Source organism: Aeromonas sp. R4-2 (assembly GCF_040908295.1).
In the GTDB taxonomy this organism is placed as follows: domain Bacteria; phylum Pseudomonadota; class Gammaproteobacteria; order Enterobacterales; family Aeromonadaceae; genus Aeromonas; species Aeromonas veronii.
The window spans coordinates 230,686-287,097 of sequence record NZ_JBFODL010000007.1; the positions used below are offsets into that span (position 1 = coordinate 230,686).

The window sequence follows — 56,412 nt, forward strand, 5'->3', positions numbered from 1 at the left end:
TATGCGGAAACCCGTGCCTATGTGGAGCGCGTCCAGCTCCTCCACCTGCGCTACAAAGAGATGCTGCAGGCCAAAGGGCTCTGAGGTTAGCCTCGGTTAATGCTCTTTTCTCGCCCCCTCCAGAAACAAAAAACACGCCCGCAGGCGTGTCGATACCACACTTTGTTTCGCAAATGATTACTTCTGCTCAGTCGCCACCAGGCGATAAGCCAGCGCACCCAGAATGGCACCGACAATCGGGGCAACCCAGAACAGCCACAGCTGGCTGATAGCCCAGTCACCGACAAACAGCGCAACACCGGTACTGCGGGCCGGGTTGACCGAGGTATTGGTCACCGGAATGCTGACGAGGTGGATCAGGGTCAGGCACAGACCGATGGCGATCGGCGCGAAACCGGCAGGCGCACGGCTATCGGTGGCGCCCATGATGACGAACAGGAAGAAACCGGTCATCACCACTTCACACACCAGTGCGGCAGTCAGACTGTAACCACCCGGAGAGTGCTCACCGTAGCCGTTGGAAGCAAAACCGGCAGAGAGATCAAACCCGGCCTGACCGCTGGCAATTACGTAAAGCACGGCAGCAGCGGCAATGCCACCCAACACTTGCGCCACGATATAAGGCAGTACACCGGATGCCGGAAAACGACCTCCCGCCCACAGACCGACGGTCACGGCCGGATTGAGGTGGCAACCGGAGATATGACCGATGGCAAACGCCATGGTCAGCACGGTCAGACCGAAAGCCAGCGAGACCCCCAGCAGACCAATCCCGACGTGAGGGAAGGCTGCAGCCAGCACGGCACTGCCGCACCCGCCCAATACCAGCCAGAAAGTGCCCATAAACTCAGCAGCAACAGGTTTCACATTATTTCTCCCATTTGAGATAACACCGAACAAGACCCGAGAAGGGCCCATGCTTGAACAAGCGCAGCATTATGGGAGTGTGAGTCCAGATTGCGAACCCTGCAGGCGGGGCTCACTCAATGTGACATTCGTCACAATTAGTTGATTAGATAAGGGATTTATCATTAAGACAGCTGGCTGCACATCTCATACCCAAGGGCGTCATGCGACAACTTGTGACACCGTTTAGCTCGAGTGCTCATCCCTTGAACGATATAAACGGAGGCGTGGTCAGTCTCCTGCAGGGGCAAAACGGCTGACAACCTGCCCCTGATGCTCAATCCACTCCATAAACATGGCGACGGGTCGGGCATAGACCTGACCATCCTGCTCGGATTGATAAATTACCAGCTGCTCCTGGGTTTCGGTATGCAGAGCCAGGGCAAGCACTTGATAGTAACCCCCCTTGAAGTGGCGATAGCGACCTGGAACGGGTGCTTGCATGGGAAAACCTCGCAGAAGTGAACACCGATGAGCGAACCACATAAAGATGACACCATGAGTGCCATTCAACTCATCGAAAAGGGGGACGAAGACGATTTTTTACACAAGCCAATCGTGCCACAGGATCCGGATATTGCAACACAGTCAGGCAGCTTTGTTAATTCGTTCCCCATGTTTCACTAGTTAACCTTGGTTAGCACCAAAGATCGTGCTGAATTTAACGTTCTAGCAACCCTGTTTTAGGGCTAAAAATCAGGGAATTCTTCTAAAAAGAGGATTGTTCTAGCATTCAATTCTGTGAAGAATAGGGGAAAAGAAATTTGATACTAAAAATCGCCTTTTTCGCCAACGCGTCCCTGTGGGGAAGGAATCACACTCACCATGTTCACAATCGACAAGTCGCACAAGCTCGACGATGTCTGCTATGACATCCGCGGCCCGGTGCATAAAGAGGCTCGCCGTCTCGAAGACGAAGGCCACCGCATTCTCAAGCTCAACATCGGCAACCCGGCCCCGTTCGGCTTTGATGCGCCGGAAGAGATCATCAAGGATGTCATCCTCAACATGCCGCTGAGCCAGGGCTACTGCGACTCCAAGGGGCTCTTCTCTGCCCGCAAGGCAGTGATGCAGTACTACCAGCAAAAAGGGATGCGCAAGGTCGATATCGATGACATCTATATCGGCAATGGCGCCAGCGAGCTGATCGTGATGGCGATGCAGGCGTTGCTCAACAATGGCGACGAGATGCTGGTACCCTCCCCCGACTACCCGCTCTGGACCGCCGCCGTCACTCTCTCCGGTGGCCATGCGGTGCACTATCGCTGCGACGAAGAGGCTGACTGGTATCCGGATCTCGACGACATCCGCGCCCGCATCACCCCGCGCACCCGCGGCCTGGTGCTGATCAACCCCAACAATCCGACCGGTGCCGTTTACGGCAGCGAGTTCCTGCTGGAGGTGATCGAGATCGCCCGCCAGCACAACCTCATCATTTTCGCCGACGAGATCTACGACAAGATCCTCTACGACGATATCTCCCACACCAGCGTCTGCACCCTGTGCGACGATGTGATGGTGGTGACCTTCAACGGCCTCTCCAAGGCCTACCGCGCCTGCGGCTTCCGTCAGGGCTGGATGGTCATCACCGGCCCCAAAGGCCGTGCTCGCGGTTACATTGAAGGGCTGGAGATGCTGGCCTCCATGCGACTGTGCGCCAACGTGCCGATGCAGCACGCCATCCAGACTGCACTTGGCGGCTACCAGAGCATCAACGAGCTGATCCTGCCGGGCGGCCGCCTGCGCAAGCAGCGGGACAAGGCGTGGGAGCTTTTGAACGAGATCCCCGGGGTCTCCTGCGTCAAACCCAAGGGGGCGCTCTACATGTTCCCGCGCCTCGACCCCAAGGTGTATGACATACGCGACGATCAGAAGATGGTGTTCGACCTGCTGCAACAGGAAAAGCTGCTGCTGGTACAGGGCACCGGCTTCAACTGGCCGGCGCCGGATCACTTCCGGCTGGTGTTCCTGCCCCGCGAAGAGGAGCTGGAAGATGCCATCGGCCGCCTCGCCCGCTTCCTCAAGGGCTACAAGCAGTAAGCAAAGCTCATGAAAAAGGCTCCCGCGGGAGCCTTTTTGTTATCTGTGGTTTTATCCGTGCCATCAGCCGTGCAGCAGGGCACCGGCCACCAGCACCGCCATGGTGATGAGAGCCACCCCGATGATAAAGGGCAGCACCCAGCGCACGAAGCGATCGTAGGGGATCTTGGCCAGCGCCAGACCGGCCACCAGATGGGCGGCGGTGGGGGCAAACAGGTTGATCCAACCGGAGGCGGACTGATAGGCAGTGATCACCAGATCCCGCGAAATACCGGAGAAGTCCGCCAACGGCCCCATCAGCGGCATGGATACAGTCGCCAGCCCCGAGGTGGAGGGGATGAAGAAGCTCAGGATGATGTGCACCAGATAGGCCATCAGGATGAAGACCGACGAGGAGAGTCCGGTCACCAGCCCTTCGGCCCAGTGCAAAATGGTGTCGATGATGACGCCCTGCTCCATCACCACATAGATGCCGCGCGCCACCGCCACCACCAGCGCCACCCCGATAAGATCCCGAGCGCCGCTCAGGAAGGTGGCCACATAGTTAGATTCCGGCATCCGGTTGATCAGCGCAATCAGGATGGAGGCACTGAAGAACAGGGTAGAGAGCTCGTCAAACCACCAACCAAAGGTGGGCAGCACGTCGATCCCCAAGTCCGACCAGGGCACCACCGCATAGATCATCAGCAGGAAGGTGCCGAAGAAGACCAGCATGGTGAGCTTCTGCTTGCCGGTGAAGGCGAGGTTGCCGTTCTTCATCTGGGAGAACTCGTCGTCATAGGTGATGTCGGCCAGCACTGAGCGGGATTTGTCCTGTTGCACCTGCTTGGCGTAGCGCATCACGAACCAGGAGGCGAAGATCACCAGCAGCAGCCACTGGATGACCCTAAGGCCAATCCCCTCACCGATGGGGATACCGGCAAAACCGGAGGCAATGCCGGTGGCAAACGGGTTGACGGTGGAGGCGAGCACCCCAACCCCGGAGCCAAGCAGGATAATCCCCGCCGCAACCATGCGATCGAAGCCCGCCGCCATCATGACCGGCACGATCAGCGCCCAGAAGGCCACCGTCTCCTCTGCCATGCCGAAGGTGGAGCCGCCGAGGGCAAACAGGGCGATCAACACAGGAATTAGCAGCCGCTCACGCCCGGCAAAGCCACGCACAATGGCCCCTACCCCGGCATCAAGCGCACCGCTCTGCATGGTCACCGCCAGAAAACCGCCGATGATGAGCACGAACAGCGCCACGTCGGCCGCCTTGTGAAAACCCTGGATGGGCGCCTTGAGAACCTCGAATACCCCTTGCGGGTGGGCGGGGAGTGCGGTGTAACTGCCGGGCACCGGCAACAGCCGCTCGTCGCCGCTGTAATCGGCCACGGCCGCTGCCGCCACCGGCTGCTGGGTCTTGGCGGTGACATAGTCATATTTGCCCGCTGGCAGCACCCAGGTGAGGGCGGCCATCAGGGCGATGATGATAAAAAGCAGGGTATAAACAGTGGGGAGTTGGCGCTTCTTGGGCGCCTCGTTTGGAGTGGTCATAGCTTCCGTACCTCGGCAATGCCGTTTGTGATCCGATCAGCGCAAGACTAGCGGGTTTGATATGGGAAAAAGGTGATCGCTGATAATAAAATTCCGCAAACTAGCGGAATGTTTGCCAAAAAAACAGGGCCCCGCGGGGCCCCGTTTTCACTTGAGTCAGACTCAGAGCTCGACCACGTCAAATTTCACGTCCGGATTTACATCCGCATCGTAATCGACCTCGTCCAGACCAAAACCGAACAGGCGCAGGAACTCCTGCTTGTAGCCGGTGTAGTCAGTCAGGTCGGAGAGGTTTTCGCTGGTGATGGATGGCCACAGGTCGCGGCAGGTCTGCTGCACATCTTCGCGCAGTTCCCAGTCATCCATGCGGATGCGAGCCTGCTCGTCCAGCGCCATGTCGGACGCGTAGAGACGGGTGCGCATCATGCGATCCACCTGCTCCATGCAGCCCTCGTGAATGCCCTTCTCCTTCATGATCTTGAAGGCCATGGAGATATAGAGCGGCATCACCGGAATGGCGGAAGAGGCCTGGGTCACCACGGATTTGAGCACGGCCACGTGAGCGGTGCCGCCTTTGGCAGCCAGATCGCCACGGATGGCGGCAGCGGCGCGGTCCAGATCTTCCTTGGCGCGGCCCAGAGTACCGTGCCAGTAGATTGGCCAAGTCAGATCGGTACCGATGTAGGAGTAAGCCACGGACTTGGCGCCGTCAGCCAGCACGCCTGCATCACGCAGGGCTGCCATCCACAGCTCCCAATCCTGACCGCCCATCACTGTGATGGTGTTCTGGATCTCTTCCTCGTTCGCCGGCTCGACGGTGGCGGTGATGATCTGGTCCTTGTTGGTATCGATGGCGGTGGTGGTATAGACCTCACCGATCGGTTTGAGGGCAGAGCGCACCACTTCGCCGGTTTCCGGCATCTTGCGTACCGGAGAGGCCAGGGAGTAGACCACCAGATCAATCTGACCCAGATCCTGCTTGATAAGCTCAATCACCTTGGCGCGGCACTCGTTGGAGAAGGCATCGCCGTTGACGCTCTTGGCGTAGAGGCCCGCCTCTTTGGCTGCCTTGTCGAAGGCGGCAGAGTTGTACCAGCCAGCGGTACCGGTCTTGGACTCGGTGCCCGCTTTTTCAAAGAAGACGCCGAGGGTGGCGGCGCCGCTACCGAAGGCAGCCGCAATCCGGGAGGCCAAGCCATAACCGGTGGAAGCGCCGATCACCAGCACCTTCTTGGGACCATTCTCGATGGTGCCCTTGGCCTTGGTATAAGCGATCTGGCGACGAACATTGGCTTCACAACCGACCGGATGAGTGGTGGTGCAGATAAAGCCGCGAACCTTGGGTTTGATGATCATATGGGGTCTCGGATCCGTTTAATGGATGAAATCGGGGCATAAGATACCTCATCTTGCCGCGATAAGGTGCTCTGATGTGTTGAACTGCGGCAAAAATGGCCATTCAGGGTGACGGCTGCCGTCAAAAATGCACAATTTTTCGGAAAGCGTCACTTCATCAGTCCTGCAATGAATCTCCTCATATACATGGGAGTCGATAACATGTTTCAACGCAGGTGCAGTACGACCAACATGATACTAAAAGGCCCCGAACTCTCGGGGCCTGGGGGTAATGTCATCGAATTATATCAAGCGGCATGTGAGCGCCATTTAAAATGATTAATCTGTGTTCTCATTGACTTGGCCATCTCATCAAGACGCTGACACTTGGCCGATACATGGGCTGCCGAGTCCGAGGTATGTACTGCGATATCGGCAATATTGACCATGCTGCGCGTCATCTCTTCGGTGACTTTGCTTTGCTCTTCGGCTGCAGCAGCGACTTGCACATTGAGATTATTCAGATCATCCACCGCACTCACAATTTCTTCCAAAGAGACGCCGCAGGTCAGCATCAGGGTGTTCGTCTTCTCCACTTCAGATAATCCGATATTCATACTATCAACAGCCATAGTTGCATTCTGTTGCAGGCGGTTGACGGTATTCTGGATTTCTCCGGTAGAGTTTTGGGTGCGCTGAGCAAGTACCCGGACTTCATCAGCCACCACCGCGAAACCGCGCCCCTGCTCACCAGCTCTGGCGGCTTCAATTGCTGCATTCAGTGCCAGTAAATTGGTTTGTTCGGCAATCGAGCGAATAACCCCCATCACCTGAGTAATGTTATTGCTTTCGATAGCCAGGTTTTGCAGCACAGTGGATGTATTTTGCAATTGACCAGAGAGCAGAGCCATATTCCCAATGGTCTCTTTGACAACCGCTTGCCCCTCTTCTGCCTTGTTTTCGGCCTGACGGGCGGCAATTGCAGCACTATTTGTATTCTGGGCGATTTCGTTAACCGTTGCGCTCATCTCATTCATCGCCGCAGCGCTCTGATCTGTCTCCAAACGCTGCTGGGCCATTTGCTCTGCACTGGTTAGCCCCAGCTCGTTCAGTGCATCGGCGCCTGTCGATAACTGTTCGGCCACGTCATCCATCTCGCCAATCAATCTGCGGAAATGGTTAACCATATCATTCAGCGCACGTGCGACTTGCCCCAATTCATCTTCCCGAATAACAGGGACGGTGACGGTCAAATCCTGCTCATGCTGCAATTTATAAAGTGCTCTGCGCAAAGCGGTGAGCGGTTGGCTGATCCCGCGAAAAATCCAGATCCCCAGCACGGATAAAGCGAACAGGGCAATCCCGGTGATGGAGAGGAAGGCAAATGAAAAATCAACGGCCAGACTTTCCAGGGTACCAACATGCTCATCTGCAAATCTCAGCTGGAGTTCAACCAGCTTGCCCAGCTCCTCATTAAAAGGATCAACCGTGCTGTATAACTGATGAATTGCCTTTTCAAGAGGAGCTTTTAATGAAAGATCACTCTTAATACCATCCAGCGTAATATCGGCTTTGTTCATCAATACTTGGGCAGACTCCGCTATCGCCCGCTCTTCCGCAGACATCTTCTGGGCCCTGTAATGCTTCCATTCCGTTGCTGCTTTTAACTGCGCTTCAGTAACGGAACGTTTTGCCTCTTCACGGGTGATTAAGCCAACATGCGCTTTATTGAGCGCATCAACGACACTGACCGCATACAAGTCTGAAATCAGCTTCAGTTCGGATAACTGCTGCACCTCCTCTTCATTCACCTGATGGGCAGCCTGATTCATCAGGCGCATCCCCCAAAGGGAGAGAGTGCACAGCAAAATCATACAAAACAGCGGTACCACAACCAGCATCAATAATTTGCTACGAACCGAGATCCCTTTCATGGTGTCGTCCTCATACTCAGGCCACTGGTCGTTTAATATGCAATTGATACACCAAGCATCACGCGACCACTCATTTCAATACAATCACCCGCTAACCTCATTAAAAAGCGCGGTCTGTGCACCATAGTGCAATGCAAGTTGCAACCTGTTCGCAAAACCAGACCTTAAACACATCACCACAGGAGAAGGGCCAATGCCCTTATTGATAATGCGCTTTTTGAGTCTATTCATCATTTCGTTGATGTCTAATCTTCGCAAAGCAAAATCCGTAGCGCGTTGCAGCCTGCATCGTCCATGCACTGATGGCGGCAACGTCCACGAAACTAGCAGGCAATGCGGGTGATGTGGCCATCCTGCAGCTTATAGAAGGCATCTTGGGGCAACTCCTGTGACCAGGTCGCCTCATAGTCGAGATCGGCATAGACGCCGCGCAACATGGCACCGAGCAGACCGTGGGAGATAACGATGGCCCGCTCGGCGATGGCAGGATCCTGCAACCACTGGTGTGCCCGGCGCTGAATGCTCTCGAAGCTCTCGGCCCCCGGTGCCTGCAGATACCAGTCCCCCTTGCCGGTATCGAGCTCGGGATGAGCGAGCCGCAGCACCGGGATCTGGCAGCTCTCCCACTCCCCCATCCCCAGCTCCATCAACCGATCGTCCCAGATGATGCGATCAGCTGACAGCCCCAACTGCTCACACACCAGCAGTGCAGTCTGACGGGCACGGCCAAGCGGGCTGGCATAGACGGTCCAGCGGGCGGGATCCGCCAGTTCGGCGGCAAGGCGCCGCCCCATGGCGATGGCTTGCGCCTCACCCTTGTCGGTCAGATCGGAGTTGCAACGCCCCTGCAGACGCTGCTAGGCATTGAAGCGGGTCTGGCCATGGCGCAGCAGATAGATGAGTCGAGACATGATTTCTCCAGTACGTTCAGAGAGATAGAAAAATAAAGGGGGAAGATGATAGCAGATGAGCCCGAAGGATGGCCCAAACAGAGAGGCTAAAGCGGGCGTAAAAAACGGGTCAAGGCTGACCCGTTTGCTGCCAATTTGGCCAGAGTGTATCGGCTCAGCCCTTCTTGATCTCCCGCAGATAGCGGTAGATGGAGTGGACCGATATCCCGAGCTGGCGCGCCGCAATCTGGGCACTGTCTTTTAACTCGAAGATCCCCATGTCGTGCAGCTGGTTGACGATAACCCGAGTCTTCTGGGACGGAGGCACCGCCTCGTTGCCACGCACCTCGGCACTGACGGTGTCGATGGTGCTGTTGAGCGCTTCGTCGATGTTGCGGGCGAACACCTCCGGGGTGGCATGGCTCTCGTGGGGATGCATGCACTCCGGCATCATGGTGCGTAGCACGGATTGCAGCGGGGCATCCATGTCGCTGTTGATACAGAGCAACCCGATGGCCCTGTGCTCCCCGTTGCGGATCACGGTCGTGATGGAGCGCAGCGTCTTGCCGGTGGCACACTTGGTCATGTAGGGGCTGGAGATATCCTGCCCGCTCTTGAGCTTCATCATCGCCAGGTTGGTGATGGGGGCGCCGACACTGCGGCCGGTGATATGGCCGTTGGCAATCTTGACGATCGAGGGATTGCGCGCATCCAGACTGTGGAGCAGCACTTCGGTGTGCTGACCATACATGGCGGCGATGCCGTCCACTATGTTCTCCATCGACTTGAGGATCTCAAAATCGCTCGGACTCAACTCTTGCAGCTTCACAATGGGACCTTCTTGCAAGGGTTGCTGCCGGACAATGGGTGCCGGGCAGCAACCGACAGGGACATCAGGCGGACATGATATCAATAATGGTGCTGTCTGTGGCAGACATGCCCTCCTTCACCATCTGACCGACGTTGCGGATGGTCTGATCCACGTCACCTGCGACGATCCCCTGCCCCGACACCGAGTGGCTGTTGAGGGCCATCAGGAAGCCGCGCACCGCCGCGCCGGAGGAGGTACTCACCTTCATAGCGCAGGAGGCTTTCGCCCCGTCACATACCATACCGGCACTGTCGCTCAGTACGTTCTGGATGGCGAAGCAGGATTGCTCGAAGCTGCCGCCCGCCAGATAGACCATGGCCATGGAGGCGGCCGCGCTGGTCACGGTATTGCCACAGAAGGCCGACAGCGGCGGATAGTGGGACTTGATATAGATGGCGCCCAGATGGCTCATGATGAGGGCGCGAGCCAGCTGCTCTTCGCTGGCCGCAAAACGCTCGGCAATCACCATCACCGGAATGGTGGCGGCAATGCCCTGGTTGCCGCTGCCAAAGTTGCTCATGGCTGGCAGGGTCGCGCCCCCCATGCGGGCATCGGAGGCGGCCGCCGTCATCATCACGATGCGGTTCATCACATCCTCGCCGATAAGACCGGCATTGATGTTCTGCTGCATGGTGCGCCCGATCTCGAGACCATAGGGGTTGTTCATCCCCTCGGCGGAGAGCTTGCCGTTGAGCTCGGAGGCTTTGAGGATGAACCTGATCTGCTCGAACTCCACCTGGGTGGCGAACTCGTAGATGGCGGCGATGCTGATATCGACGCCATCGCAGATGGAACCGGTGGCGCCGCCCTGGCTCTGATCGGCGGTGAAGGTCACCTCGCCATCGCGGCGCTGCTCGACGATGCGGGTATGACCGCCGCAGAGGGTCACTTCGGCGCTGTGCTCTTCACCCTTGTCATCAGTGCCATAAACGGTCACGCGGCAGAAGATAAACTCGGGGGCGACGGTGCGGCTCACCTGCACCTTGCCGGCATCGATCAGCTGCTGGGCACGCTCCACCTGTGCTGGCGGGATCGCGGCCAGCACCTCCAGCCCGGCATCGGCGTTGCCACCGATGGCACCGGCCGCGGCCGCAATGGCCAGACCGATCTTGCCGGTGCCCGGCACATAAACACCCATCGAGTTTTTATAGAGATTGTCCGACACCGCAACCTCGAGGCGACCGGGCTCACAACCCAGTTGCCGGACGGCGACAGCCGCGGCATAGGCGGCGGCGATTGGCTCGGTACAACCCAGCGCTGGTTTGACAACCTGTTGAATAATCTGCAGATACTGCTGCCACGCTTGTTTCATCACTTGAACCTTTTTATCAGCATTAACGAGCGATATGGGCGATCGCTTCCACTTCAACCTTGACGCCCATCGGCAGATCCTTCACTGCGAAGCAGCTGCGCGCCGGACAATCTTTCTGGAAATAGGCTTTATAGACCTCGTTGAACGCGGCAAAATCGCTGATCTCGGCGAGGTAGCAGGTGGTTTTGAGCACGGTATCCAGCGAGCCGCCAGCGGCTTCCAGCACGGATTTCAGGTTTTCCAGTGACTGGCGGGTCTGGGCGGCAATCCCCCCTTCCACCACACCACCCTGCTGCTTGCAGACCGGCAACTGACCGGAGGTAAAGATGAGGTCGCCATAGGCAGTGCCGTGGCTGTAGGGACCGATAGCGTCAGGTGCCGCTGCTGCTGTGATGATGCGTTTCATATAGCCACTCCTGTTTGTGCAATTTTTTTTGCAATCACAAATCTCATTCCGTTCAACATTATTTGCTTTTTATTTTATCCATTCAACAAAAAGATACAAAAATGGCGTTTAAAGGCACCTTTCGGCCTCAATATAAACCGTGATCACCATCCTGATTTGAACAAAAGTACTCTTATGGGCATTGTTTATGACAGTTTCATTCAACTATATTTGCGCCGCTTTCCCACATCCCTACAAAAAAGAAGGTTTTAATGGACGCGCATAGCACTACACTCGCCAGCCCCGTGATGGGCACGCTGGAATGGAAAGAAGCGGTTCGCTTCGACAGCACCGACTGGGGCTGGATCATCATGAGCATCGGCATGGCCATCGGCGCGGGGATCGTCTTCCTGCCGGTACAGGTGGGTCTGATGGGTTTGTGGGTCTTTCTGCTCTCGGCAGTGATCGGCTACCCCGCCATGTACATGTTCCAGCGCCTCTTTATCAACACCCTGGCCACCTCGCCGGAGTGCAAGGATTACCCCAGCGTCATCACCGGCTACCTTGGCAAGAACTGGGGTGTGCTGCTCGGCGCGCTCTACTTCGTGATGCTGGTGATCTGGGTCTTCGTCTACTCCACCGCCATCACCAATGACAGCGCCTCCTTCCTGCAGAGCTTCGGCGTCACCGACGGCCTGCTCTCCGAAAACCCGCTCTACGGTCTGGTGTTGATCTGCGGTCTGGTGGCACTGGCCTCGCGCGGCGAAAACCTGCTGTTCAAGATCTCCACCTTTATGGTGCTGACCAAGATCAGCGTGGTGGCAGTGCTCGGCCTGATGATGGTGGACAAGTGGGATGCGGCCAACATCACCGCCATGCCCGCCGCCGGTGACTGGATGAAGGATGCCATCATCATGCTGCCCTTTACCCTCACCTCCATCCTCTTTATTCAAAGCCTGAGCCCCATGGTGATCTCCTACCGCTCGCGGGAAAAGTCGCTGGAGGTGGCCCGCTTCAAGGCGATGCGCGCCATGAATATCGCCTTCGGCATCCTGTTCGTGGTGGTGTTCTTCTACGCGGTCTCCTTCACTCTGGCCATGGGCCACGATCAGGCGGTTAAAGCCTCCGAAGAGAACATCTCCGCACTGGCCATGGTGGCCCAGGGGATGCCCGGCCAGACCCTCAAGCTCCTGAGCCTCACCCTCAACATCTTCGCGGTGATGACCGCCTACTTCGGCGTTTATCTGGGCTTTCGTGAAGCCTGTCAGGGTCTGGCGATGAACCTGTTGCGCCGGGTGCTGCCGGAAAACCGCATCAATAAAGGATTGGTAGGCAAAGGGATCATGGTCTTTACCGTCATGCTCTCCTGGGGTGCCATCGTGCTCAACGCACCGGTACTGAGCTTCACCTCCATCTGCAGCCCCATCTTCGGCATGGTGGGCTGTCTCATCCCGGCCTATCTGGTCTATCAGGTACCGGCGCTGCACAAGTACAAGGGCACCTCCCTCTACATCATCATCGTCACTGGCCTACTGCTCTGTGTCTCGCCCTTCCTGGCGTTCAACTGAGTAGCCAGATAACCAGACAGCCAACAGACGGGTCACCTTCGGGTGGCCCGTTTTCTATTGGTGCGGCTGACCGCGCCCCCGCCCGGAAGTAAAAAGCCAAGGGGATCACAACTTGCAACCGGCCATCACCCAAGGGAGGCCGCTCGGAGTACTATTCAGGCAACACGACTCACGCCCGCACTCAGGTATCGAGGCTTAACATGAAATGGATTTTCAACCCCGCCATCCGGCTGGGCAATCAGCTCTCCTTCAAATACAAATTCCTGCTCTGGTCCTGCCTGATGCTGCTGCCACTGGCCTACAGCATGACCAATCTGCTGGGGCGGCTGCAGGATGACAACGTCCAGGCCAACCGCGAGCTGGCGGGAGTGGCCAATCTCGCCCCCGTGCCCGCTATCGAGCAAGCCCTGCTCACCCATCGCAATCTGGTGACCCGTCACGCCTATGAGGTGGATCCGGTCGGTGATGATCAGGTCAAGGCAGCCGCGCAAGCCGTTGATCAGAGCCTGCAAGCCTTTGCCGACACCCGCCAGAACAACCCCTCCTTTGAGGTGATCCAGCAGGGCTGGGCCGCCCTGCAGAGTGAAGCGGGCAAGCTGGAAGTGGAGCAGAGCAACCTGCGCCACGACAAGCTGCTGACCGAGGTGCGCCACCTCTACAAGCACATTACTGCCAGTAGCAGCCTGATCCAGGATCCGGCGCTCGGTACCTACTACATGGTGATCCTCGCCAGCGAGCGGTTGCCGCAGCTGCGCGACCTGCTGGCCCAGGTGCGGGATCGCGCCGCCACCATCGCCGATTTCGGCCTGTTTCAGGCCGAGGGCTACAGCGGCCTGCGTTTTCGTCTAGACCTTATCAGCGCCACTCTGCAAGAGCTGGAGGCCGATCTGACCCTGCTCTACCAGATTGAACCGGCCTACCGCGCCGAGCTGGGTCAGCAGACCGATGCTCTGATACAGCTGGTGCGTCAGGGGGTCGAGACCATTGAAAACAAGATGATGAAGGATCAGCTGGTGCAGCTCTCCACCAAGGAGGTGCAAGCACTGGGGGATAAGATGGACGAGGCCATCACCGCACTGGCAGGCCAGGTACGCCAGCGGCTGGAGGCCGACCTGCATCAGCGGCTGACCGACAACCAACGCCACTTCTGGTGGGTCACCGCGCCGCTGACCGCCAGCTTGCTGCTCTACCTCTACCTGATGATCGGCGCCTATCTCTCCCTGCGCGACACCGTGGGGCGGGTGCGTGATATTGCCGCCCGGGTCAACGCCCAGGATCTCAGCCAGCATATCGAAATCGTCGGTCAGGACGAGCTGGCCGCCATCAGCCGGGATTACAACGTGACCCTGGAGACCCTGCGCACCCTGATGTTGCGAGTGCGGGAAAATGGCGTCACAGTAGTGGAGAGCGCTACCGAGATCGAAGCGCGCACCTGCCGCTCGCAGGAGGTCATTGCCGATCAGCAAGGGGAGACCCATCAGGTCGCTACCGCCATCAAGGAGCTGGCTGCGACTTCACAAGACATGGCGGGCAACGCCCTGCAAGCCGCCCGCATGACCCAGGAGGCGCAGAACGTGGTCGGTCAGGGCGAGGATGTGGTGGAACGCACCATCAAGGCAATCGACCATATCAACCGCGAGGTGCTGCGTACCGCCGACACCATAGGCCAACTGGAACAGCAGTGCAGCCAGATTGGCGGCGTCATCAGCGTGATCCGCAGCATCGCCGAGCAGACCAACCTGCTGGCCCTCAACGCTGCCATCGAAGCAGCCCGGGCCGGTGAGCAGGGTCGCGGCTTTGCTGTGGTGGCCGACGAGGTGCGGTCTCTTGCCAACCGCACCCAGGGGGCCACCGTCGAGATCCAGCAGATGATTGAACAGCTGCAATCCGGCGCCCGCGCCTCGGTCACCGCCATGTCGGCGGCCAGCCATGAAGCGCAGGAGGGGGTCGGGCTGGCGCAGGAGGCAAAACAGGCTTTCGGCGCCATCACCGAGAAGGTGGATCGAATGGTCGATACCAATGCCATCATCGCCAGCGCCATCGAGCAGCAGGGCGCCGTGGTCAACGAGATCGAACGCAACGTGGTGCGCATCTCCGATGGCAGCGACGAGGCGCTGCAAGTGGCCAACGCCGCCCGCGATGCCGCCCGCCAGATCCACCAGCTCACCGAACAGCTGCGCGCCATGGTACAGAGCTTCGTGCTGTAACATAGCGCTGACAAGCCGGGCTCAACGTGAGCCCGGCATTATCCCGGTCTCGCCCCTGCCCACAACATCTCGGTTGCTCGGATCATCCAGAAAATCTCTGCGACCCACTTGCCGGGCAAACGCCAACAAAGTAGTCTCGAACGAAAACAAAATGCGGCATTCCCGACACGCACGGTCTGCGATGTCGAGGGAAAACAAGCCGCCTGCGAGCCACAGATTAAAACCAGCGTCACGTCATCTATCACCCGCTTCAAGCGAGGATTTACCCATGGCCAGATACCAGTTTTTTACCATTCCGGCGTCCAATCGGCAGCAATACACCTTTATCGACATGGCATCACCGACTTTTCTGAGTGAAAAGGCGGCACTGCTGACCCAAGGATTCGAGGTGGAGGAGGACTTTATTGACGCAACCAGCCCACGGGAGGCCGTCGAGAAGTACCAATCCAATTTTCTCTATGTGGCGGACGAGATTGGCAAGTCTGATAGCAGCTACGCCGCGGCCGTCGCCATGCTGGAGATTGGCAAGGGGTTATTGGGCAATAAAAACCGCTGAGATAAGGTACAGCGGTGAAGAGTGGTGGCCATCGTGGCAACGCGCCCGATGGCCATATGGCAAGACATCAATTCGGTAAGTCAGAAGCGCCCCAGCTGCTGGAGCATCTCGATCAGCTCCTCTTCGCTGCTCGGCTCATAGGCCAGCTGAAGGCTCGGCGCGGCGCCTCCCATCAGCATGTAGACGTTGGTGCTGCAGTGGTCGTAGTGATACCACTTACCGTCGATACAGACGTCGGTATAGCATCTCGGGTCCCTTTTCAGTTCCATATGCACATCCTTTTGTTACATTCCATCAACATCACTCCTGACCGTAAGACAACCCGCTGCGACCTATCTTGATACAGATCAAGATGTGCAACGGCTGTACTCCTGCGGGCGCAATTCCTGCTGTTTTCTTCCCAGATGGCGTTGTGTAGCGCAAGTCCCCGCTCTTCTCTTCCCTGACTTGAGCCTGACTACACTTAGCCCTGTCGACCCACACCACCATCTGGAGTCATACCGATGAAACCGAGGCTTTCCACCCCCACGATTTTCTCGCTCTTGCTCTGTGGCACACTGCTTGTGCAGCCTGCTCTTGTGCAGTCGGCCAAGGCCGCCATCGACCCCAAACCTGCCAGCGAATTTACCATCAAGGCAAACCAGCAGGTGCTCACCACCCTGCCCTTCAATGACAAGCAGGATTTCGAGGATGCCCAGCGTGGCTTTATCGCCAAACCGGAGACCCTGACCATCAAGGATGACAAGGGCAACGTGGTGTGGGATCTGGAGCAGTACAAGAGCTACATCGGCCTCGACAAGGCCGCGCCGGACAGCGTCAACCCCAGCCTGTGGCGCAATGCCCAGCTCAACATGCAGTACGGCTTGTTCAAGGTCACCGACAAGATTTACCAAATTCGCGGCTTTGATCTCTCCAACATCACCTTTATTGAAGGCAACAAGGGATGGGTGGTGTTCGATCCGCTGATCTCCCCGCAAACCGCCAAGGCGGCGCTGGCCTTCATCAACAAGACCCAAGGGGAGCGCCCGGTCACCGCGGTGGTCTACAGCCACTCCCACGTGGATCACTACGGCGGTGCCGCCGGTCTGTTCAACTCGCTGGACGAGGTGAAAAAGAACGGCGTCGAGATCATCGCGCCGGAAGGATTTACCGAACACGCGGTGTCGGAGAACGTCATCGCCGGCAATGCCATGGCCCGCCGCGCCGTCTACATGTACGGCGCCCTGCTGCCGCGCAACCCGCAGGGGGGCGTCAACGGCGGTCTGGGGCAAACCACCTCCACCGGCGTGCCCTCACTGCTGCTGCCGACCCGCTTTATCACCAAAACCGGTGAGACGCTGACGGTCGATGGCGTCAAGATGGTCTTCCAGATGACCCCGGGCACCGAAGCCCCGGCCGAGATGAACACCTGGTTCCCGGACAGCAAAGCATTGTGGATGGCCGAAAATACCACCAACACCATGCACAACATCCTCACCCTGCGCGGCGCCCAGGTGCGTGATGCGCTGAAGTGGGCCAGCTTTCTCAACGAGACCATCGAAACCTGGGGTGATCAGGCCGAGGTCAAGTTCCAGAGTCACCACTGGCCACGCTGGGGCAATGCCAACATAGTCGACTACTTCAAGAAGCAGCGTGACCTCTACAAATACATCCACGATCAGTCGGTACGCCTTATGAACATGGGCTACACCGGCGAGGAGATCTCCGAGCAGATCACCCTCCCCCCCGAGCTCAACGACTTCTGGCCGAACCGCGGTTATTACGGCACCCTGCGCCACAACAGCCGCGCCATCTATCAGCGCTATATGGGCTGGTACTCCGGCAACCCCTCCGATCTCGACAACCTGCCCCCAGAAATGGTCGGCCCCAAATATATCGAGTTCATGGGGGGCGAGCAGGAGGTACTGAAAAAAGCCAAGGCCTCGTTCGACAAGGGGGAATATCGCTGGGTCGCAGAAGTGCTCAAACATCTTGTGTTTGCCAACCCGAACAACACAGAGGGCAAGCTGCTGCTGGCAGATGCACTGGAGCAGCTGGGCTATCAGGCTGAATCCGGCCCGTGGCGCTCCGTCTATCTGCAAGGCGCCTATGAGCTGCGCAATGGCGTTCCTAATGTTGGCGGAACAGTCACCGCCTCACCGGACACCATCCGGGCCATGAGCCCCAGCATGCTGTTTGACTATCTCTCGGTGCGCATTAACCCCGAGAAAGTGGCGGGCAAGAAGATGGTCATCAACATGGCGTTCACCGACATCGGGGAGAAACATACCCTGAGTCTGGAGAACTCGGTGCTCAACCACACAACCCGCTATGCCGCCAAGCCTGATGTGACCATTACCCTGAGCAAGAAGACGCTGGATGATATCCAGCTCGGTCAGGGCACCATGGAGCAGAAGATCGCCAACGGCGAGATCAAGATCGAGGGTGATCAGCAGAAGTTCAGTGACTTCATCAGCCTGCTCGACAAGTTCAACTTCTGGTTCAACATAGTGACGCCATGATGCAACGCACCTTGCGCGCATGCATGGTTCTGCTCTGCCTCATCCCCGGGATCGGGCAGAGCTGTGGTTATGATGCCCTTTATCCCAATCCGTTCGAACAGAGCTGGCCGGGGACGGTCAATATTGCCATGGCCACGGCGACTGCGGTGAGCCGTGAGCAGTTACCCCCCTTGGCAGCCCTGACAGGCGAAGCCGGCTTCTCCCGTAGCCAGGCATGGCTCCAAACCCTCAAAAGTCGACTCCAGCAGGCAGGGGTAGGCGGCGGGATCTCCATCCTGCTTATCGACTCAGGACTCTGGTCCAGAGTACGAGGCAAGGAGTCCCTACTGCTCCAGCTGCACACCAGCGGCCCAAACCCCAAAGACCGGGTGATGCTGCTGAGTGAAGCCGCCATCAACGCCATGTTGAATGGGTCGCTCACCATCGAGCAGGGACTGCAATTGGGTATTGTGGAGCTGCAAAGAGACGACAATCAGCAGTTGCAGCGGGATCTGCACAAGGCGCTGAGCTCGCAGACCTGACCACCACAGGAGAAACAGATAGGGCAAAGGGAGGCAAATGCCTCCCTTTTTTTATGCCTTCACGGCGAACGTCAAGCGCGGGCGCTTATTCGTCTTCCAGATAGGCGTAGCCTTGCAGGCCCAGCTCCAGCTCGTCGAGCAGGGCTTTGCGAGTGGCATCGTCCAGCGCCGGGTGAGCAGCGATCCGCTGGTAGTTTTCGCGGATCACGGACGGGTCGATGTTGACGTAACGCAGCAGCTGGTCGACGGTGTCGCCGCGCACCACGTTGCGAATGTCCATCTTGCCCTCTTCGTCCAGCCACACTTCCGCGCAGTGGGTGTCACCGAACAGGTTGTGCAGATCGCCGAGGATCTCCTGATAGGCACCGACCAGGAAGAAGCCGACGTGGCACTCTTCGTGCTCGCCGTAGACCGGCATTGGCAGGGTGCTCTCGACCCCCAGACCGTCGACATAGTGCTCGACCTGACCGTCGGAGTCACAGGTGATATCCATCAGGATACCGCGACGGCTAAGCGGACGATCGAGACCAGCCAGCGGCATCACCGGGAATACCTGACCGATACCCCAGGCATCCGGCAGGGACTGGAACAGGGAGAAGTTGGCAAAGCACTTGTCCGCCAGCTTTTCACTCAGCTCGTCAGCCAGCGCACGGTGGTTACGGTTGACCGGGTTGAGCATCTCTTTGAGTGCCAGACAGGTGTTCTGGTGCAGCATCTCGGCCCAGGCACGCTGTTCAAGGTTCAAAAGGCCCATGGTGTACTGGGTATTCACGTCACCCAGATCTGCCACCGAGTCATGGAAGATCTCCAGCAGGGAGGGATCTTCGCTGCGCAGATCCAGCCAGCCTTTCCACATGTTCTGCAGAATGGTCGGTGCATCTTCGTCCGGCGCGCTGATGTCGTTCATCTCCACCCCTTCGGCACCAATGATATTGGTGACCAGCACGGCGTGGTGGGCGGTCAGGGCACGGCCAGACTCGCTGATGATGGTCGGGTGCGGCAGATCGAACTCGCGGCAGACATCGCCGATGCCCCATACCACGTTGTTGGCGTACTCGGAGAGGCTGTAGTTGGCGGAGCAGTGGCTCTGGGAACGGGTTCCCTCGTAGTCCACACCCAGGCCGCCACCGACGTCCACGACTTCGATGTTGGCACCGAGGCGACGCAGTTCGGCGTAGAAACGGCCGCATTCGCGGATGCCGCCCTGAATGTCGCGGATATTGGCGATCTGGGAACCCAGATGGAAGTGCAGCAGTTGCAGGCAATCCAGCTTGCCCAGCCCGCGCAGACGTTCGATCAGCGCCAGGATCTGGGAGGCGGAGAGACCAAATTTGGACATGGAGCCACCGCTCGATTCCCACATGCCGGAGCCGGTGGAAGCGAGCTTGGCACGCACCCCGATGTTGGGCTTGATGTTGAGACGAGCTGACTCGTCCAGCACCATTTCCAGCTCGGAGGGCTTCTCCACCACGATGTAGACCTTGTGGCCCATCAGGTTGCCCAGGAGGGCGTGGCGGATATATTCGCGGTCTTTGTAACCGTTGCAGACGATCACCGAGCCTTGCTCATGGTGATGGGACAGCACGGCCAGCAGTTCCGGTTTGGAACCAGCTTCCAGGCCAAGCCGGGGCTTGTCGCTGTAGGACTGGCTGATGGTCTCGATGACACGACGCTGCTGGTTTACCTTGATCGGGTAAACGCAGAGGTAGTCCCCTTCATAGCCTGACTTCTCGATGGCCTGACCAAAGGCGTTGAACAGCGCATCGACCCGACTCTTGAGAATATCGGGGAAGCGCAGCAACACGGGGGTGGTCAGCCCGGACTGACGCAACTGTTCAATGGCGTCAGAGAGCACGATATGCGCGTCAGGGCGTGATTTGTCGGGGGCGACGGTCACATGACCGGCGTCATTGATATTGAAAAAACCCGCACCCCAGTAGGGAACGTTGTAGACCTTCAAGGAGTCCTTGCTGGACCAGTTAGTCATGGGCTATGCCTCGCAAATGAGCGACCCAAAGTCGCCTTCGTTACCCTCAATCACATCCAGACCATCTAGTGCAGAGTACGGCGAGCGCTGCCATCACGAGACGCAGCCACCCAAACCAACACTTTGCACATCGCGGCAAGCCAGAGGCTGCCTGGTGGATCTTGGGGAAGTAACGAGTCTTGATGTGGGGCTGGTGGCTTTACATCAAGCTCAACGGTATGCGGTGCCACTATGCCGTAGCGCCGCGGTACTTTGATGACAGACGACATCAGCCACGCCGTCAGTTCATCATTCGGCAGCGATCCCGACAGAAGGAGAGGGTTCCAAGGAAGAGAAGCGAAGGCGCCAGCACGCATGCGTGTTGATAGACGACAACAACCACAGCCCACCTCACCGTCAGTGACCGCCCATGACAAGGGAAGATGATGAGCCGCTGGCCCACTCGGTCAAATGAAGGATGAGAGTCTGTTGTTCTCCCTGATACCGGAGCCTAACCGGTATTAAAGAAACCATTCCCCAGCAGTGTCTGTCGTTTCTGCGTGCCTCGCCCTATAGGCGTATGATCGGTCGGGTTTCTGGCGGCTCTGCCTGCTTCAGGGTTGCCCTTGGATCGGCGCGGAGTGTACACACTTACCGCGGGCAGTGACAATAAAAAATAGTGTTCAAAATCCCCTTTTAATAAGTCGATCAAATCTTGCTGGCGGGCAGGCGGGCTCTGGGATGGCGTAGGTTATGCGACAGCCCAGTTTCCTCTTGAAAAGTGTGTGAAAACGCCATGATTGGGCTGACGCCTTGCTGTGCGGTGGCTGAGGGGAATTTGGTCGCCACCGCCAGCGCCTAAATATCGTAATAAATGCCACATTTATGCGATCTCCCTCCCGGACGTTGCCCCGCGAGCCGCACATTCGCCGCTCTTCCCTTGCGTCAAAAAATGGGAAAAACCTGCGCTGACGCAATGAGTGCCCCGCACGGATTGGCCACAATGGCCGCTCACAATCGGTTAGAGGCTGACTAATGGATACCCTGCTTGAGCGTTTTCTGCGTTACGTAACTTTTCATACCCGCTCCGATGAGACCAATCCAGCCTGCCCGAGCAGCGAGGGACAACTGATCTTTGCCCGCGCCCTGCAAGAAGAGATGAAGGCGCTGGGGCTGACCCAGGTCACCCTGGATGAACACGGCTACCTCACCGGCTGCCTGCCGGGCAACCAGCCGGACGCCCCCGCCATCGGCCTGATTGCCCACATGGATACCGCCGACTACGAGGCGGAGCACGTAGTACCGCAAATCATCGAAAACTATCAGGGCGGCGACATCTGCCTTGGCAAGGGTGACGAGGTGCTCGCCATCCGTGACTACCGCTTCCTGAAAAACTATCTGGGTCAGGACCTTATCACTACCGACGGCACCACCTTGCTTGGCGCCGACGACAAGGCGGGTATCGCCGAGATCCTCACTGCCATCGACCACCTGCAGGCCCACCCCGAGATCCCGCGCGGCGATATCTGGGTCGGCTTTACCCCGGATGAAGAGATCGGCCGCGGTGCCAACCTGTTCCCGCTGGAGAGATTCCCGGCCAAGTGGGCCTATACCGTGGATGGCGGCGAACTGGGCGAGCTGGAGTATGAAAATTTCAACGCCGCCAGCGCCACGGTGCGTTTTATCGGCAATAACGTCCACCCCGGCACCGCCAAGGGCAGCATGATCAACAGCCAGACCCTGGCCGCCCGCTTCCACGCCGCCATGCCTGCCGAGCAGACCCCGGAGTGCACCGACGGGTATGAGGGCTTCTTCCATCTGGCCCAGATGAGCGGCACCGTGGAGGAGAGCACCCTCCACTACATCATCCGTGACTTCGACGACGAGCACTTCGCCGCACGCAAAGCCGAGATGCAGAACCGGGTGGCCGCCCTGCAGGCCGAGTATCCCAAGGCCCGCATCGAGCTGACCCTGACCGACAGCTATCGCAACATGCGCAGCCAGATCGAGCCGCACATGCATATCGTCGAGCTGGCCAAGGCCGCCATGGAAGCCGCCGACGTGGTGCCGAAAATCAAGCCCATTCGCGGCGGTACCGATGGCGCCCGCCTCTCCTTTATGGGCCTGCCCTGCCCCAACCTCTTCACCGGTGGCCACAACTTCCACGGCAAGCACGAGTTCATCCCGCTGCAATCCATGGAGAAATCGGTCGCCACCCTGGTGGAGCTGGTGCGCCTCACCGCAGCCTGGCGCGGTTAATCGGGTCACTATCATTACCATGACCACCAAGGGGGGAGCCGGTTTACCGGCTCCCCCCTTGCTATCTGGCCATCACCCATCAACAAAGGGAAACCGGGGGAGGGTCGCTCAGGAGCAACTGGCTGCCGCTGCCATCAAACTGTCATCCCGCTGACATGTCGCCGGAACAGTGTCACATCATGCTGGGAGCAACGGATCGCCGGAGCCCCCCAGATGTTCACTATCGATACCCTGCTGACCCAGCACTTCCCCCGCCTGCTTGGCTACCCCCTGATCACCCCGCTGTTAAAGCGGCTGCTGGGCTGGCTGCTCAACGAACAGGCCTTTGCCGACTTTGCCGCCCGCTACCCGCACCTGCGCGGCCTCGACTTTGTCGAGCAGGCGCTGACCCAGCTCGATTTCGACTATCGGGTCAGCGAGGCGCAACTGGAGCATATCCCCGCCAGCGGCCGGGTCATTCTTGTCGCCAACCACCCCATCGGCTCGCTGGACGGACTGGCGCTGCTACAACTGCTCGGTCGCATCCGCCCCGATGTGAAGATCGTCGCCAACCAGCTGCTGGCCCAGCTCGCGCCGCTGCGCTCTCTGCTATTGCCGGTAGACAATATGGAGGGCAAGACCGATCGACAGGCCATCCTCGCCATGAACGAACACCTCGCCCATGAAGGGGCGCTGGTGATCTTCCCCGCAGGTGAAGTCTCGCGGCTTGGCCTCAAGGGGGTGAAAGATGGCCCCTGGCAGGCAGGCTTTATCAAGCTGGCCAAGCGCACCCGCACCCCGCTGGTGCCCATCCATCTGGGAGGGCGCAACAGCCTCTGGTTCTATCTCGCCTCCTGGCTCAACAAGCCCGCCTCCGCCCTGTTGCTGGTGCGCCAGCTGTTTCGCCAGCAGGGGCAGACCCTGCCGGTGACCATAGGAGCGCGCATTCCACTCGGCAGTTTTCAGGATCTGCCCGCCAAGACGGCGGCGCGGCTGGTGCGCAACCACCTCTACCGGATTGGCCGTGGCAAGGCGGGGCGCCTGCAGACCGAGGCCCCCATCGCCCTGCCGGAGGATCGTCGCCAGCTCAAACAGGCCATCGAAAGCTGCGAACAGCTCGGCACCACCCCGGATGGTCAGGGGATCTACCTCTACCGCCGCCACGAACTGAGCCACTCGGTGATCCTGCGCGAGCTGGGGCGACTGCGGGAGATCGCCTTTCGCGCAGTGGGGGAAGGATCCGGCAAAAGGCGGGATCTCGATGGCTTTGACAACGACTATCACCACCTGATCCTCTGGGATCCGGCCCGACTCGATATTATCGGCGCCTACCGGTTCGCCCCGGTGGCGGAGCTGCTGGCCAGCAAGGGGAAGGATGGCCTCTATAGCCACACCCTGTTCGGCTTTGAGGATAAGCTGCTGCCCCGGCTGGAACAGGCCATCGAGCTTGGCCGCAGCTTTATTCAGCCCGCCTACTGGGGCAAGCGGGGGCTCGATTATCTCTGGTTCGGCATCGGTGCCTATCTGGCCCGCTATCCCCGCTACCGCTACCTGTTTGGCCCGGTGTCGCTCTCCGGCAGCCTACCGCCGGCGGCCAAGGATCTGCTGGTGAGCTTTTACCGCCAGCACTTTGCCCCCGAGCTGGCGCTGGCCCCCTCCCGCCGTCCCTACCCCGAAACGCAGCCTCTGTTCGAAGGGGTGGATTACGGCGCCGACCTCAAAGCGCTCAAGGCCCGCCTCGACAATTTGGGCTGCGCCATCCCTACCCTCTACAAGCAGTATTCCGAGCTGTGCGAGCCGGGCGGAGTGCAGTTCATGGACTTTGGTATCGACCCCGACTTCAACCACTGCATCGACGGGCTGGTGTGGGTCGATGTGAGCCGCATCAAGTCCCACAAGCGGGCCCGCTATATCGGCAGTCATCTGGTCGAGCCGCGCTTATAACCCTGCTGGAGCCAGGCAAACAGCCAAAGGCAAAAAAGGAGAGAGAGGCCATCGCCTCCCTCTCCTTTCGCTCTCATGCTCAGCACCTTTTCGAGGCGCTCGGCCCATCTGACGTTACTCGGCCGCCTTGCGATCCGAGTGGCCGAGATCCCGCTCAGGGGCGATAACATCGCGCACCCGCTGCTTGATCTCCTTGGCCTCGGGGAAGCCGTCATCGACCACTCGATCCCACACCTGCACCCCGCCCACCAGAATGCGGAACTCCCCCTTGCTGGCCGGCACCAGCGCCACCTCCCCCAGATCGCTGTCGAAGGTGGATAGCAGCTCCTGCGCCAGCCAGGCGGCGCGCAGCATCCAGCGACAGAGGGTACAGTAGCGGATTTCGATGCGGGGTTTGCTGATCAGGGTTTCAGACTCGGTCATGAGTGACTCCATAAAAAAGCGACAATGGCGGGAAGTGGCGTACTGCCGCCCAATGGCCGCTCCCGGTTTGGTCAAATCAGTGCTGATCAACCCCATGAAAATCGGCCAGCCAATGGCGGGCAATGGTACGCATCGCCGATTCTGGCAGCTCGAACAGGCCGGGTGCAAGAGGGCCTGCCGCCAGCATCCGGATCCCTTCCATGATCTCCGCCAGCACCAGATAGACATATTCACCAATCACGGCGCCATGGACGAAGTTGACCGCCTCGCCCCGGTTGAGCAGGTAGATCTGGGTACCATCCGGCCGGTTGAGGGCCAGCACATGGGGGCACACCTCTTCGCTCGGCCACGGCAACTGGGCCAGCGAGAAGGCAAACTCGTCGTCGGCCGAGGTGACCGAGGCGACCATGGTGCCGGGGCGCAGCGCCTGCAGATCCACCAAGTCCAGCGAGCCGTTGCCGGTAGAGCAGATCACCAGCTCGGCACGGCTCAAGGCTTCAGCCTTGGTGATCAAGCGAAAACCGTGAGAGAGCGCTTCGACCTGTCGCAGCACATCGGTTTCCACCAGCCCGAGATGGAGGTTGCGACAACGCAGGTCGCGGGCGATGCTGCGCCCCACCTTGCCATAGCCAAACAGCACGGCTTCGCAGACGTTGAAAGTACGGTTGAGATTACGAGCCAGCGACTCCGCGGAGTAGACCACGCTCAAACCAATCTGGATATCCTCGGCCTGCTTGAGGGGGCTGCGCGCCACCGACACCACAGGGGTCGCCAGCACCTCCTGCTCATAGCGTTGATGGCCGTTCTCGGTCATCTCCACCACCCCGAGGAAACGGGGGCCGAAGTATTCACTCAAGATCACCTGGGTTTTGGCAAAGTAACCGCCTATATCGAGGATCAGCAACCGCTCGTGGGGGGCCACCAGCGGCGCAATCTGCTGGATGATGCTGTCGGGTTCATTGGTCCAGCGTCGGTTGAGGGGCAGCACCGGATAGTGCTGGGATACCCACTCCAGGGTCGGACCGTGTACCGATTTCGGTTTGGGCAAAATGGCGCCAATCCGTCCAATCTGACCGAGAGCGTCGATAAAACGGGGGCGATCGGGAAGCAGGTGAGTGACCAGCAGAATGCAGAGACCGTCGATACGTCCCTGTCCGGTGAAATGGCGAAAAAACAGATGCTCAGATCCTTGACTGCGCAACTGTGGCCTCCTTATGTGCCGCAAAGCAGGCAAACAGAACCCGGCGCGGCCGGGTTCTGTGTGTGTCCAAATAAAATGAAAATCCTTTTTATCTGAAACACATATGGGGCTCAATCATTATCTGCCAAGAGTATGAGCGAGTATGCAAAAATGACTGTAATTGCCTGTTTTTCATGCAAAAATCAGTACAAAGAAGCAGCAGGCCACACCCACCACAGGCTGAGCCCGGTTCCCGCCGCTGCGAGCAAGATCAGCCCACCCCAACGCACTGGCAACGGTTTGTCACGCAATGCCCACTCCAGCAGCGGCAGCAACCAGACCGGCAGCAACACCACCAGCGGCACCTCCACATATTGCCAGGCGAGCATCTGGACGAAGGCGAGGGCCAGCGCCAGACCAGCGGGTGCTGCCTTGATGCCAACAAAGGTGGCAAGCAGGGCGCGAAAACCGGCGAAAGCGGCCAGAGCACCGGCCAGCTGGGCAATCAGCAGACTGCCATCGATGCCAATCACCAGCGCCAACCAGATAAAGCCGAGGGCAAACCCGAGCCCTTCGCGGCTATCACCGCGCAGACCGCTCCAACCAAACCAGAGGATGGCGGGCAGTAGCGCCAGCCAGATCCCGAGTTCGCTCGCCAATACCGATGCCAATCCCTGCCACCACACCAGCGCACTGACCACCGCAAAGAGCAGTGGTGAACCGCGCAGATCGTTCACCTGAGCCGCAATGGCGGGCACCAGCAGGGTCAGCGGCAGCCACTGCCACGCCTTGGCCGGAATACCATAGAGACCGCCAAGCAAGGAGCCCACCAGCCAGAGCGCCAGTGCGCCCCAGAGATAGCCCAGCCGTGGCCAGCGCCACGACAGCAAAGCGGCTCCCAGAGGAGCCGCCAGGGTTTGCAGCAGAAGTTCCGCGCCCATTACTTGCGCACGCCTTCGACAAACAGGTTGATGTTCATCTCGTCCGGGATGCCGGGCAGCATGTAGCTCACGCCAAAGTCACTGCGCTTGATGGTGGTGGAGGCGTTGAAACCGCTGCGGTAGCCGCCCCAGGGATCCTTGCCCTCGCCAATTTTGACCAGATCGAAGGCCACTTCCTTGGAGACGCCGTGCAGGGTCAGGGTCCCTTTCAGCACGCCTTTATCCTTGGTGCCCTCGTAAGCGGAGCTGACGAAGGTCATCTTGGGATATTGTTTCACGTCGAGGAAGTCCGGGCTGCGCAGGTGCTTGTCGCGGGCCTCGTGATTGGAGTCGACGCTGGCGGCATCCACTTCAAAGCTCGCCTTGGCGGCCGCCGGGTTGGCGTCATCCATGCTGAAGGTGCCGCTGAAGGTGTTGAAGCGACCCACCAGCTCGGAGAAGCCCAGGTGACCCACCTTGAACTGCACAGTGGTGTGCGCCGCATCCACATCGTAATCCGCCGCCATCAGAGGGGTAGCCATAAACAGGCAGGAGGCCAGCAGAGCCTTGGTCATTTTCATCCGTTCGTTCCTTCATCTTGGGGTTCACATCAGTGGTTAAAATGCTAACCTCGTTCTGAAGATGAATAATCAGTGATTTATTAAATTCATTATTTACTGAGGATGGAAAATGGACCAGATCGCCGCCATGCGTACCTTTATCAAGGTGGTGGAGTGCCAGAGCTTTACCAAGGCCGCCAACCAGCTCGGCATCTCGGTCGCCATGGCCTCCAAACTGATGCAGCAGTTGGAGGAGTCCCTCGCCACCCGGCTGCTGTCGCGCACCACCCGTCAGGTCAATCCCACCGAAGCGGGCCAGTTCTACTACCAGCGCTCCCTCGCCCTGCTGGCGGAGCTGGAAGAGACCCACAGCCAGCTGACTCACCACAACCAGCAGCCGAACGGCACCCTCAAGCTCTCGGTGCCGATGGATTTTGGCTATCTGCACCTCTCACCCGCCCTGCCACTGTTTCGCCAGCGCTTTCCCGATCTCAAGCTCGATATCGAGTACAGCGACCGGCGGGTAGCGCTGGTGGAAGAGGGGTTCGATCTGGCGCTGCGGATCGGCCACCTCAGCGACTCCTCGCTGGTGGCGCGCCAGCTTGCCACCATTCGGGTCGAACTTTGCGCCAGCCCCGCCTATCTGGCGCGCAAGGGCAGACCGGAAAAGCCCGAGGATCTCAAGCAGCACGACTGTCTGATCTACACCCTGACCCAGCCGGAGTGGCACTTCAAACGGGGAAGCGAGCAGCAGAGCATCCGGCCACAGGGGCCGCTGCGGGCCAACAACGGGGTGGCGCTGACCCGCGCCGCTTGTGATGATCAGGGCATCATATTGCAGCCCACCTTTATCGTGGGGGAGGCCCTGCGGTCAGGGCAGCTGGTCAGCCTGCTGCCTGAGTGGGACAAGGGAGAGGTGGGACTTTATGCGGTCTATCCGCACCGCCGCTTCGTCTCGGCCAAGGTGCGCTGCTTTATCGAGTTCGTGCAGGAGCGCTATCTCGCCCCGCAACAGTGGGATGCGCCGACCTGATTGCCAGAGCAGAGGGTACGGCCTGCTGGCCCGGCTTGCAACCTAGCGCTGGCCAGGGGCCGCGGCAGGAACCAGCTTCGCCAGCAGACGCTCCTGCTCGAGGCTTAACTGCCAGCGTGGCAGACGGGTGCGGATCACCGACAACTGCGGCTCACTGAGGGCATAGGGGAGCGCCACTTCAATCTCGGGGCAGTCAAACATGGCGGCCAGCTGCAGGATCAAAATGAGGTTTGCCTCGTCGGTCTTGTGCTTGTTGACCCGTTTGCGGATCTCGTGGCGCAGCTGGGTTTCGGGGTCCTGGGTCATCGCCTGCCAGCCGAAACCGAACAACGGCACCAGCGCGCTGACAATCCCCAGCGCCGTCATCGGCTGCTTGGGGGGATGATAGAGTGCGTTGAGATCCAGCAGAACAGGATTCTGACGAACCTCACCCTCACCAAATAAAATCGTTTTCGTCATTGGATTACCCGTTATATTCCACTAGACTGCGCCGCATATTTTACCCCGATATGCCAACGAGGTGCTGATGCTAAGCGATATCGAGATCTCCCGCCAGTCCCCCCGTCTCTCAATCCACGCGCTGGCCGAACGCCTCGCCATCCCCCAGCACCTGCTCAGCCCCCATGGCCACTACAAAGGCAAGCTCAGCCTCGACCTGCTCAAGTCTCAACCCATACAGAGCGGCAAGCTGGTACTGGTGAGCGCCATCACCCCGACCCCGCTCGGTGAAGGAAAAACGGTGACCACCCTTGGCCTCTCCATGGGGCTCAACCATATCGGCCAGCCCAGCATCGCCACTATCCGCCAGCCGAGCCTCGGCCCGGTATTCGGGGTCAAGGGGGGGGCCGCCGGTGGCGGCCACGCCCAGGTGGTGCCGATGGAGGAGATGAACCTCCACCTTACCGGCGATTTTCACGCTCTGACGGCGGCTCACAATCTGGCGGCAGCAGCCCTCGATGCCCGCCTGTTCCATGAGCGCAAACTCGGCGACCAGTTCAGCGCCAAAACCGGCCTGCCGCGGCTCGATATCGATGCCGATAACATCCTCTGGCCGCGCACCCTCGACATGAATGACCGCGCCCTGCGCCACCTCACGATTGGACAGGGGGGCGCTGCCGATGGTGTGGAGCGCAGCGATCGCTTCGTCATCACCGCCGCCTCCGAGCTGATGGCCATTCTGGCGCTGGCGAGCGATCTGAAAGACCTGCGCCAGCGCATCGGCCGCATCCAGCTGGCCCGCGATATCCACGGCAAGCCCGTTACCGCCGAACAGCTGGAAGTGGCGGGCGCCATGACGGTGCTGCTCAAGGATGCGCTGCAACCGACCCTGATGCAGACCACAGAGCAGACCCCAGTGCTGGTGCACGCCGGCCCCTTTGCCAATATTGCCCACGGCAACTCCTCGGTGATCGCCGATCGCATCGCTCTTGGCCTGACCGACTATGTAGTAACCGAAGCAGGTTTTGGCTCCGACATGGGGCTTGAGAAGTTCTTCAACATCAAGAGCCGCCAATCCGGCATTACCCCCGCCTGCGTGGTGCTGGTGGCCACGGTGCGCGGCCTCAAGGCCAACAGCGGCCTGCTCGATATCCGCCCGGGCCAGCCGCTGCCAGCCAGCCTGCAAGGGGAAGATCTGCCGACCCTCAAGCAGGGCTGCGCCAACCTCGCCTGGCATATCCAGAACGCCCGCCGCTACGGGGTGCCGGTGGTAGTCGCCATCAACCGCTTCCCTACCGACAGCGAGGCCGAACTGGCGCTGCTGGCCCATGAAGCACAGCAAGCCGGTGCCTGTGGCGCAACCATCTCCAACGCCTTCACCCAGGGTGGTGCCGGTGCCAGCGAGCTGGCCCGCACCGTGGTCGCCGCCTGCGAGCAACCCGGCAAGGTGAAACTGCTCTACCCCGACGAGGCGAGCCTCGACGCCAAGCTGGCGACCCTGGTGGAGTGCGGCTACGGCGGCCGCGGAGTGCAGCTCTCCGACAAAGCGCGCCAGCAGCTGGCACAACTCTCCGCCGAAGGGTGGGATCACTTGCCCATCTGCGTAGCCAAGACGCCGCTCTCCATCAGCCATGACCCCGCTCTCAAGGGCGTGCCGACCGATTTCGAGGTGCCCATCGACGAGGTGAAGCTCTGCGCCGGTGCCGGGTTCGTCTATGCGCTGGCGGGCCCTATCATGACCATGCCGGGGCTGGGCAGTCTGCCTGCCTATCGCCATATCGATATCGATGAGAACGGCGAGATAGTCGGCCTGAGCTGAGCCCTTCCACAACCCCAGAAACAACAAGGCCCCGCCAATTGGCGGGGCCTTCTGTTATCCATGCATCAACCCTTAGAGGGTGAAGCGCTGGGTCATATGGTGCAGGGTGTTGGCCAGCTTGCTCAGCTCGACGCAAGCCTGGGCGATCTGATGAGCGCCCTGGGCATTCTCGTCAGCGGCATTGTGAATGTTGACGATGCTGCGGTTGAGCTCTTCGGTCACCGCGTTCTGCTCTTCGGTGGCGGTGGCGATCAGGGTGTTCATGTCAGTGATGCGCACCACGGCACCGTTGATGGTCTCGATACTGGTACCGGCATCCCGCGCCAGACCTACACTCTCCTGCATCTGGTGACGACTCAGCTGCATGGCGTTGCCAGCCTCGGCGGCGCGGCTCTGCAACAGTTCGATCATCTTGCTGATCTCGGCGGTGGAGTCCTGGGTACGCTGGGCTAGGGAGCGCACTTCATCCGCAACGACCGCAAAACCACGACCCTGCTCACCGGCACGGGCCGCTTCGATGGCGGCGTTAAGGGCCAGCAGGTTGGTCTGACCGGCGATATCGCGGATCACATCCAGCACCACGCTGATGTTGGCGCTGTCGGCCTCCAGCTGCTGCACCACTGTGCCCGCCTGTTCAATCTTGACCGACACCTCTTCGATGCTGGCAATGGAGCTGCGTACCACTTCGCTGCCGGCAGCAGAGGTGCGGGAGGCATCCTTGGCGGCGCTCATGGCATCCGTGGTGTTGCGGGCCACTTCGTTGACGGTGGACTGCATCTCGTTCATGGCGGTCGCCACCTGGGACACTTCGTTCTGCTGGATAGCCATGCCGCTGGCGGACTGGCTGGAGATGGCGCTCACCTCCTCCACTGCGCTGCTGAGTTGGCTCACGGAGCCGGCGATCTCGCTCACCAGATCGGAGAGGGAGCCCTGCATCCGGTTGATGGCGGAGCCCAGCTGACCCAGTTCATCACGGTTGAAACGGTTGTCACGGATCCACTGCTGCAGTTCGCCCTGACCCAGATCGCCATTGGCAATACGTTGGGCCTGACGGGCCAGCATGATCAGCGGGTCGCGAATTTGGCGGGTCAGTACCACGGAGAGCACCACCACAAGGATCAGACCGATCACCAGCGCGATGGTGACACTCAGATTGGCGGATTGATAAGAGTCGACAATGTCGCTGCGGGATTCAGACGCATAACCATGGTTAATCTGGATAAGGGAGGCCACTGACTTGCTCAGCGCGGTGTAAAGGGGAACTCCCTCCTCAAGGAAGATGCGTTGGGCTTCGGCAAGCTGATCGCTGTCTTGCAGCTGTTTGACTCGCTGGTGCAGGGCGACGTAACGATCCCAGTCAGATTTCACCGTATCGAAGGTACGGCGCTCCGCCACATCTTCAGGCCAGATCGTCTTGTCATGGGCAATCAGCTGCTGCGCGATCGAGTTAAGCTGTTGACTGGCAATATTCCGATATTCAGCCCTTTTCAGCGGCTCGGCAGCCACCACGAAATAACCCAGCTCATAACGACGCAACTCACCGAGAGAATCCCCGATCGCGCTGGTGCGATTGACCGCTGGCAAGATGCTGTCGGTAAACCGGATGGCAACATCATTCATGTTGCCAAACTGGACAAGGGCAAAACCGCCGATAAAGGCGACCATCAAACCGAGCACGGCAAAGCCGGCGGTGAGTTTTTTACCTATGGTCATGGTACTGGTATTCATGGGATATCCTGGTGGTCGTTAAATTCGTAGCACTCGTCCGGTTCACGCCCTCCTGGCATGAACTATCTGGCCACCTGTTCAGTGGCGCACCATCCAACCTTGATGAATATCTCTGAATTCCATGAGCGGCAGCGAGAGCCGTGAGGGGGCGCTAGAGTAACCGGATTGTGATGGTTCGGAAAGAGTCTGTCCGGTTACTTTTTGTAAGGTGAAAACGAGGGATTTATCGTACTCGATTAAATATACCGCTCAGATGAATAAATCGAAAAAATGCATAACGTTTGCATAAGGCAAGCCGCGCGGGTCAAGCCGTTGCAGGCCGCCACTCTCATCCGGAACCAATGAAAAACGCCAGCAATAGCTGCTGGCGTCTCGTTTATTCAGCGTGGCGGTTACAAAACAACCACCATCTTATCCGCGCAGGCCACCGAGAAACTCGGCCCGGGTATCGGGCTGGGTCTTGAACACACCGCCGAGGGAGGTGGTGGTGGTATAGGAAGTGGAGTCCATCACTCCGCGTGCCTTGACGCAGTAGTGGGTCGCCTTGATGCTGATAGCCACATCCTTGGTACCGAGCAGGGTCTGCAGCGCCAGCAGGATCTGCTGGGTCAGCCGCTCCTGCACCTGGGGACGGCGGGCAAAGAACTGCACGATGCGGTTGATCTTCGACAGGCCAATTACCTTGCCACGAGGGATATAGGCCACATGGGCCATGCCGTCGATGGTGACGAAGTGGTGCTCGCAGGTGCTGGTGAGGCTGATGTCCCGCACCATGATCATCTCGTCCACCTGCATCTTGTTCTCGATCACTGTCACCTTGGGGAAGGTGGAATAATCGAGGCCGGAGAAGATCTCGTTGACGTACATCTTGGCGATGCGATGCGGCGTCTCGGCCAGACTGTCATCGGTCAGATCCAGCCCCAGCGTCTCCATGATGGAGCGCATATGGCCTTCAATCTTCTCCCGCTTCTGCTGGCTGTTCAGCTCGTTGGTGACCAGGGGAGTTTCCAGTCCCTGGGCTTCGAGGGCAGCCCTGACCAGCAAGGCTTCCGGACTTAAGGTTGTCATTATCTTCTCTCCCACGCTCAGGGACTGTGAGGGCAGCTCAAGGAGCAACCCCTTATGTTATTGCGGCGTACAGGGCCGACGGTATCGCTGTAATGGTCGCCACTCGGGATGTGACGGCCATCTGTTATGGCGGCATAGTAAACGGCCATTGCCGCCAAGATTCAAGTCAACTTGTGCGTCACCTCATACTTTATGGCCATCTCACCCCGTTTCAGCGCCGATTACCCCGAGATTCCCTTGAGATAACCTGCCCATCCCCGGGGATTTTTGTGATAATCCCGCCTTCAATCATAGAAAGAGGTCATGACGATGGGATTTGATACCAGCGGACTACTCCCCTTAAGCGATGCCCTGCAAGGGATGCTGGAACAACTCGCCTGCTGCTGCGACAGCGAGCAGCAGCCCCTGCCAGAGGCCCTTGGCCGGGTTCTTGCCAGCGACATCGCCTCTCCCCTCGCCGTGCCCCCCTTCGACAACTCCGCCATGGACGGTTATGCTGTACGCCTTGCGGATCTCGCCAGCGGCACCCCGCTCATCATGGCGGGCAAGGCGTTTGCCGGTCAGCCCTATCAGGGCGAGTGGCCCGCTGGCCATTGCGTGCGGATCATGACAGGCGCCCCGGTACCGGCCGGTACGGATGCAGTGGTGATGCAGGAAGAAACGCAGGCCGACGGCGATCGGATCACTTTTCTGGCACAACCCGAACCGGGCCAGAATATCCGCCGCGCCGGCAGCGATATCGGCAAGGGCGCCTGCGTGCTGCCAGCCGGTACTCGCCTCACCCCGCGCGAAATGCCGCTGCTGGCCTCCCTCGGCGTGGCTACCGTGCCGGTACGCCGCCCGCTGAAAGTGGCCATCTTCAGCACCGGTGACGAGCTCAAGCCGGTTGGTACCCCGCTGGCCCACGGCGATATCTATGACTCCAACCGCTACGGCGTGCGGGCCATGCTGGCGCGCATGGGCTGCGACTGCCTCGACCTTGGCATCATCCCGGACGATCCCGCCCAGCTGCGCGCCGCCTTTATCCGCGCAGACGAAGAGGCCGATGTACTCATCACCACCGGCGGCGTCTCGGTGGGGGAAGCGGACTTCACCAAACAACTGCTGGACGAGCTCGGCGAGATTGGCTTCTGGAAGCTGGCCATCAAGCCGGGCAAGCCATTTGCCTTCGGCCGCCTGCCCCGCGCCTGGTTCTTCGGCCTGCCGGGCAACCCGGTCTCCGCCATGGTCACCTTCGATCAGCTGGTGCAACCGGCGCTGGCCAAGCTGGCGGGCCAACGCTTCGAGCGCCCGCTTCAGCTGCAAGCCATTGCGGCCGAACCACTCAAAAAGAGCCCCGGCCGACTCGACTTCCAGCGCGGCATCATGAGCCAAGGGCCAAACGGCCTCGAGGTGCGCAGCACCGGCTCGCAGGACTCCGCCGTGTTCAGCTCCCTGTCGCAAGCCAACTGCTACATCGTTCTTGAACGGGAACGGGGCCGCGTAGCCGTGGGCGAGACGGTCACCGTCGAACCATTCGGGGGATTGCTGCTGTGAGCGAGATCCTGAGCGACGCCGAACTACTGCGCTACAACCGCCAGATCATCCTCAAATCCTTCGACTTCGAGGGACAGGAGGCGCTCAAGCAGGCCCGTGTGCTGGTGATCGGTGCCGGTGGCCTTGGTTGCGCCGCCAGCCAGTATCTGGCGGTGGCCGGGGTTGGCCAGCTCACCTTGATCGATTTCGACAAGGTGGAGCTCTCCAATCTGCAGCGTCAGGTGCTGCACAACGATGAGCGCATCGGTCACTACAAAGTAGACTCTGCCGCCCAGTCGCTGCGTGCCCTCACCCCCTGGCTTAACGTGGAGACCCACGCTGCCGTAGCCGATGAGGCGCAGCTCGATGCCTTGCTGCCCCGGCATCAGCTGGTGCTCGACTGCACCGACAACCTGGCCATTCGCAACCTGCTCAACCAAAAGGCACGCCAGCATGGCGTGCCACTGGTCAGCGGCGCCGCCATCCGGCTGGAGGGACAGCTGTGCAGCTTCACCTGGCAGGAAGATGAGCCCTGCTACGCCTGCCTCAGCGCCCTGTTTGGCGAGCAGGCCCTCACCTGTGTCGAGGCGGGAGTGCTCGCCCCCGTGGTGGGTCTGGTGGGCAGCCTGCAGGCACTTGAAGCCATCAAGATCCTGGCCTGCATGGGCAAAAGCTACAGCGGCCGCCTGCTGATGATCGACGGCCTAAGCGGCACTTTCCGCGAGATGAAGCTGCCCAAGCGCCCCGACTGCCCCGTCTGCTCCCATCCTTGACGCAAACGGGATCAAAAAAAGCCGAACCCTGTGGTTCGGCTTTTTGGTACCTGCACCTAACAACCCCTTCCTCAATGGGTCGTGAGGATCCGTTGCAACAGGTGATTAAAGCCCGAGGGATCTTCCGCAGGCCAGGCGTGGTGGCCGTTGGGGGTGTGGATGGTGGCGTTGGGCAGGGCGGCAAACTGCTCTACTCGTTTGGCCAGCGGCAAGTAGTCATGACTGGTGGAGATGATGGCTACCGGCTGCCAGATGGCGCCGAGCCGGGCACGTACCGACCAGCCGGGTAACGCCTCCAGCAGCGCCTTGTAGGTTTTCTTTTTATTGCGCACGAAACGCAGCCGGAAGGTGTGGCGCACCTGCGCCAGATCCGGGCCCGGGAAGAGCTCGCGCCCCAGCCACCAGGCGAGGGGGCGCATGCCAAACCAGCGCAGCCACTTGAGACGCTGGGCGTAACGCTCCTGCTCTTTGGGTGTTTCCAGCAGAAACTCGCTAAAACCATTGACCAGCACCAGCCCCTGCACCTTGTGGGGCAGTTGCAGCGCCAGCTCCAGCGCGACCATGGCCCCGAGCGACAGTCCCACCACCCAGGCGGGTTCTGGCTGTGCATCGAGCCAGTTCACCACATCGGCTGCCAGGGTCGCCACATCGAACGGCCCCTCCTGCATGCTCTGGCCGTGGCCGCGCAAGTCCAGCGCCACCACCCGGTAGTGTTCGGAAAACCGTTCGATCTGCGCCTGCCAGTCGAGGCTGGAGGAGCCCAGCCCATGCAGCAGCAAAAGCAAGGGGCCCTCCCCCGCACTGCGCAGGGCAAGACCATTGAATTTCATCACCTGATTGCGGCGCATCAGTGTATTGCCTCTCGACTCATCACCTGAACCATCTCTTGTTGTTATGTCACCCGTGGTTATCCTGCCACGGCACGGCGCCCAATCAGCCTTCGCTGACCAGACTCACCGCCTTGATATAAGCGTAGATCTGCTGCTCCGGCGCCAGCGCCAGCCGCCTGGCGGAGCGACTGGTGATCCGGGCCAGCAGTATCTGCTCACCCAGCGCCAACTGCAACAGAGTCTGGCCGGGGCGCACCTCGCGCACCGCTAGCAGACGGGTGACGAGACAGTTGGAGAGACTGGAGTGCTCGATAGGTGCTGTGGCAATCACCACATCGCGCCCGGCCACCTTGATCTGCAAGGGGCCACTCTCGTCCGGCACCTGGGTCATGGTGACCCGCAGTTGCTGCTCACCAAGCTGCAGGGTCGCCATCTGCTCCTCTTCATCGTAGTGAGAGAGGGTCGCTGCCAGCATCACCCCGGCATCGTCACGGCTGGCGAGTGACAGGTCGGTTCGGGCGAAAATCTCGCTCGGCCTACCTTGCGCCTCCACCCTGCCACTTTCCAGCAGCACCAGCTGATCGCAGAGCAGGCTCACCTCCTCCATGGCGTGGCTGACGAAGATCATCGGGATGCCGCTCTCCTGCTGCAACCCCTTGAGCACATGGGCCTGATGGATGCGGCTACGCCGATCGAGCGCCGAGAAAGGCTCATCGAGCAGCAGCAGATCGGGTTCGGCCAGCAGCGCCCGCCCCAGCGCCACCCGCTGGCGTTGACCACCAGAGAGGGCATGGGCAGGCTGCCCCAGCAGATCAGCAAAGCCGAGTCGCGCCGCCAGCGCTTCGGGCTGCCAGCGCCCTCGCCCCTTGCGGGCCGCCAGTTGCAGATTGCCGAGCACCGTCAGATGGGGGAAGAGCCGCGAGTCCTGAAACACCAGCCCGATCCGGCGAGCTTCAGGCAGCAGCACGGCGCACTCCCGATCGCGCCACCGCAAGCGATCCCCGTTTTGGCGATCGAGCCCGGCGATAATGCGCAGCAGTGTACTCTTGCCGCAGCCGGAGGGGCCGAACAGGCCGAGGATTCCCCCCAGCTCGAGGGTCAGCGCGCAATCGAGGGTAAAGGGGCCAAACTCGCGCCGGGCATGGAGGTTCAGGGCATGGCGGGGCGGCACGTTCACTGGCGGAATAGTAGCTGGCTGGTTCATCCGAACACTCTCCGCTGTCTACGCTGCAACACACCATAGACCAGCACCAGCATCACCAGCGAGAAGGCCATCAGGCCGCCCGCCAGAATATGGGCGTTCTGATAGTCCATCGCCTCCACATGATCAAACAGGGCGATGGAGAGCACCTGGGTCTCGCCGGGGATATTGCCGCCAATCATCAGCACCACGCCAAACTCCCCCAATGTATGGGCAAAGCCAAGGGCCGCCGCCATCACGAAGCTGGGCAGGGTCATCGGCAAGATGATGTGGAAGAAGCGCTCCAGCGGGCCGAGTCCCAAAGTAGCGGCGGCCTCCAATTCCTTGTTGCCCATGTTGACGAAGGCGGAGGTGAGCGGCTGCACCACGAACGGCAGCGAATAGAGGATGGAGGCAAATAGCAGGCCGAGAAAGCTGAAGGCAAGCGGGGCACCAAAGGTGTCGCGCCACCAGGCGCCGAAGCCATATTCAGGGGAGAAGGCGAGCAGCAGATAAAAACCCAGTACCGTGGGGGGCAGCACCAGCGGCAGCGCCACCAGCGCCTCCACCAGCGGCCGCAGCCGGTTCTGACTGCGCGACAGCCACCAGGCCAGCGGCGGAGCCAGCAACAGCAAAATCGCTGTGGTACTGGCCGCAAGCTTCAGGGTGAGCCAGACCGCCAGCAGATCCCCTTCACTCATTGCCGACCTCCCGGTTGATAAATGCCCCCAACAGCATGGTATCCATCCTTATTGCAAAGAGTGGCCGACCCGAAGGCCGACCACTCAGGGTATCGCATCAGGCCCATCCCCTTATTGGGGCAGGGCATAACCTGCAGCCTTGATCTGCGCCTGACCCGGCCCCTTGAGCCAGGCGACCAGCGCCTCGACCGCGGCGCCTTTCTTCAATACCAGCCCCTGCTGCTCGATGGGGGGATAGAAGCTCGCAGGCACCGCCCAGGCTTCGTCGGTCTTGCCCGCTTCCACCAGATTGGCCCAGGCGACAAAGCCCAGCTCGGCATTGCCGGTGTCGACAAATTGCCAGGTCTGGCCGATGTTGGCACCGGTCAGCAGCCGGTACTGCTTGGGATCGATCTTGAGATGGGTGAGGGTCGCCATGGCGGCAGCACCATAGGGAGCTGTGCGGGCATTGGCGATGGCGAGGTTGCCTTTCCAGCTGCGCAGGGTCGCCTCGTCAGGGGCCGGCCCCCCCTTCTTCCACAGCCCCAGCTGGCCGATGGCGTAGGTGAAGCGATCGCTCCCCTTGCCCTCTTTTTCCAGCTTCTCGGGGGTCGCCGCATCGGCGGAGAGGAAGAGATCGAATGGTGCGCCGTGACTGATCTGGGTGTAGAGCACCCCGGTGGCGGCAGACGAGATGGCCAGGGTGTGGCCGGTCTTGGCGGTGAACTCCTTACCGATACGCTCGATGGTTCCCTTGAAGTTGGCGGCCACGGCCACTTTCACTTCATCAGCCTGCACGGCACCGGTATGCAAGGTGGCGGCGCAGACACCGGCGATGACAACAGATAACAACGGTTTCATTCCCTTTCTCCTGATGGGGCCCGCACATCCGCGCCCCTTGGCGGGGCCGTGGTTCCCGTTGAACCTGCGCCCCTCGTGATGAACAGGTCAGGCTTGCCAGCGGGCAGCGGCGGCGTTGTCGCTCTCCTTGGCCTCGACCCAGCGTTGCACACCCTCGGCAGTCAGCTCTTTTTTCCAAAACGGCGCCCGGGTTTTCAAGAAATCCATGATGAAGTGACAGGCGTCAAAGGCGGCGTCGCGGTGGGCACTGCTCACCGCCACCAGCACGATCTGATCGCCAAGCCACAACTCGCCGATACGATGAATGAGGGTACACTCCTGCAACGGCCAGCGGCGACGGGCCTCCTGCACGATATCGGCCAGCGCCTTCTCGGTCATACCGGGGTAGTGCTCGAGGGCCAGCCCCTTCACCTCCTCCCCCTGATTGAAGTCGCGAACCTTGCCAACAAAAGTGACGATGGCGCCACTGTCGGCGCGGGTGGCGAGGCGGGCATATTCGTCCCCCAGCGAGAAATCCTCCCGCTGCACCACAATGCGATCGGTCATGATTGCCTCGCTCATCCTTAACCTCCGGTCACCGGCGGGAAAAAGGCCACCTCATCGCCATCGTTGATGGGGGTATCGAGGGGCACCAGGGTCTGGTTGACCGCCACCAGCAGCTTGCCTGCTTCCAGCGCCAGCGCCCATTTGTCGCCGCGCTCACAGAGCGCTGCGCGCAGTTGTTCGGCGGTGGCGTAGTCGCAGGGCAGGCTCAGCTCATCGCAGGCCACCAGCTCTCTTACTTGCGCAAAAAACAGTACCTTGATCATGCTTGCTCCCCGCTATTTGACCCCAGCTGAAAATGGCCGGACTTGCCGCCCTTTTTCTCTACCAGCCGCACCTGCTCGATCACCATGTCCTTTTGCACCGCCTTGCACATGTCGTAGATGGTCAGCGCCGCTACCGACGCGGCGGTCAGCGCCTCCATCTCCACCCCGGTCTTGCCGGAGAGCTTGCAGAGAGTGCGGATATGCACCCGATTCTGCTCGGCCAGCGGCACTATCTCCACCTCGACTTTGGTCAAGGCCAGCGGATGGCAGAGTGGGATGAGATCGGAGGTCTTCTTGGCGGCCATGATGCCGGCGATGCGGGCGGTGGCGAACACGTCACCCTTGTGGTGCTGGCCGCTCAGGATCAGCGCCAGCGTCTCGGGGGCCATGGCAACAAACGCCTCGGCGCGGGCTTCGCGCTCGGTCACCTGCTTGTCGGTCACATCCACCATATGGGCTTCGCCGCTCTGGTTCAGATGCGTCAGGTTGGGCTGGGTCTGCTTGGGATCGGTCTGGTTCATCGCTTGCTCTCAGAGGTGGGAGACAAAGTTGCATGGCTTGGTGCGGGCATCGAGCTGATCGCGGATCAGTTGCTCCCAACCCAGCTGGCAAGCGCCGGTGGAGCCGGGCAGACAGCAGATCAGGGTGCGATTGGCGAGTCCCGCCAGCGCACGGCTCTGCATGGCGGAGCCTTTAATCTCGGCAAAAGATAGCTGACGGAACATCTCGCCAAAACCCTGTACGGTGCGCTCGAACAGCACACCAACCGCTTCCGGCACCCGGTTCTGTTCGTTGAAGCCGGTACCGCCGTTAATCAGTACCACCTGCACCCCCTCATCGGCGATCCACTCGCTCACCCGCGCGCGGATGCGAAACAGGTTGTCCGGACAGAGTGCCCGATCGGCCAGCTGATGGCCCGCGTCGGTAAGGGCCGAGACCAGATAGTCGCCCGAGCTGTCATCGGCGGCAGTGCGGCTGTCGGAAACCGTCAGCACGGCGATCTTGAGGGGAATAAATGCGTTGTGTTTCTGTCCCATCGGGCAGCTCCTTGTGGCTATGGGCCGTCAACGAGGCAGGAAGAGAAGGGGTATGAGAGGCCAGTTGTCAGGGCGCAAAAACGGACGCAGACAGAGGTGACCAACTTGCTCAAGCGTGTGACGGCGGGCTGATTCTATCAAAGGTTTCACGAGATATGGGATTTAAAAGACACACAAATCTGATGCTTGTCCCATATATGAACAAAACGCAGGCCGGGCAAACCCGGCCTGTCGTCGCAGGATCAGAACCCTTTCACCCCGGTCATGTCGGGCAGCTGGTGAGCTATCCCCTTGTGACAGTCGATGCAGGTACTTTCACCACTGGCCAGATTGGTAGAGTGCATCTTGGCGGCACGCTGCCCCTGCAGGGAGAAGTCCATGTACTCGAAGTTGTGGCAGTTGCGGCACTCGCGCGAATCTGTCTCTTTCATCCGCTGCCACTCCCGCTCCGCCATCTCGCGTCGGTGCGACTCGAACTTCTCGCGGGTATCCACCTTGCCGGTGATCATGCCCCACAGCTCCTTGGAAGCCTGCACCTTGCGGATGATCTTGTAGGTCCACTCGTGTGGTACATGGCAATCCGGGCAGCTGGCCCGCACGCCGGAGCGGTTTGCGTAGTGGATTGTGTCGCGGTACTCCTCGAACACGTTGTCCTTCATCTCGTGACAGCTGGTGCAGAAGGCCTCGGTGTTGGATGCTTCCATGGCGGTGTTGAAACCACCCCAGAAAATCACGCCACCGAAGAAGCCCATCAGCAGGATGACCCAGAGAGCCGCCTTCGATGGTGACTTGAAGGTGGTCCACAGACGCTGGATAAAGCCGGGTAATTTCATCTATGGATTCCTCAGTTCAGCGCTTCAACCGGTTTAAAGGTATTTTCCACCAGCGGCTTGGCATCCGCTTGCGGTACATGGCACTGCAGGCAGAAGTAGCGACGCGGCGACACTTCACCCAGGGTCAGGCCGTCGCGGGTCTCGAAGTGAGTCGGACTGATCTTGGGGGCCTTCATGGCGCTGGCATTCTTGAAGCTGTGGCAAGCCAGGCACTTGTTGACCTTGGTGTCCACCTCATAGTTGCGAATGTCGTGGGGGATCAGCGGCGGCTGATGCATGTACTGGCGATCGTAGGGCGCGCCATCCTTGCGGAAGTTTTTCAGGGGCGCGGCGGTGGCATCGGTCACCAGATCGGTGGCGCCACGCTCGGACTTGAGGCCACCGGTACTGTTGGTGATCTCGGGGGCCGCTGCCATCAAGGATCCCGCCATCAGGCAGGCCAGCATTGCTCCAATCAGCTTTTTCATTATTTGTTCTCCGACGTTTTTTCTGCCTTGACGGCAAAACCTACAGTGATTTCAAAAACTTGTTCCGCGCAGACATCGATGCAGCGGCCACAGTTGGTACACTCCTGAGCCGCAATCAAGGGCCCGTGACCGCGCTTGGCACCATGAACAGGCCCGCGCAGGATGGGACGCTCCGGGCAGACCGCATAACAATCCATGCAGTTGTTGCACCGCTCGCGCCCCTTGGCAGAAATCTTGATAAATCCGACCCGGTTGACCAGGGCATAGAAGGCCCCCACCGGACAGAGATGACCGCACCAACCCCGCTCAACCACGAAAAGATCGAACAGGAACAGCGCCACCAGCAGGGCCCAGCCCGCCCCCATGCCAAACAGCAGACCGCGCATGGCGAGCGACACCGGATTGACCAACTCCCAGGCCATCACCCCGACCACCGCTGGCACCACCAGCACCATGGCCAGCAGCCAGTAGCGGGTCGCACGGCTGAACTGGCCATTGCCCTTGAGGCCAAGTCGCCCCCTGAGCCAAGCTGCGGCATCCGTGATGAGGTTGACCGGACAGACCCAGGAGCAGAACACCCTCCCCCCGACCAGCCAGTAACCGGCCAGCACAATGGCAGCCCCCAGCCAGAGAGTGGTGATGGGCCAGTGACCCGCCGCCAGCGACTGCAACAGCGTGAGGGGATCGGTCAGCGGCACCGTCTCCAGCAACAGGGAGCTGGAGAGGTTGCCCTTGAGGATCCAGATGCCCGCCAGCGGCCCCAGCAAAAACAGCCCGAGCACGCTGAACTGACTGAGCCTGCGCAGCAGCAGGAATCGGTGGGAACGCCACCACCCCAGCTTGATGCGCGCCTCTTCCCCCGGATAACGACTCATAACCCCTCCGGTTTGCGGGTGGGCAGGGTGAGCCTGTCGCCGATGAGCGACTTGTTCCCCGCCTTGGCCTTCTCTTCCCAGCCGAGCCGGTAGTGATGGCCCAGCTCACCTTTGGCGAGCTGGCGTGGCACCACCTTGATGGCGGCCTCCTCCAGCACGCAGGCATGCTCGCACTTGCCACAGCCGGTACAGACATCGCTGTGTACCGTGGGCAGGAACATGGCGTGTTTGCCGGTACGCTGGTTATGCTGCAGCTCAAGAGTGATCGCCTTGTCAATCAGCGGGCAGACCCGATAACAGACATCGCAGCGCAGCCCCAGATAGTTGAGGCAGGTCTCGTGATCGATGAGCACTGCCACCCCCATCCGGGCCTGATCGATGTCGGTCATCTGCTGATCCAGCGCCCCGCTCGGACAGGCCACCACACAAGGGAGGTCATCACACATCTCGCAGGGCACGGCACGCGCCTTGAAATAAGGGGTACCAGTGGTCACAGGGTCAAACAGCCGGGCGAGCTTGAGGGTGTCGTAGGGGCAGGCCTCAACGCAGAGCCCGCAACGCACGCAGGCGCTGAGGAACTCTGTTTCATCGAGAGCTGCGGGCGGACGCAGCGCCTGGGCAGGCACAGCTTGTGCCTGCTGGCGGGCCACGCCACCGAGCCCCACGCCAAGCAGGCCCACACCACAGGCCCCCTTGGCCATGTCGGCCAGAAACTGGCGACGACTACGACTCATCTCGCACTCCCCCGCCTTAAGCCTTCATCACCTTGACGGCGCACTTCTTGTAATCGGTCTCTTTCGAGAGCGGATCGGTGGCATCCAGGGTCAGCTTGTTGACCAGCTGGCTCGCATCAAAGAAGGGCATGAAGACCAGTCCTTTCGGCGGACGGTTGCGACCACGGGTCTCGACACGGGTCTTCACCTCGCCACGGCGGGAGGAGACGATCACCTCTTCACCACGACGCACGCCGCGAGCCTTGGCATCGTCCGGGTGCATGAAGAGCACCGCATCCGGGAAGGCGCGATAAAGCTCGGGCACCCGACGGGTCATGGTGCCGGTGTGCCAATGCTCCAGCACGCGGCCGGTGGAGAGCCACAGATCGTACTCTTTATCGGGCGACTCGGCGGCGGGCTCGAACGGCAGGGCGAAGATGACCGCCTTGCCATCGGGCTTGCCATAAAAACGCACCCCCTCGCCCGCTTTCACATAGGGGTCAAACCCTTCGCGATAGCGCCACAGGGTCTCTTTGCCATCTACCACAGGCCAGCGCAGACCACGGGCTTCGTGGTACTGATCGAACGGCGCCAGATCGTGGCCGTGACCGCGACCGAAGGTGGCGTACTCCTCGAACAGCCCCTTCTGGACGTAGAAACCGAAGTGCTCGGCTTCGTCGTTCAGCATCCCCTTGCTCTGCTCTTTCGGGAACTGGTTGACCTGACCGTTGGCATAGAGCACATCGAACAGGGTTTTGCCCTTCACTTCCGGCATCTTGGCAATCAGCTCAGCCGGCCACACTTCCTCGACTTTGAAGCGCTTGGAGAACTCCATCAGCTGCCACAAGTCGGACTTGGCCCCTTCCGGCGCTTTCACCTGCTGGTGCCAGAACTGGGTGCGGCGCTCGGCGTTGCCGTAGGCCCCCTCTTTCTCCACCCACATGGCGGTGGGCAGAATGAGGTCAGCGGCCTGGGCAGTGACGGTCGGGTAAGGGTCAGAGACCACGATGAAGTTGCGCGGATCGCGATAGCCAGGCAAGCGATCGGTATTCATGTTGGGGCCAGCCTGCATGTTGTTGTTACACATCACCCAGTAGGCGTTGAGCTTGCCATCTTTGAGCATGCGATCCTGCAGCACGGCGTGGAAACCCACCTTGTCGGGAATGGTCCCCTCCGGCAGTTTCCAGATCTGCTCGGCACTGGCGCGGTGCTTGGGCTCGGTCACCACCATGTCGGCAGGCAGACGGTGGGCAAAGGTACCCACTTCACGCGCGGTGCCACAGGCAGAGGGCTGGCCGGTCAGTGAGAAAGGACCATTACCCGGCTCGGAGATCTTGCCGGTCAGCAGGTGGATGTTGTAGCAGAGGTTGTTGGCCCAGACGCCACGGGTATGCTGGTTGAAACCCATGGTCCAGTAGGAGACCACCTTCTTGCTCGGGTCGGCATAGAGCTTGGCCAGCTTTTCCAGCTTCTCTTTGGAGACGCCGGAGAGCTTGGAGACCGACTCCACATCGTAATCCGCCACGAACTTGGCAAACTCCTCGAAGGTCATCGGAGTGGCATCGCCGCTATCCGGATTCTTCGCTTTCTGCTGCAGCGGATCGGTCGGGCGCAGGCCGTAACCGATGTCGGTGGCCCCCTTCTTGAACACGGTATGTTTGTTGACGAAGTCCCAGTTCACCTTGTCGTTCTGGATAATGTAGTTGGCGACATAGTTGAGGATCGCCAGGTCAGTCTGCGGAGTGAACACCATGCCGTTGTCCGCCAGCTCGAAGCTGCGGTGTTCGAAGGTCGAGAGCACGTGCACCTGCACATCCGGGTTGGAGAGGCGACGATCAGACATCCGCGACCAGAGGATGGGGTGCATCTCGGCCATGTTGGAGCCCCACAGCACGAACGCATCGGCCTGCTCGATATCGTCATAGCAGCCCATCGGTTCGTCCATGCCGAAGGTACGCATGAAGCCGACGACCGCAGAGGCCATGCAGTGACGGGCATTGGGGTCAATGTTGTTGGAGCGGAAACCGGCCTTCATCAGCTTGGCGGCAGCGTAGCCTTCCCAGACGGTCCACTGGCCGGAGCCGAACATGCCGACGGCAGTCGGCCCCTTCTCTTTCAGGGTCGCCTTGAACTTCTCGGCCATGATGTCGAACGCCTGATCCCAGCTGATGGGGGCAAAGTCGCCATCCTTGTCGAACTGGCCGTTCTTCATCCGCAGCATCGGCTGGGTCAGGCGATCCTGGCCGTACATGATCTTGGAGAGGAAGTAGCCCTTGATGCAGTTGAGGCCACGGTTGACCGGCGCATCGGGGTCGCCCTGAGTCGCCACGACCCGACCATCCTGAGAGCCCACCAGCACGGAGCAGCCGGTACCGCAGAAGCGGCAGGGAGCCTTATCCCAATGGATGGCCGTCTTGTCGGTACTGGTGATGAGATTGGCTGCCAGCGTGGGGGCACTGACACCGGCCACGGCTGCGGCAGCTGCCACCGCGTTGGCCTTCATAAAGTCGCGTCGACTCAGCTTCATGGCATATCCTCGCATTGCTTATCGCGTAATAGTTGTCGAATCTGTCGAACGGGAGCCAGCCATCAGCGGCGGAGGGCACGCCCGGCATCCCATCACTCTTTTCAGTGACCACCCAGTTCATCGAACTGGTGGTAAATCAGGGCGGCAGAGAGCACACCCGGCATCGCCTGTATCGCATCAATGGCCGCCATGATCGGCCGCTGGCTCGGACCTTCCAGGGTCACGACCAGCTTGCCCTCGTCACTGACGGCGTGGATCTCGGCCCCTTCAAGGGCGCCAATCTGCTCGGCGAGCTGATGACGCAATGGGGGCTGGGTCAGCACCACCAGACTCGATACATGGAACTCCTGATCCATTGTGGCTTCTGTGCCAAACGGCTTCTGACTCATTCTGACTCCTGCTTGAGGGTGGGCTGGCTCGCACCACCGGATGGGGCGGCTCGCCCGTCGACCTTGATGCTGCCAACCGGACAATCCTGCACGCAGGCGCCGCAGCCACTACAGCGATCCGGCTCGACCGTCGGGGTGGGCACACGCCCCAGCACCGGAATAAAACGAATGGCATTGGGCTCGCAGCTGTCCTGACAGCGCTGGCAGAACACCTGACCATTGGCCAGACAGTTGGCCTCGATATGGGCCTTGTAGTGCCAGGGGGACTCGCTGGTCGGGCGAAACAGGGGCACCTTGCAGACAGTGACGCACTCGGTGCAGAAGGTGCATTCGCCACGCTGGAAATCGACCACCGGAAAACCGCCCTCGCCATTCACCAGGATCTGCTCCGGACAGGCCGCCAGACAATCCCCGCAGCGGGTGCAGTCGGCGACAAATGCCGACCAGTTGACTGACCAGGGCAACTGCACCGGCGGTTCGGCAGTTCTCAACCGCCCCCGGAACAGGCCGCGGCGGGCAAGATCGATCTCATCCGGCATGTTGACTCCTGTTCTGGTGAAAAAGGGGACAGTGCGAGTCCATGATTGGCATTCTTGATACCAATTATAAGAGTGGGTGTATATTGCGGCCCTGACAAGGTAAGGGATATACCACCAGGGAGATAAACAGGGGGGATTCTTGCGCCAGATCAAAGCCTTGCAGCGCAATAAAAATGGAGGTATCGGTTAAAATACCTCCATGTGAGGATTGCTATTTAATCGTTGGCGATTTTTTGCGGTTATCCGCCGATCGAGGCGAGATGAGGGGTGATGCCGGCATTGCCCTGATGGAGACGATGGGTAGCACTCTTGCCCACCAGTGCCGCGCGAATGCGCTGTTGCAGCTCATCAGATTGTGCATCTGCGCCGAGCAGATCCCGCAGGTCGATACCGTTGTCGCCAAACAGGCACAGATGCAGCTTCCCCAGCGAGGAGACCCGCAGCCGGTTGCAACCGGCACAGAAATCCTTGCTGTAGGGCATGATAAGCCCCACCCCACCTTGCGAATCGGGGTGCATAAAGACCTGCGCCGGACCGTCATCCGTGCCCCGCAACTGTTGCACCCAACCGCTCTCCAGCAAGCGCTGTTTGATCTGTTCGCCGCTAACATGGTGGTCACGAAACAGGGTATCCATCTCGCCGGTCTGCATCAGCTCGATAAAGCGCAGCTCGATAGGCTTGTACCTGATCCAGCCCAGAAAGGCATCAAGCTGATAGTCGTTGAGCCCCTTGAGCAGCACAGCATTGATCTTCACCGATTTGAAACCGGCGGCCAGTGCTGCTTCGATCCCCTCCATCACCTCGGCCAGCTTGTTCTCACCGGTGATCTGGTGAAACTGGCGCGGGTCGAGACTGTCGACACTGACATTCAGCGCGTTGAGTCCGGCATCAAACCACTCCTGAGCCCGCTCCTTGAGGCGATAGCCGTTGGTAGTCATGGCGACCTTCTCGATACCCGGGGTGGTGGCAATCACCTTGACGATCTCGGTGAAATCGCGGCGCAGGGAGGGCTCGCCCCCCGTGATGCGCACCTTGCGGGTGCCCATGGCGGCAAAACCGCTGACCACGCGGCGGATCTCGTCAATCGAGAGAAAGGGTTGACGCCCCGCTTTGTGACCTTCCGGGGGTCGATAACCGTCAGGCAGGCAATAGGTGCAACGGAAATTGCACACATCGGTCACTGACAGACGCAAATAGTAAAAACGACGGGAAAAACCATCTTCAAGTGGCAACATAAACACCTTTCCAAATACGGGAGGCCAGGGCATTTCTTTCCTGACCCTTACAGCTCGAACGTCGGCTGACGGCTGGTTTCCCCCTATCGCTAGGACTTAGGCAAAACCGCTCGGAGTTCATCTAGTTTTTCGATGCTAACACAAGTTGGAGTACACTCCCACGCATCTTGCGGGGTCCTTATCACTATTCAGAGGTGCGCATCAGTATGGGAAAACGGTTCAGGGTCCATTCGGTCAGCAGTGCCATTGGCCGCGCCATGGTGTTGATCCTCTTCATGGCCAGCCTGATCGCGCTGGTCGCCATGGTCACCCTCTTCTACTCGGTACCCGATGCCAAGGCGATCAACCTCTCCGGTTCGCTACGGATGCAGGCCTACCGGATGGCCTACGAAATCGAGCGGGGCGACAGCGTGCTGGGGCGCCTCTCCCAGTTTGAAGAGACCCTGCACGCCGAAGAGCTGCAGGAGACCCAGCGCTGGATCACTCCTGCCTCCCTGCGTCGCACCTATGGCGAGGTGCTCGGCCAGTGGCAGGTGATGCGCCAGCACATCGAGGATCGTACCCCCAGACGGTACACCGATAACACCGAGCAGTTTGTGGCGGCCATCGACAATTTCGTCAATCAGATGCAATACCACGTGGAATTCAAGGTGCGGATGCTGGCACTGGCAGAGGGGCTCGGCCTGCTGGCCATCATCACCATCGCCTGGTTTACAGTGCGCTTCACCCGCCAGCAGGTGGTCGCCCCCCTCAACCAGCTGGTCTACTGCGCCCGCCAGATCCAGCGGCAGGATTTCGATCTTAAGCTGCCCGCCCACGGCGAAAACGAGCTGGGGGAGCTCTCGCGCGCCTTCGTCACCATGGCAGATGAGCTGGGCAAGCTCTATCGGGAACTGGAAAACAAGGTGGAAGAGAAAACCGCCAAGCTGCAGCAGGCCAATGACACCCTCTCGTTTCTCTACTCGACCGCCCAGAAGCTGCACGCTGCCCCGCTCAGCACCCGTACCCTCATCAAACTGCTGGACCGCGCTGCCGCCCACCAGCATATCGACCATATCCGGCTGACCCGCTTCGAGCACAATGCCATGCCGGTCTACATCTCGGGGCGCACCGGCTGGCCCGGTGATCTCGATGCGGTAGCCAGCTTCTATCTGCAGATGGATGAGCAGGAGTTCGGCCGCCTCGACATCATCAGCCAGCACCCCATCGATGAGCGGTTGATCAAGAACTTCACCATGCTGCTGGCTCAGGTGCTGCACAAAGACCAGACCCTGCTGCAACAGCAGCGACTGCTGCTGATGGAGGAGCGGGCTGTGATCGCCCGGGAGCTGCACGACTCGCTGGCGCAGGCCCTCTCCTATCTCAAGATCCAGTCCACCCTGCTCAAGCGCTCTTACGCCAAGGGGCAGCATGACAAGGCGCAGGAGGCGATGCAGCAGATCGACGAGGGGCTTAGCAATGCCTATACCCAGTTGCGCGAACTGCTCGGTACCTTCCGTCTCACCATTGGCGATGCCAATCTGGGGGAAGCGATCCGCGTCATGCTTGATCAACTGCAGCCTCAGACCCAGGCCGAAATCCGGTTCCATTACGGACTGGCCGACAACGACCTGGAGGCGGGCCAGCATATCCACATTTTGCAGCTGATCCGTGAGGCAGTGCTCAATGCCATCAAACATGCCAACGCGCAAGTGATTGATGTTAGCTGTGAGACCCTCGCCAGTGGTAACATCGAGGTTCAGATTTCAGATGACGGTGTCGGGATCGGACTCGCCAGCTCGGCGATCAACCATTACGGTTTGAGCATCATGAACGAGCGCGCCAGCAAACTGCACGGTCTGCTGACCATCAACGAGCAGCAACCACAAGGCACCTGCGTGCATCTGACCTTTCCCACCAGTCTAGCGAGAGACGCCTGATGGACGAGATGAAATACACAGTTCTGGTCGTAGATGACCATCCCCTCATGCGCAAAGGGATTGTGCAGTTGCTGGCTCTGGAAGAGAACATGGAGGTGACCGGTGAAGCCTCCAACGGCACAGATGCCGTGGCGCTGGCCAAAGAGTCCGAGCCGGACCTGATCCTGCTCGACCTCAATATGAAGGGGCTCTCCGGCCTCGATACCCTCAAGGCGCTGCGGGCCGAAGAGATCACCTCCCGGGTGGTGATCCTCACCGTCTCCGATGCCCGTCAGGATGTGGTGGCTTTGCTCAAGGCGGGTGCCGACGGCTACCTGCTCAAGGATACCGAGCCTGATCTGCTGCTGGCCCAGTTGGCCGACGTGATGACCGGCAAGCAGATCCTGAGCGAACCGCTGCGCCCCTATCTCGAAAACATCTACGAGCTGGATCACCTGCAGCAGAAGCTGGAAAGCTTAACGCGTCGCGAAATGCAAATCCTGCGCGAAATTGCAAAAGGCCTCTCCAACAAACAGGTCGCCTCGGTACTCCATATCTCCGAGGGAACGGTCAAGGTTCACGTGAAGAGCCTGCTGAAGAAACTCGAGGCGCAAAGCCGCGTGGAAGCGGCTGTCATGTATCTGGAGCAGCGCAACTAAGCGCCCTCAACCGCCCGAAAAGCCACCCTCCGGTGGCTTTTTTCATTCTCTGGCACAGTCGCTGCATTGTCATATTCAGCAACTACTCAATGGAGGATGGAACATGAAACTACAACCTTTGGCACTGTTCCCCTTGCCTTCCCACATACTGCCGGGCGGCAAGCTTCCTCTGCGTCTGTTCGAGCCACGCCACCTGCAGATGCTCAAGGAGTCATTCATCAACGATCAGGGCTTTGGCATCGTGATGGAAGAGTCGACCACCTCGGGACAATCCGGCCGCATTCTGCCGGTGGGCACCCGGGTCAAGGTGACCGACTTCTACACCCTCAATGATGGCCTGCTGGGTGTGACGGTGCTGGGACTGGAGCGCTTCTGCATCCACGAGATGGAAACAGACGAGATGGGCCTGCGTCGGGCCAAGGTGGAGATGCTGCCCAACTGGCCGAGCACCCACTCCGATTTCAACGACAAGCTGCTGGTCAATCGCCTGCGGGAAGTATTCGAGCAGTATCCGGAGCTTGATGAGCTCTATCCGGACAAGCGCTTTGAAGATGCCGCCTGGCTCTGCCAACGCTGGCTCGAGATATTGCCGATGCCGATTTATGAAAAGCAAATGCTGATTGCCAAACAAAACAGCGAAGCGGCCCGTAAATTCCTGCATCGCCTGATTTCACAATGACAAAAACAGCGTTGCAAAATGCAATTATTCCAACAATGAAAATGTGAAATTCGCATTTTGCGAGTGAGTAGGAACGCAGAACGCCATAACAAGAGAGAGCCGCTGCGCTAAACGGCCAAAATTGAACACAAAAGAGTCTAAAAAAGTTGGCACAGATTTTTCATATAGATTGATACAACCCGATTTATCCCGTGCTCTCTTCAGTATTTGCTGAAGAACTGGTCAACCCACAAAGTTGACCATTTTTTTTATCCGCGCGTCGGCAACCGCTGACCAAAGTGACGCTGCAAACACTCTCTCAGCCGTGACAAGGTGATCGGTTTGGCGAGAAAGTCATCCATTCCCTGCGCCAGACAGCACGCCTTATCCTCCGCCATCGCATTGGCCGTCAGGGCAACGATTGGCATGGTGCATCCCAACTCACGCAAGCGCCGGGTCGCTTCCAGTCCGTCCATCAGGGGCATCCGCATATCCATCAGGATCAGATCCGGGAGCTGCTCATCCACCTGCGCCAGCGCCTCCAGACCATTGGCTGCCAGCCGTACCTTGCCCACCAGTTTTTGCAGCATCAGCGACACCACCAACTGGTTCACCGGGCTGTCCTCCACCACCAGCACATCCAGTGGCAGCAGTGCCGAAGCCCCCTCCTCCCGCTGCGGCTGGCTATGACAAGGCAGCGCCATGCCGGGCAGTTCGAACCAGAAACAGCTTCCCTTGCCCGGCTCGCTCTTCAGGTGGATCTCTCCCCCCATAAGCGTCACCAGACGCTTGCTGATGGCAAGACCGAGACCTGTACCGGAAAAACGCCGGGTGGCCGAGTTGTCGACCTGGGAGAAGGGTTCAAACAGCAGCGCCTGATCCGCATCGGCGATCCCGATCCCGGTGTCGGAGACCGAGATCAGCAGCTTCTCATCCTGCCAACCCAGGTGCAGTGTCACCTGCCCCTGCTCGGTAAATTTGAGGGCGTTGTCCAGCAGATTGCCCATCACCTGCGACAGACGCATCGGGTCCCCCTGCAACTCCCGGGGGACCGACTCATCGACCCGATAAACCAGCGCAATCCCCTTGGCGGTCGCGCGAGCTTGCAGCGGCTCGACCAGAGATTGGCAAAGCTGGACGGGTTGCAGGGTCTCGCAGTGAAACACCAGGGTTTGCGACTCAATTTTCGAAAAATCGAGTACGTCGTCGATGATGGTTTGCAGCAATCTGGCCGAGTGGGTGGCATGGCGCAGCAGGCTCTGTTGCTCCGGCGCCAGCTCGGCATGCTGCACCAGATCGAGCATCCCCAACACCGCATTCATAGGCGAGCGGATCTCGTGGGTCATCATGGCCAGAAACTGGGACTTGGCACGGTTGGCCGCTTCGGCCTCATCCCGTGCCCGCGCCAGCTCCTCTTCCCTACGGATCTGGTTGCTGATATCCCGGGCAGTGCCGCGATAACCGATAAACTGGCCATCATGGTCAAAACAGGGCTCGGCGCTCACTTCCATCCAGCAGGGGCCGTGTTGCAGCGCAACCTGCATCCGCACCCCTCGCACCGGCTGGCGCAGCGCCAAAAGCTGCAGGTATTTCTGGGCATCGCAGCTCTGCTTGTTGCAGACGTAGTCATAGAGGGTCGGCCGGGTCGCCTGCGGGGTCATCTCATCCAGATAACCCGGCTCAGAGGCGTAACTGAGGCGATGCTCGGCATCGGTCTCCCAGAACCAGTCAGAAGCCATGGCGGCGAAGCTGCGAAAACGGCGTTCGCTGGCCTGCAGCGCCTCGGTTTTTACCGCGACCTGCTCCTGCAAGCGGGCCCGATAGGTGATGTTGACCAGCGCCTGGGCGATAAGCGGACGGCAACGCTCCATGGCGGCCTTGCTGGTGAGATCGAAGGTGCCCGCCCGGGCGTGGCGGCAGATGAGGGTAGCGGTAAAACCGGGGGCCTGTAGCCCGGTCAGCATCACACTGGCCCAGCCCGGCTCGCTTGCCAGCGGCGCCAGCTCGGGCAGCTGGGCGGGATCGTAAATCACCAGGGTTTCACCCGAGATGGCGCGGGCAAATGCCGGGGTCATACGCCAGCTGCGGGCTGATAGCATCGGCTCGGTACTGAGGTGGGTACTCCCCTGCTCCCCTTCCCAGGCCACTACATCCGCGTGTTCAAAGCCGATAAAGGGTTTGAGCACCTGGATAAGGCTCTCCAGTACCTGCTCCAGCGTCTTGGCATCGGCGAGGGTGGCAACCCCGCCCAGCAGGGTCTGGGACTCGTGACGATACTTGGCCTCGCGCTCGCGACAACGCATAAGGTCGACCAGCGTGGTCTGCAATTTGTCGCCGAGGGCTTCCAGTTCACTGTTGCCAATCATCTTGTTGCCTGCTCTGTTATGTTCTGCCGACTCAACGGGTCAGGAAAATCACGCTCGATACCATCAGGTTGCCGTGGGCCAGCTCGCCATTGGGCAGCCGCCCCTGCTCGCCGAAGGTAAAGGGGGTGATAAAAGGGATCTTGCCGAGGCGAGCCTGGCTCTGCTCGACAAATTGGCACAACATATCACCTAGCGCCAAACGGCAACCAGCACAAAAGATGATGAGAGCGCCGATAGGCTGCAATTCCACGTCGACCCCATACCCTGGCTCAACGCGCATGGCATTGAGGCTGCGCTGCAACAACCCTTCCTGACTGCTGTACATCAACAGCAGACGCTCCCCTTGCACCACATCGGTAAAGAGCCGCAGCCCGCCCTGTTCGGTCACTGCTTCGGGGTGGGAGAGTTTGTAGTAAGGAATGCCATCCAGCGCCCCCACCTGACGGGCCAGCGGGGTGAGCGTGGTCTCCCGCAAAATCGCTCCCACCGGCCAGGGCTGCTCGCGCCCGCACCAGCGGGCATAGACCTCGGCGGCAGGTTGGTGATCGATGGTGAGTACCTCCCGCCCGTTGCAGGCGGTGATCTCGCCACTGAATTCGGCAGGCACATAACCGGAGTGAAACTGAAAGGCCAGCTGGCAATCGGGATAGAGCACCGCCAGACCGATGCCATCCTGAGCCACCGCCTCATCCCAGCAGAGCTGCCAGTCACCGCTGACACTGCTATCAGCCGCGGATCCACCGACCACCGGCACCGAGGCACCGAGTTCGGCCTCGATACCGGCCAGCAGCCCCTCTTCCTTGCCGGGACTGGCGTGAAACAGGATCAACTGGGGCAGCTCGCCCGGTCGACCACAGTCGCTCATGGCTCGGCGCAGCAACTGCCGCACATCCACCCCGTCACCGCTGGCACCGGCTACCCCGAATGCCCCTTTCTCATCGTACAGGGCAGCAACGGCCAGCCCATATCCATCTCGGGCATGGTGTCCCATCTCGGTCATGACGCCACCGCAAGAGCTGCACCCAAGCAGGCGGGTCGTCGGGAACTGGCCTTTGAGCGCGTCGCGCAGTATCGCCCCGTCATGGGCTTGGGTAAAATAGAGTAACAGCAGGGAGGGGGCCTGATCGGCATGGTGGCGCAGCTGCGCGCAGATATCTTGGGCCGCCAGCGATGAATTCTGGGCGAGGGAGTGAACGGTCAGAAATTTCAACACCATCTCCTTGTTTTATCGAATGGCAGCCTCAAGCAAAAATCATACCTTTATCAAACAATTATCTCGCTTCGCTTGCTAACATAGCGGTCAACTGAGACCAATAACAGGACGCCCATATGTGGCAAAAAAACATCAATGACTTCGATCGGGTCGTTGCCATCGGTGGTGGCCATGGCATGGGACGAGTGCTTTCGTCCCTCTCGTTTCTCGGTCAACGGCTCACCGGCATCGTCGCCACCACAGATGATGGTGGCTCGACCGGACGCCTGCGCAAGAGTCAGGAGTGCATCGCCTGGGGCGATCTGCGCAACTGCCTGAACCAGCTGGTGACCGATCCCAGCATCGGCAGCCTGTTGTTCGAGTACCGCTTCGCCGGCAAAGGCGAGCTGGCGGGCCACAACCTTGGCAACCTTATGCTGCTGGCGCTCGATAATCTCTGTGTCCGTCCTCTTGATGCTATCAAGCTGATCAGT

At 59.9% G+C, this 56,412-nt stretch carries 53 protein-coding genes and 1 riboswitch (2 of these 54 cut by a window edge); of the genes, 17 read left to right on the top strand and 36 right to left on the bottom strand.

Going from position 1 to position 56,412, the window contains the following annotated elements:
• Nucleotides 1-84 carry the 3' portion of a lytic transglycosylase domain-containing protein gene (locus AB5Y99_RS03955; protein ID WP_162518287.1) on the top strand. The gene continues 654 nt to the left of window position 1, outside the view, so the window shows 84 of its 738 coding nt (coding positions 655-738); its start codon lies beyond the left edge, outside the window; the stop codon is at nucleotides 82-84.
• Between the two features lie 93 nt (nucleotides 85-177).
• Here AB5Y99_RS03955 and aqpZ read toward each other — a convergent pair whose 3' ends face one another.
• Together aqpZ and AB5Y99_RS03965 are read right to left on the bottom strand one after the other, a co-directional pair.
• Nucleotides 178-867 (bottom strand): aquaporin Z, encoded by a 690-nt coding sequence (gene aqpZ, locus AB5Y99_RS03960; RefSeq protein WP_005361747.1) that lies wholly within the window; start codon nucleotides 865-867, stop codon nucleotides 178-180.
• 270 nt (nucleotides 868-1,137) lie between these two features.
• On the bottom strand, nucleotides 1,138-1,350 hold the full coding sequence (locus tag AB5Y99_RS03965; protein ID WP_005334366.1) for a DUF1653 domain-containing protein: 213 nt from the start codon (nucleotides 1,348-1,350) through the stop codon (nucleotides 1,138-1,140).
• 381 nt (nucleotides 1,351-1,731) lie between these two features.
• On the opposite strand from AB5Y99_RS03965, the gene AB5Y99_RS03970 reads away from it, so the two are divergent.
• The gene (locus tag AB5Y99_RS03970) at nucleotides 1,732-2,946 is read left to right on the top strand and encodes a pyridoxal phosphate-dependent aminotransferase (protein ID WP_368208750.1); all 1,215 of its coding nucleotides are present in this window, start codon (nucleotides 1,732-1,734) and stop codon (nucleotides 2,944-2,946) included.
• 63 nt (nucleotides 2,947-3,009) lie between these two features.
• On the opposite strand, the gene AB5Y99_RS03975 is transcribed toward AB5Y99_RS03970, so the two are convergent.
• The 7 genes from AB5Y99_RS03975 to AB5Y99_RS04005 form a co-directional block, all read right to left on the bottom strand.
• Complete coding sequence (locus AB5Y99_RS03975) at nucleotides 3,010-4,485, bottom strand: YfcC family protein (RefSeq protein ID WP_368208752.1); 1,476 nt, start codon at nucleotides 4,483-4,485, stop codon at nucleotides 3,010-3,012.
• Between the two features lie 162 nt (nucleotides 4,486-4,647).
• A complete protein-coding gene (fabV, locus tag AB5Y99_RS03980) occupies nucleotides 4,648-5,841 on the bottom strand; it encodes an enoyl-ACP reductase FabV (RefSeq protein ID WP_304520705.1) in 1,194 nt (397 codons plus the stop codon).
• A 287-nt stretch (nucleotides 5,842-6,128) separates the two neighbouring features.
• The gene (locus AB5Y99_RS03985; protein ID WP_139493909.1) at nucleotides 6,129-7,754 is read right to left on the bottom strand and encodes a methyl-accepting chemotaxis protein; all 1,626 of its coding nucleotides are present in this window, start codon (nucleotides 7,752-7,754) and stop codon (nucleotides 6,129-6,131) included.
• Nucleotides 7,755-8,077: 323 nt separating this feature from the next.
• Nucleotides 8,078-8,605 (bottom strand): histidine phosphatase family protein, encoded by a 528-nt coding sequence (locus AB5Y99_RS03990; protein WP_368208875.1) that lies wholly within the window; start codon nucleotides 8,603-8,605, stop codon nucleotides 8,078-8,080.
• 214 nt (nucleotides 8,606-8,819) lie between these two features.
• Complete coding sequence (locus tag AB5Y99_RS03995; protein WP_005334376.1) at nucleotides 8,820-9,473, bottom strand: transcriptional regulator; 654 nt, start codon at nucleotides 9,471-9,473, stop codon at nucleotides 8,820-8,822.
• 64 nt (nucleotides 9,474-9,537) lie between these two features.
• Complete coding sequence (locus tag AB5Y99_RS04000) at nucleotides 9,538-10,827, bottom strand: serine dehydratase subunit alpha family protein (protein ID WP_368208754.1); 1,290 nt, start codon at nucleotides 10,825-10,827, stop codon at nucleotides 9,538-9,540.
• 22 nt (nucleotides 10,828-10,849) lie between these two features.
• Complete coding sequence (locus tag AB5Y99_RS04005) at nucleotides 10,850-11,233, bottom strand: Rid family detoxifying hydrolase (protein WP_005344164.1); 384 nt, start codon at nucleotides 11,231-11,233, stop codon at nucleotides 10,850-10,852.
• Nucleotides 11,234-11,484: 251 nt separating this feature from the next.
• On the opposite strand from AB5Y99_RS04005, the gene AB5Y99_RS04010 reads away from it, so the two are divergent.
• The 3 genes from AB5Y99_RS04010 (at nucleotide 11,485) to AB5Y99_RS04020 (ending at nucleotide 15,543) form a co-directional block, all read left to right on the top strand.
• Nucleotides 11,485-12,780: an amino acid permease gene (locus tag AB5Y99_RS04010; RefSeq protein WP_021229327.1), complete on the top strand. Its 1,296-nt coding sequence runs from the start codon at nucleotides 11,485-11,487 to the stop codon at nucleotides 12,778-12,780.
• A gap of 200 nt (nucleotides 12,781-12,980) precedes the next feature.
• On the top strand, nucleotides 12,981-14,987 hold the full coding sequence (locus tag AB5Y99_RS04015) for a methyl-accepting chemotaxis protein (protein WP_368208756.1): 2,007 nt from the start codon (nucleotides 12,981-12,983) through the stop codon (nucleotides 14,985-14,987).
• Between the two features lie 268 nt (nucleotides 14,988-15,255).
• Nucleotides 15,256-15,543 carry a hypothetical protein gene (locus AB5Y99_RS04020; protein WP_108613157.1) on the top strand — a complete coding sequence of 96 codons (288 nt, stop codon included), beginning with the start codon at nucleotides 15,256-15,258 and terminating at the stop codon, nucleotides 15,541-15,543.
• An 80-nt stretch (nucleotides 15,544-15,623) separates the two neighbouring features.
• On the opposite strand, the gene AB5Y99_RS04025 is transcribed toward AB5Y99_RS04020, so the two are convergent.
• Nucleotides 15,624-15,812, bottom strand: coding sequence for a hypothetical protein (locus tag AB5Y99_RS04025; RefSeq protein WP_005334402.1), 189 nt, complete (start codon nucleotides 15,810-15,812; stop codon nucleotides 15,624-15,626).
• A 234-nt stretch (nucleotides 15,813-16,046) separates the two neighbouring features.
• Between AB5Y99_RS04025 and AB5Y99_RS04030 the strand changes: the two genes are divergently transcribed.
• A complete protein-coding gene (locus tag AB5Y99_RS04030; RefSeq protein ID WP_368208758.1) occupies nucleotides 16,047-18,044 on the top strand; it encodes an alkyl/aryl-sulfatase in 1,998 nt (665 codons plus the stop codon).
• Entirely contained in the window at nucleotides 18,041-18,565 is a 525-nt protein-coding gene (locus AB5Y99_RS04035) for a hypothetical protein (protein ID WP_005361774.1), read from the top strand. Before AB5Y99_RS04030 ends, AB5Y99_RS04035 begins: the two co-directional genes overlap by 4 nt.
• A gap of 85 nt (nucleotides 18,566-18,650) precedes the next feature.
• Here AB5Y99_RS04035 and speA read toward each other — a convergent pair whose 3' ends face one another.
• Complete coding sequence (speA, locus tag AB5Y99_RS04040; protein ID WP_110302466.1) at nucleotides 18,651-20,552, bottom strand: biosynthetic arginine decarboxylase; 1,902 nt, start codon at nucleotides 20,550-20,552, stop codon at nucleotides 18,651-18,653.
• A gap of 1,014 nt (nucleotides 20,553-21,566) precedes the next feature.
• On the opposite strand from speA, the gene pepT reads away from it, so the two are divergent.
• Both pepT and AB5Y99_RS04050 read left to right on the top strand, forming a co-directional pair.
• Complete coding sequence (pepT, locus tag AB5Y99_RS04045; protein ID WP_368208761.1) at nucleotides 21,567-22,790, top strand: peptidase T; 1,224 nt, start codon at nucleotides 21,567-21,569, stop codon at nucleotides 22,788-22,790.
• Between the two features lie 213 nt (nucleotides 22,791-23,003).
• Nucleotides 23,004-24,713, top strand: a complete 1,710-nt coding sequence (locus AB5Y99_RS04050) for a lysophospholipid acyltransferase family protein (RefSeq protein WP_368208763.1) — start codon at nucleotides 23,004-23,006, stop codon at nucleotides 24,711-24,713.
• A 114-nt stretch (nucleotides 24,714-24,827) separates the two neighbouring features.
• On the opposite strand, the gene AB5Y99_RS04055 is transcribed toward AB5Y99_RS04050, so the two are convergent.
• The 4 genes from AB5Y99_RS04055 to AB5Y99_RS04070 form a co-directional block, all read right to left on the bottom strand.
• Complete coding sequence (locus AB5Y99_RS04055) at nucleotides 24,828-25,136, bottom strand: SelT/SelW/SelH family protein (RefSeq protein ID WP_019445942.1); 309 nt, start codon at nucleotides 25,134-25,136, stop codon at nucleotides 24,828-24,830.
• 76 nt (nucleotides 25,137-25,212) lie between these two features.
• Nucleotides 25,213-26,337, bottom strand: coding sequence for an adenosylhomocysteinase (locus tag AB5Y99_RS04060; protein WP_139731826.1), 1,125 nt, complete (start codon nucleotides 26,335-26,337; stop codon nucleotides 25,213-25,215).
• 182 nt (nucleotides 26,338-26,519) lie between these two features.
• On the bottom strand, nucleotides 26,520-27,257 hold the full coding sequence (locus tag AB5Y99_RS04065; protein ID WP_368208765.1) for a hypothetical protein: 738 nt from the start codon (nucleotides 27,255-27,257) through the stop codon (nucleotides 26,520-26,522).
• Entirely contained in the window at nucleotides 27,257-27,817 is a 561-nt protein-coding gene (locus AB5Y99_RS04070; protein WP_005334411.1) for a YceI family protein, read from the bottom strand. The genes AB5Y99_RS04065 and AB5Y99_RS04070 overlap by 1 nt, the downstream gene beginning before the upstream one ends.
• 109 nt (nucleotides 27,818-27,926) lie before the next feature.
• Between AB5Y99_RS04070 and AB5Y99_RS04075 the strand changes: the two genes are divergently transcribed.
• On the top strand, nucleotides 27,927-28,829 hold the full coding sequence (locus tag AB5Y99_RS04075; RefSeq protein ID WP_040065176.1) for a LysR family transcriptional regulator: 903 nt from the start codon (nucleotides 27,927-27,929) through the stop codon (nucleotides 28,827-28,829).
• 42 nt (nucleotides 28,830-28,871) lie between these two features.
• Here the strand turns inward: AB5Y99_RS04075 and AB5Y99_RS04080 are convergent, their stop codons facing one another.
• Nucleotides 28,872-29,288 (bottom strand): hypothetical protein, encoded by a 417-nt coding sequence (locus AB5Y99_RS04080; protein WP_076495155.1) that lies wholly within the window; start codon nucleotides 29,286-29,288, stop codon nucleotides 28,872-28,874.
• Nucleotides 29,289-29,355: 67 nt separating this feature from the next.
• Here AB5Y99_RS04080 and AB5Y99_RS04085 point away from each other — a divergent pair, with 67 nt between their 5' ends.
• On the top strand, nucleotides 29,356-31,086 hold the full coding sequence (locus AB5Y99_RS04085) for a formate--tetrahydrofolate ligase (RefSeq protein WP_368208768.1): 1,731 nt from the start codon (nucleotides 29,356-29,358) through the stop codon (nucleotides 31,084-31,086).
• A gap of 72 nt (nucleotides 31,087-31,158) precedes the next feature.
• Here AB5Y99_RS04085 and AB5Y99_RS04090 read toward each other — a convergent pair whose 3' ends face one another.
• Together AB5Y99_RS04090 and folE are read right to left on the bottom strand one after the other, a co-directional pair.
• Complete coding sequence (locus AB5Y99_RS04090; RefSeq protein ID WP_323917477.1) at nucleotides 31,159-32,814, bottom strand: methyl-accepting chemotaxis protein; 1,656 nt, start codon at nucleotides 32,812-32,814, stop codon at nucleotides 31,159-31,161.
• A 411-nt stretch (nucleotides 32,815-33,225) separates the two neighbouring features.
• Complete coding sequence (gene folE, locus AB5Y99_RS04095) at nucleotides 33,226-33,882, bottom strand: GTP cyclohydrolase I FolE (RefSeq protein WP_005334419.1); 657 nt, start codon at nucleotides 33,880-33,882, stop codon at nucleotides 33,226-33,228.
• 309 nt (nucleotides 33,883-34,191) lie between these two features.
• Between folE and moeA the strand changes: the two genes are divergently transcribed.
• Both moeA and moeB read left to right on the top strand, forming a co-directional pair.
• A complete protein-coding gene (gene moeA, locus AB5Y99_RS04100; protein WP_304520981.1) occupies nucleotides 34,192-35,418 on the top strand; it encodes a molybdopterin molybdotransferase MoeA in 1,227 nt (408 codons plus the stop codon).
• On the top strand, nucleotides 35,415-36,170 hold the full coding sequence (gene moeB / locus AB5Y99_RS04105) for a molybdopterin-synthase adenylyltransferase MoeB (RefSeq protein ID WP_368208769.1): 756 nt from the start codon (nucleotides 35,415-35,417) through the stop codon (nucleotides 36,168-36,170). The genes moeA and moeB overlap by 4 nt, the downstream gene beginning before the upstream one ends.
• A 71-nt stretch (nucleotides 36,171-36,241) precedes the next feature.
• On the opposite strand, the gene AB5Y99_RS04110 is transcribed toward moeB, so the two are convergent.
• The 16 genes from AB5Y99_RS04110 to moaA all read right to left on the bottom strand — a co-directional run bounded on the left by AB5Y99_RS04110 (nucleotide 36,242) and on the right by moaA (nucleotide 49,145).
• Nucleotides 36,242-37,018, bottom strand: coding sequence for an alpha/beta fold hydrolase (locus AB5Y99_RS04110; RefSeq protein WP_005344135.1), 777 nt, complete (start codon nucleotides 37,016-37,018; stop codon nucleotides 36,242-36,244).
• Between the two features lie 85 nt (nucleotides 37,019-37,103).
• The gene (gene modC / locus AB5Y99_RS04115) at nucleotides 37,104-38,204 is read right to left on the bottom strand and encodes a molybdenum ABC transporter ATP-binding protein (protein ID WP_368208772.1); all 1,101 of its coding nucleotides are present in this window, start codon (nucleotides 38,202-38,204) and stop codon (nucleotides 37,104-37,106) included.
• Nucleotides 38,201-38,881: a molybdate ABC transporter permease subunit gene (modB, locus tag AB5Y99_RS04120; RefSeq protein ID WP_005353447.1), complete on the bottom strand. Its 681-nt coding sequence runs from the start codon at nucleotides 38,879-38,881 to the stop codon at nucleotides 38,201-38,203. The genes modC and modB overlap by 4 nt, the downstream gene beginning before the upstream one ends.
• Before the next feature lie 111 nt (nucleotides 38,882-38,992).
• The gene (modA, locus tag AB5Y99_RS04125; protein ID WP_368208774.1) at nucleotides 38,993-39,721 is read right to left on the bottom strand and encodes a molybdate ABC transporter substrate-binding protein; all 729 of its coding nucleotides are present in this window, start codon (nucleotides 39,719-39,721) and stop codon (nucleotides 38,993-38,995) included.
• Between the two features lie 87 nt (nucleotides 39,722-39,808).
• A complete protein-coding gene (gene moaE / locus AB5Y99_RS04130) occupies nucleotides 39,809-40,282 on the bottom strand; it encodes a molybdopterin synthase catalytic subunit MoaE (protein WP_368208776.1) in 474 nt (157 codons plus the stop codon).
• 2 nt (nucleotides 40,283-40,284) lie between these two features.
• Complete coding sequence (gene moaD / locus AB5Y99_RS04135; RefSeq protein WP_005353453.1) at nucleotides 40,285-40,530, bottom strand: molybdopterin synthase sulfur carrier subunit; 246 nt, start codon at nucleotides 40,528-40,530, stop codon at nucleotides 40,285-40,287.
• On the bottom strand, nucleotides 40,527-41,051 hold the full coding sequence (moaC, locus tag AB5Y99_RS04140; protein WP_110302479.1) for a cyclic pyranopterin monophosphate synthase MoaC: 525 nt from the start codon (nucleotides 41,049-41,051) through the stop codon (nucleotides 40,527-40,529). Before moaC ends, moaD begins: the two co-directional genes overlap by 4 nt.
• Before the next feature lie 9 nt (nucleotides 41,052-41,060).
• Nucleotides 41,061-41,567: a molybdenum cofactor biosynthesis protein B gene (gene moaB, locus AB5Y99_RS04145; RefSeq protein ID WP_005344126.1), complete on the bottom strand. Its 507-nt coding sequence runs from the start codon at nucleotides 41,565-41,567 to the stop codon at nucleotides 41,061-41,063.
• A gap of 242 nt (nucleotides 41,568-41,809) precedes the next feature.
• Entirely contained in the window at nucleotides 41,810-42,400 is a 591-nt protein-coding gene (locus AB5Y99_RS04150) for a cytochrome c3 family protein (RefSeq protein WP_005353459.1), read from the bottom strand.
• Between the two features lie 11 nt (nucleotides 42,401-42,411).
• Nucleotides 42,412-42,867, bottom strand: coding sequence for a nitrate reductase cytochrome c-type subunit (locus AB5Y99_RS04155; RefSeq protein ID WP_005334452.1), 456 nt, complete (start codon nucleotides 42,865-42,867; stop codon nucleotides 42,412-42,414).
• Entirely contained in the window at nucleotides 42,867-43,742 is an 876-nt protein-coding gene (gene napH / locus AB5Y99_RS04160) for a quinol dehydrogenase ferredoxin subunit NapH (RefSeq protein ID WP_144715206.1), read from the bottom strand. The genes AB5Y99_RS04155 and napH overlap by 1 nt, the downstream gene beginning before the upstream one ends.
• Nucleotides 43,739-44,476, bottom strand: a complete 738-nt coding sequence (gene napG / locus AB5Y99_RS04165) for a ferredoxin-type protein NapG (protein ID WP_107685085.1) — start codon at nucleotides 44,474-44,476, stop codon at nucleotides 43,739-43,741. Before napG ends, napH begins: the two co-directional genes overlap by 4 nt.
• A 16-nt stretch (nucleotides 44,477-44,492) precedes the next feature.
• Nucleotides 44,493-46,982: a nitrate reductase catalytic subunit NapA gene (napA, locus tag AB5Y99_RS04170; RefSeq protein ID WP_368208778.1), complete on the bottom strand. Its 2,490-nt coding sequence runs from the start codon at nucleotides 46,980-46,982 to the stop codon at nucleotides 44,493-44,495.
• Between the two features lie 101 nt (nucleotides 46,983-47,083).
• Nucleotides 47,084-47,338 (bottom strand): chaperone NapD, encoded by a 255-nt coding sequence (locus AB5Y99_RS04175; RefSeq protein ID WP_031227438.1) that lies wholly within the window; start codon nucleotides 47,336-47,338, stop codon nucleotides 47,084-47,086.
• Nucleotides 47,339-47,367: 29 nt separating this feature from the next.
• On the bottom strand, nucleotides 47,368-47,910 hold the full coding sequence (gene napF, locus AB5Y99_RS04180; protein ID WP_263085874.1) for a ferredoxin-type protein NapF: 543 nt from the start codon (nucleotides 47,908-47,910) through the stop codon (nucleotides 47,368-47,370).
• A gap of 239 nt (nucleotides 47,911-48,149) precedes the next feature.
• On the bottom strand, nucleotides 48,150-49,145 hold the full coding sequence (moaA, locus tag AB5Y99_RS04185) for a GTP 3',8-cyclase MoaA (protein WP_362786881.1): 996 nt from the start codon (nucleotides 49,143-49,145) through the stop codon (nucleotides 48,150-48,152).
• Nucleotides 49,133-49,273: riboswitch (molybdenum cofactor riboswitch) on the bottom strand. Its footprint overlaps the gene before it by 13 nt.
• Before the next feature lie 78 nt (nucleotides 49,274-49,351).
• On the opposite strand from moaA, the gene narQ reads away from it, so the two are divergent.
• The 3 genes from narQ (at nucleotide 49,352) to AB5Y99_RS04200 (ending at nucleotide 52,381) form a co-directional block, all read left to right on the top strand.
• Nucleotides 49,352-51,064, top strand: coding sequence for a nitrate/nitrite two-component system sensor histidine kinase NarQ (gene narQ / locus AB5Y99_RS04190; protein ID WP_005334468.1), 1,713 nt, complete (start codon nucleotides 49,352-49,354; stop codon nucleotides 51,062-51,064).
• A complete protein-coding gene (gene narL, locus AB5Y99_RS04195; RefSeq protein ID WP_005334471.1) occupies nucleotides 51,064-51,702 on the top strand; it encodes a two-component system response regulator NarL in 639 nt (212 codons plus the stop codon). The genes narQ and narL overlap by 1 nt, the downstream gene beginning before the upstream one ends.
• A 103-nt stretch (nucleotides 51,703-51,805) precedes the next feature.
• On the top strand, nucleotides 51,806-52,381 hold the full coding sequence (locus tag AB5Y99_RS04200; RefSeq protein ID WP_005334473.1) for an LON peptidase substrate-binding domain-containing protein: 576 nt from the start codon (nucleotides 51,806-51,808) through the stop codon (nucleotides 52,379-52,381).
• 248 nt (nucleotides 52,382-52,629) lie between these two features.
• Here the strand turns inward: AB5Y99_RS04200 and AB5Y99_RS04205 are convergent, their stop codons facing one another.
• Nucleotides 52,630-54,726 carry an ATP-binding protein gene (locus AB5Y99_RS04205; protein WP_043821124.1) on the bottom strand — a complete coding sequence of 699 codons (2,097 nt, stop codon included), beginning with the start codon at nucleotides 54,724-54,726 and terminating at the stop codon, nucleotides 52,630-52,632.
• Between the two features lie 31 nt (nucleotides 54,727-54,757).
• Nucleotides 54,758-55,942, bottom strand: a complete 1,185-nt coding sequence (locus tag AB5Y99_RS04210) for an FIST signal transduction protein (protein WP_042054641.1) — start codon at nucleotides 55,940-55,942, stop codon at nucleotides 54,758-54,760.
• Between the two features lie 113 nt (nucleotides 55,943-56,055).
• Between AB5Y99_RS04210 and yvcK the strand changes: the two genes are divergently transcribed.
• On the top strand, nucleotides 56,056-56,412 hold the 5' portion of the coding sequence (yvcK, locus tag AB5Y99_RS04215; protein ID WP_047438497.1) for a uridine diphosphate-N-acetylglucosamine-binding protein YvcK. 558 nt of this gene lie beyond the right edge of the window; the window shows 357 of its 915 coding nt (coding positions 1-357); it begins with the start codon at nucleotides 56,056-56,058; its stop codon lies beyond the right edge, outside the window.

What these genes read in the sequence shown, in the direction of transcription:
- AB5Y99_RS04150 (WP_005353459.1), bottom strand. Translation starts at nt 42,400, where the DNA reads ATGAAATTACCCGGCTTTATCCAGCGTCTGTGGACCACCTTCAAGTCA.
- AB5Y99_RS04055 (WP_019445942.1), bottom strand. Translation starts at nt 25,136, where the DNA reads ATGACCGAGTCTGAAACCCTGATCAGCAAACCCCGCATCGAAATCCGC.
- moaA (WP_362786881.1), bottom strand. Translation starts at nt 49,145, where the DNA reads ATGTTGCCACTTGAAGATGGTTTTTCCCGTCGTTTTTACTATTTGCGT.
- AB5Y99_RS04205 (WP_043821124.1), bottom strand. Translation starts at nt 54,726, where the DNA reads ATGATTGGCAACAGTGAACTGGAAGCCCTCGGCGACAAATTGCAGACC.
- AB5Y99_RS04200 (WP_005334473.1), top strand. Translation starts at nt 51,806, where the DNA reads ATGAAACTACAACCTTTGGCACTGTTCCCCTTGCCTTCCCACATACTG.
- AB5Y99_RS04035 (WP_005361774.1), top strand. Translation starts at nt 18,041, where the DNA reads ATGATGCAACGCACCTTGCGCGCATGCATGGTTCTGCTCTGCCTCATC.
- AB5Y99_RS04075 (WP_040065176.1), top strand. Translation starts at nt 27,927, where the DNA reads ATGGACCAGATCGCCGCCATGCGTACCTTTATCAAGGTGGTGGAGTGC.
- AB5Y99_RS04065 (WP_368208765.1), bottom strand. Translation starts at nt 27,257, where the DNA reads ATGGGCGCGGAACTTCTGCTGCAAACCCTGGCGGCTCCTCTGGGAGCC.
- napF (WP_263085874.1), bottom strand. Translation starts at nt 47,910, where the DNA reads ATGCCGGATGAGATCGATCTTGCCCGCCGCGGCCTGTTCCGGGGGCGG.
- AB5Y99_RS04005 (WP_005344164.1), bottom strand. Translation starts at nt 11,233, where the DNA reads ATGAAACGCATCATCACAGCAGCAGCGGCACCTGACGCTATCGGTCCC.
- AB5Y99_RS04030 (WP_368208758.1), top strand. Translation starts at nt 16,047, where the DNA reads ATGAAACCGAGGCTTTCCACCCCCACGATTTTCTCGCTCTTGCTCTGT.
- AB5Y99_RS04070 (WP_005334411.1), bottom strand. Translation starts at nt 27,817, where the DNA reads ATGAAAATGACCAAGGCTCTGCTGGCCTCCTGCCTGTTTATGGCTACC.
- AB5Y99_RS04080 (WP_076495155.1), bottom strand. Translation starts at nt 29,288, where the DNA reads ATGACGAAAACGATTTTATTTGGTGAGGGTGAGGTTCGTCAGAATCCT.
- AB5Y99_RS04010 (WP_021229327.1), top strand. Translation starts at nt 11,485, where the DNA reads ATGGACGCGCATAGCACTACACTCGCCAGCCCCGTGATGGGCACGCTG.
- AB5Y99_RS04050 (WP_368208763.1), top strand. Translation starts at nt 23,004, where the DNA reads ATGTTCACTATCGATACCCTGCTGACCCAGCACTTCCCCCGCCTGCTT.
- AB5Y99_RS04155 (WP_005334452.1), bottom strand. Translation starts at nt 42,867, where the DNA reads ATGAAAAAGCTGATTGGAGCAATGCTGGCCTGCCTGATGGCGGGATCC.
- AB5Y99_RS04090 (WP_323917477.1), bottom strand. Translation starts at nt 32,814, where the DNA reads ATGAATACCAGTACCATGACCATAGGTAAAAAACTCACCGCCGGCTTT.
- moaC (WP_110302479.1), bottom strand. Translation starts at nt 41,051, where the DNA reads ATGAACCAGACCGATCCCAAGCAGACCCAGCCCAACCTGACGCATCTG.
- modC (WP_368208772.1), bottom strand. Translation starts at nt 38,204, where the DNA reads ATGAACCAGCCAGCTACTATTCCGCCAGTGAACGTGCCGCCCCGCCAT.
- moaB (WP_005344126.1), bottom strand. Translation starts at nt 41,567, where the DNA reads ATGGGACAGAAACACAACGCATTTATTCCCCTCAAGATCGCCGTGCTG.
- napH (WP_144715206.1), bottom strand. Translation starts at nt 43,742, where the DNA reads ATGAGTCGTTATCCGGGGGAAGAGGCGCGCATCAAGCTGGGGTGGTGG.
- moaD (WP_005353453.1), bottom strand. Translation starts at nt 40,530, where the DNA reads ATGATCAAGGTACTGTTTTTTGCGCAAGTAAGAGAGCTGGTGGCCTGC.
- AB5Y99_RS04000 (WP_368208754.1), bottom strand. Translation starts at nt 10,827, where the DNA reads ATGAAACAAGCGTGGCAGCAGTATCTGCAGATTATTCAACAGGTTGTC.
- moeA (WP_304520981.1), top strand. Translation starts at nt 34,192, where the DNA reads ATGGGATTTGATACCAGCGGACTACTCCCCTTAAGCGATGCCCTGCAA.
- AB5Y99_RS03985 (WP_139493909.1), bottom strand. Translation starts at nt 7,754, where the DNA reads ATGAAAGGGATCTCGGTTCGTAGCAAATTATTGATGCTGGTTGTGGTA.
- fabV (WP_304520705.1), bottom strand. Translation starts at nt 5,841, where the DNA reads ATGATCATCAAACCCAAGGTTCGCGGCTTTATCTGCACCACCACTCAT.
- AB5Y99_RS03975 (WP_368208752.1), bottom strand. Translation starts at nt 4,485, where the DNA reads ATGACCACTCCAAACGAGGCGCCCAAGAAGCGCCAACTCCCCACTGTT.
- speA (WP_110302466.1), bottom strand. Translation starts at nt 20,552, where the DNA reads ATGACTAACTGGTCCAGCAAGGACTCCTTGAAGGTCTACAACGTTCCC.
- folE (WP_005334419.1), bottom strand. Translation starts at nt 33,882, where the DNA reads ATGACAACCTTAAGTCCGGAAGCCTTGCTGGTCAGGGCTGCCCTCGAA.
- modB (WP_005353447.1), bottom strand. Translation starts at nt 38,881, where the DNA reads ATGAGTGAAGGGGATCTGCTGGCGGTCTGGCTCACCCTGAAGCTTGCG.
- pepT (WP_368208761.1), top strand. Translation starts at nt 21,567, where the DNA reads ATGGATACCCTGCTTGAGCGTTTTCTGCGTTACGTAACTTTTCATACC.
- AB5Y99_RS04210 (WP_042054641.1), bottom strand. Translation starts at nt 55,942, where the DNA reads ATGGTGTTGAAATTTCTGACCGTTCACTCCCTCGCCCAGAATTCATCG.
- modA (WP_368208774.1), bottom strand. Translation starts at nt 39,721, where the DNA reads ATGAAACCGTTGTTATCTGTTGTCATCGCCGGTGTCTGCGCCGCCACC.
- narQ (WP_005334468.1), top strand. Translation starts at nt 49,352, where the DNA reads ATGGGAAAACGGTTCAGGGTCCATTCGGTCAGCAGTGCCATTGGCCGC.
- AB5Y99_RS03965 (WP_005334366.1), bottom strand. Translation starts at nt 1,350, where the DNA reads ATGCAAGCACCCGTTCCAGGTCGCTATCGCCACTTCAAGGGGGGTTAC.
- AB5Y99_RS04110 (WP_005344135.1), bottom strand. Translation starts at nt 37,018, where the DNA reads ATGCGCCGCAATCAGGTGATGAAATTCAATGGTCTTGCCCTGCGCAGT.
- AB5Y99_RS04175 (WP_031227438.1), bottom strand. Translation starts at nt 47,338, where the DNA reads ATGGATCAGGAGTTCCATGTATCGAGTCTGGTGGTGCTGACCCAGCCC.
- moaE (WP_368208776.1), bottom strand. Translation starts at nt 40,282, where the DNA reads ATGAGCGAGGCAATCATGACCGATCGCATTGTGGTGCAGCGGGAGGAT.
- AB5Y99_RS04025 (WP_005334402.1), bottom strand. Translation starts at nt 15,812, where the DNA reads ATGGAACTGAAAAGGGACCCGAGATGCTATACCGACGTCTGTATCGAC.
- AB5Y99_RS03970 (WP_368208750.1), top strand. Translation starts at nt 1,732, where the DNA reads ATGTTCACAATCGACAAGTCGCACAAGCTCGACGATGTCTGCTATGAC.
- AB5Y99_RS04020 (WP_108613157.1), top strand. Translation starts at nt 15,256, where the DNA reads ATGGCCAGATACCAGTTTTTTACCATTCCGGCGTCCAATCGGCAGCAA.
- napA (WP_368208778.1), bottom strand. Translation starts at nt 46,982, where the DNA reads ATGAAGCTGAGTCGACGCGACTTTATGAAGGCCAACGCGGTGGCAGCT.
- narL (WP_005334471.1), top strand. Translation starts at nt 51,064, where the DNA reads ATGGACGAGATGAAATACACAGTTCTGGTCGTAGATGACCATCCCCTC.
- AB5Y99_RS04085 (WP_368208768.1), top strand. Translation starts at nt 29,356, where the DNA reads ATGCTAAGCGATATCGAGATCTCCCGCCAGTCCCCCCGTCTCTCAATC.
- napG (WP_107685085.1), bottom strand. Translation starts at nt 44,476, where the DNA reads ATGAGTCGTAGTCGTCGCCAGTTTCTGGCCGACATGGCCAAGGGGGCC.
- AB5Y99_RS04015 (WP_368208756.1), top strand. Translation starts at nt 12,981, where the DNA reads ATGAAATGGATTTTCAACCCCGCCATCCGGCTGGGCAATCAGCTCTCC.